At 39.7% G+C, this 57,671-nt stretch carries 48 protein-coding genes, 1 pseudogene and 2 riboswitches (2 of these 51 only partly in view); of the genes and pseudogenes, 9 read left to right on the top strand and 40 right to left on the bottom strand.

What is annotated here, in order from left to right:
• Positions 1 to 644, bottom strand: partial view of a DUF3048 domain-containing protein gene (locus AC1TO5_RS07450; RefSeq protein WP_482062167.1) — the 5' portion only. 418 nt of this gene lie to the left of the window's left edge; only the first 644 of its 1,062 coding nucleotides appear in the window; its start codon is at positions 642 to 644; its stop codon lies off the left edge, out of view.
• Between the two features lie 228 nt (positions 645 to 872).
• Between AC1TO5_RS07450 and AC1TO5_RS07445 the strand changes: the two genes are divergently transcribed.
• Genes AC1TO5_RS07445 through AC1TO5_RS07435 form a run of 3 tightly spaced genes read left to right on the top strand, consistent with a single transcriptional unit; the run spans position 873 to position 4,661 of the window.
• Positions 873 to 1,982 (top strand): GerAB/ArcD/ProY family transporter, encoded by a 1,110-nt coding sequence (locus tag AC1TO5_RS07445; RefSeq protein ID WP_482062166.1) that lies wholly within the window; start codon positions 873 to 875, stop codon positions 1,980 to 1,982.
• Entirely contained in the window at positions 1,963 to 3,492 is a 1,530-nt protein-coding gene (locus AC1TO5_RS07440; RefSeq protein WP_482062165.1) for a spore germination protein, read from the top strand. Before AC1TO5_RS07445 ends, AC1TO5_RS07440 begins: the two co-directional genes overlap by 20 nt.
• Before the next feature lie 2 nt (positions 3,493 to 3,494).
• Positions 3,495 to 4,661: a Ger(x)C family spore germination protein gene (locus AC1TO5_RS07435; RefSeq protein ID WP_482062164.1), complete on the top strand. Its 1,167-nt coding sequence runs from the start codon at positions 3,495 to 3,497 to the stop codon at positions 4,659 to 4,661.
• A gap of 9 nt (positions 4,662 to 4,670) precedes the next feature.
• On the opposite strand, the gene AC1TO5_RS07430 is transcribed toward AC1TO5_RS07435, so the two are convergent.
• From AC1TO5_RS07430 to purM, 6 genes are all read right to left on the bottom strand, one after another.
• Entirely contained in the window at positions 4,671 to 5,498 is an 828-nt protein-coding gene (locus AC1TO5_RS07430) for an alpha/beta hydrolase (RefSeq protein ID WP_482062163.1), read from the bottom strand.
• 235 nt (positions 5,499 to 5,733) lie between these two features.
• On the bottom strand, positions 5,734 to 6,564 hold the full coding sequence (locus AC1TO5_RS07425) for a polysaccharide deacetylase family protein (protein ID WP_482062162.1): 831 nt from the start codon (positions 6,562 to 6,564) through the stop codon (positions 5,734 to 5,736).
• A 276-nt stretch (positions 6,565 to 6,840) separates the two neighbouring features.
• Positions 6,841 to 8,106 carry a phosphoribosylamine--glycine ligase gene (gene purD, locus AC1TO5_RS07420; protein ID WP_482062161.1) on the bottom strand — a complete coding sequence of 422 codons (1,266 nt, stop codon included), beginning with the start codon at positions 8,104 to 8,106 and terminating at the stop codon, positions 6,841 to 6,843.
• Between the two features lie 27 nt (positions 8,107 to 8,133).
• Positions 8,134 to 9,681 (bottom strand): bifunctional phosphoribosylaminoimidazolecarboxamide formyltransferase/IMP cyclohydrolase, encoded by a 1,548-nt coding sequence (purH, locus tag AC1TO5_RS07415; protein WP_482062160.1) that lies wholly within the window; start codon positions 9,679 to 9,681, stop codon positions 8,134 to 8,136.
• 565 nt (positions 9,682 to 10,246) lie between these two features.
• Positions 10,247 to 10,858 carry a phosphoribosylglycinamide formyltransferase gene (purN, locus tag AC1TO5_RS07410; RefSeq protein ID WP_482062159.1) on the bottom strand — a complete coding sequence of 204 codons (612 nt, stop codon included), beginning with the start codon at positions 10,856 to 10,858 and terminating at the stop codon, positions 10,247 to 10,249.
• Positions 10,858 to 11,901 (bottom strand): phosphoribosylformylglycinamidine cyclo-ligase, encoded by a 1,044-nt coding sequence (gene purM / locus AC1TO5_RS07405; RefSeq protein ID WP_482062158.1) that lies wholly within the window; start codon positions 11,899 to 11,901, stop codon positions 10,858 to 10,860. The genes purN and purM overlap by 1 nt, the downstream gene beginning before the upstream one ends.
• Before the next feature lie 270 nt (positions 11,902 to 12,171).
• On the opposite strand from purM, the gene AC1TO5_RS07400 reads away from it, so the two are divergent.
• Positions 12,172 to 12,351 (top strand): hypothetical protein, encoded by a 180-nt coding sequence (locus AC1TO5_RS07400; protein WP_482062157.1) that lies wholly within the window; start codon positions 12,172 to 12,174, stop codon positions 12,349 to 12,351.
• On the opposite strand, the gene purF is transcribed toward AC1TO5_RS07400, so the two are convergent.
• The 8 genes from purF to purE form a co-directional block, all read right to left on the bottom strand.
• Positions 12,348 to 13,823: an amidophosphoribosyltransferase gene (gene purF, locus AC1TO5_RS07395; RefSeq protein ID WP_482062156.1), complete on the bottom strand. Its 1,476-nt coding sequence runs from the start codon at positions 13,821 to 13,823 to the stop codon at positions 12,348 to 12,350. The genes AC1TO5_RS07400 and purF overlap by 4 nt on opposite strands.
• Positions 13,808 to 16,051 (bottom strand): phosphoribosylformylglycinamidine synthase subunit PurL, encoded by a 2,244-nt coding sequence (gene purL, locus AC1TO5_RS07390; RefSeq protein ID WP_482062155.1) that lies wholly within the window; start codon positions 16,049 to 16,051, stop codon positions 13,808 to 13,810. Before purL ends, purF begins: the two co-directional genes overlap by 16 nt.
• Positions 16,029 to 16,724, bottom strand: coding sequence for a phosphoribosylformylglycinamidine synthase subunit PurQ (gene purQ, locus AC1TO5_RS07385; protein ID WP_482062154.1), 696 nt, complete (start codon positions 16,722 to 16,724; stop codon positions 16,029 to 16,031). Before purQ ends, purL begins: the two co-directional genes overlap by 23 nt.
• A 4-nt stretch (positions 16,725 to 16,728) precedes the next feature.
• Positions 16,729 to 16,974, bottom strand: coding sequence for a phosphoribosylformylglycinamidine synthase subunit PurS (purS, locus tag AC1TO5_RS07380; protein WP_482062487.1), 246 nt, complete (start codon positions 16,972 to 16,974; stop codon positions 16,729 to 16,731).
• Positions 16,975 to 17,080: 106 nt separating this feature from the next.
• Positions 17,081 to 17,980, bottom strand: a complete 900-nt coding sequence (locus AC1TO5_RS07375; protein ID WP_482062153.1) for a phosphoribosylaminoimidazolesuccinocarboxamide synthase — start codon at positions 17,978 to 17,980, stop codon at positions 17,081 to 17,083.
• A 348-nt stretch (positions 17,981 to 18,328) separates the two neighbouring features.
• A complete protein-coding gene (gene purB, locus AC1TO5_RS07370; RefSeq protein ID WP_482062152.1) occupies positions 18,329 to 19,624 on the bottom strand; it encodes an adenylosuccinate lyase in 1,296 nt (431 codons plus the stop codon).
• A 27-nt stretch (positions 19,625 to 19,651) separates the two neighbouring features.
• Complete coding sequence (gene purK, locus AC1TO5_RS07365) at positions 19,652 to 20,848, bottom strand: 5-(carboxyamino)imidazole ribonucleotide synthase (RefSeq protein WP_482062151.1); 1,197 nt, start codon at positions 20,846 to 20,848, stop codon at positions 19,652 to 19,654.
• Positions 20,845 to 21,330 (bottom strand): 5-(carboxyamino)imidazole ribonucleotide mutase, encoded by a 486-nt coding sequence (purE, locus tag AC1TO5_RS07360; RefSeq protein ID WP_482062150.1) that lies wholly within the window; start codon positions 21,328 to 21,330, stop codon positions 20,845 to 20,847. Before purE ends, purK begins: the two co-directional genes overlap by 4 nt.
• 333 nt (positions 21,331 to 21,663) lie before the next feature.
• Positions 21,664 to 21,764, bottom strand: a riboswitch (purine riboswitch).
• Between the two features lie 886 nt (positions 21,765 to 22,650).
• On the opposite strand from purE, the gene AC1TO5_RS07355 reads away from it, so the two are divergent.
• Positions 22,651 to 23,937, top strand: coding sequence for a glycoside hydrolase family 18 protein (locus tag AC1TO5_RS07355; protein ID WP_482062149.1), 1,287 nt, complete (start codon positions 22,651 to 22,653; stop codon positions 23,935 to 23,937).
• A 313-nt stretch (positions 23,938 to 24,250) separates the two neighbouring features.
• Here AC1TO5_RS07355 and AC1TO5_RS07350 read toward each other — a convergent pair whose 3' ends face one another.
• Positions 24,251 to 24,847: a nitroreductase family protein gene (locus AC1TO5_RS07350; protein ID WP_482062148.1), complete on the bottom strand. Its 597-nt coding sequence runs from the start codon at positions 24,845 to 24,847 to the stop codon at positions 24,251 to 24,253.
• Between the two features lie 45 nt (positions 24,848 to 24,892).
• On the bottom strand, positions 24,893 to 25,840 hold the full coding sequence (msrA, locus tag AC1TO5_RS07345; protein ID WP_482062147.1) for a peptide-methionine (S)-S-oxide reductase MsrA: 948 nt from the start codon (positions 25,838 to 25,840) through the stop codon (positions 24,893 to 24,895).
• Between the two features lie 133 nt (positions 25,841 to 25,973).
• On the opposite strand from msrA, the gene AC1TO5_RS07340 reads away from it, so the two are divergent.
• Together AC1TO5_RS07340 and AC1TO5_RS07335 are read left to right on the top strand one after the other, a co-directional pair.
• Positions 25,974 to 26,405, top strand: a complete 432-nt coding sequence (locus tag AC1TO5_RS07340; protein ID WP_482062146.1) for a hypothetical protein — start codon at positions 25,974 to 25,976, stop codon at positions 26,403 to 26,405.
• The gene (locus tag AC1TO5_RS07335) at positions 26,405 to 27,481 is read left to right on the top strand and encodes a phosphodiester glycosidase family protein (RefSeq protein WP_482062145.1); all 1,077 of its coding nucleotides are present in this window, start codon (positions 26,405 to 26,407) and stop codon (positions 27,479 to 27,481) included. Before AC1TO5_RS07340 ends, AC1TO5_RS07335 begins: the two co-directional genes overlap by 1 nt.
• A gap of 17 nt (positions 27,482 to 27,498) precedes the next feature.
• Here AC1TO5_RS07335 and AC1TO5_RS07330 read toward each other — a convergent pair whose 3' ends face one another.
• The 3 genes from AC1TO5_RS07330 to AC1TO5_RS07320 all read right to left on the bottom strand — a co-directional run bounded on the left by AC1TO5_RS07330 (position 27,499) and on the right by AC1TO5_RS07320 (position 30,566).
• A complete protein-coding gene (locus AC1TO5_RS07330; protein WP_482062144.1) occupies positions 27,499 to 28,491 on the bottom strand; it encodes a 5-oxoprolinase subunit C family protein in 993 nt (330 codons plus the stop codon).
• Positions 28,492 to 28,511: 20 nt separating this feature from the next.
• Positions 28,512 to 29,240, bottom strand: a complete 729-nt coding sequence (pxpB, locus tag AC1TO5_RS07325) for a 5-oxoprolinase subunit PxpB (RefSeq protein ID WP_482062143.1) — start codon at positions 29,238 to 29,240, stop codon at positions 28,512 to 28,514.
• 567 nt (positions 29,241 to 29,807) lie between these two features.
• Positions 29,808 to 30,566, bottom strand: coding sequence for a LamB/YcsF family protein (locus tag AC1TO5_RS07320; protein WP_482062142.1), 759 nt, complete (start codon positions 30,564 to 30,566; stop codon positions 29,808 to 29,810).
• Between the two features lie 729 nt (positions 30,567 to 31,295).
• Between AC1TO5_RS07320 and AC1TO5_RS07315 the strand changes: the two are divergent.
• Positions 31,296 to 31,625: pseudogene (locus AC1TO5_RS07315) on the top strand (VOC family protein); the annotation flags it as partial.
• A gap of 73 nt (positions 31,626 to 31,698) precedes the next feature.
• Here the strand turns inward: AC1TO5_RS07315 and AC1TO5_RS07310 are convergent.
• The 12 genes from AC1TO5_RS07310 to AC1TO5_RS07255 all read right to left on the bottom strand — a co-directional run bounded on the left by AC1TO5_RS07310 (position 31,699) and on the right by AC1TO5_RS07255 (position 46,001).
• The gene (locus AC1TO5_RS07310; protein WP_482062141.1) at positions 31,699 to 33,078 is read right to left on the bottom strand and encodes an NCS2 family permease; all 1,380 of its coding nucleotides are present in this window, start codon (positions 33,076 to 33,078) and stop codon (positions 31,699 to 31,701) included.
• Positions 33,079 to 33,192: 114 nt separating this feature from the next.
• A riboswitch (purine riboswitch) is annotated at positions 33,193 to 33,293 on the bottom strand.
• A 124-nt stretch (positions 33,294 to 33,417) separates the two neighbouring features.
• A complete protein-coding gene (locus tag AC1TO5_RS07305) occupies positions 33,418 to 35,067 on the bottom strand; it encodes an alpha/beta hydrolase family protein (RefSeq protein WP_482062140.1) in 1,650 nt (549 codons plus the stop codon).
• A gap of 339 nt (positions 35,068 to 35,406) precedes the next feature.
• Entirely contained in the window at positions 35,407 to 36,510 is a 1,104-nt protein-coding gene (locus AC1TO5_RS07300; protein ID WP_482062139.1) for a DUF1648 domain-containing protein, read from the bottom strand.
• Positions 36,511 to 36,642: 132 nt separating this feature from the next.
• Positions 36,643 to 37,032, bottom strand: coding sequence for a GntR family transcriptional regulator (locus AC1TO5_RS07295; RefSeq protein ID WP_482062138.1), 390 nt, complete (start codon positions 37,030 to 37,032; stop codon positions 36,643 to 36,645).
• Between the two features lie 603 nt (positions 37,033 to 37,635).
• Positions 37,636 to 38,988: a C2 domain-containing protein gene (locus AC1TO5_RS07290; RefSeq protein ID WP_482062137.1), complete on the bottom strand. Its 1,353-nt coding sequence runs from the start codon at positions 38,986 to 38,988 to the stop codon at positions 37,636 to 37,638.
• Between the two features lie 47 nt (positions 38,989 to 39,035).
• Positions 39,036 to 39,851 (bottom strand): Cof-type HAD-IIB family hydrolase, encoded by an 816-nt coding sequence (locus tag AC1TO5_RS07285; protein ID WP_482062136.1) that lies wholly within the window; start codon positions 39,849 to 39,851, stop codon positions 39,036 to 39,038.
• An 85-nt stretch (positions 39,852 to 39,936) separates the two neighbouring features.
• Positions 39,937 to 40,119, bottom strand: a complete 183-nt coding sequence (locus AC1TO5_RS07280) for a hypothetical protein (protein WP_482062135.1) — start codon at positions 40,117 to 40,119, stop codon at positions 39,937 to 39,939.
• 15 nt (positions 40,120 to 40,134) lie between these two features.
• Positions 40,135 to 41,220 (bottom strand): ABC transporter ATP-binding protein, encoded by a 1,086-nt coding sequence (locus AC1TO5_RS07275; protein ID WP_482062134.1) that lies wholly within the window; start codon positions 41,218 to 41,220, stop codon positions 40,135 to 40,137.
• A 12-nt stretch (positions 41,221 to 41,232) separates the two neighbouring features.
• The gene (locus AC1TO5_RS07270; protein WP_482062486.1) at positions 41,233 to 42,876 is read right to left on the bottom strand and encodes an ABC transporter permease; all 1,644 of its coding nucleotides are present in this window, start codon (positions 42,874 to 42,876) and stop codon (positions 41,233 to 41,235) included.
• Between the two features lie 130 nt (positions 42,877 to 43,006).
• Positions 43,007 to 44,053, bottom strand: coding sequence for an ABC transporter substrate-binding protein (locus AC1TO5_RS07265; protein WP_482062133.1), 1,047 nt, complete (start codon positions 44,051 to 44,053; stop codon positions 43,007 to 43,009).
• 11 nt (positions 44,054 to 44,064) lie between these two features.
• Positions 44,065 to 45,111 (bottom strand): LacI family DNA-binding transcriptional regulator, encoded by a 1,047-nt coding sequence (locus tag AC1TO5_RS07260; RefSeq protein ID WP_482062132.1) that lies wholly within the window; start codon positions 45,109 to 45,111, stop codon positions 44,065 to 44,067.
• A 551-nt stretch (positions 45,112 to 45,662) separates the two neighbouring features.
• On the bottom strand, positions 45,663 to 46,001 hold the full coding sequence (locus tag AC1TO5_RS07255; protein ID WP_482062131.1) for a DUF4363 family protein: 339 nt from the start codon (positions 45,999 to 46,001) through the stop codon (positions 45,663 to 45,665).
• Between the two features lie 91 nt (positions 46,002 to 46,092).
• On the opposite strand from AC1TO5_RS07255, the gene AC1TO5_RS07250 reads away from it, so the two are divergent.
• Entirely contained in the window at positions 46,093 to 46,785 is a 693-nt protein-coding gene (locus tag AC1TO5_RS07250; protein WP_482062130.1) for a DUF421 domain-containing protein, read from the top strand.
• A gap of 4 nt (positions 46,786 to 46,789) precedes the next feature.
• On the opposite strand, the gene AC1TO5_RS07245 is transcribed toward AC1TO5_RS07250, so the two are convergent.
• The 8 genes from AC1TO5_RS07245 to AC1TO5_RS07210 all read right to left on the bottom strand — a co-directional run.
• Entirely contained in the window at positions 46,790 to 47,260 is a 471-nt protein-coding gene (locus AC1TO5_RS07245; RefSeq protein WP_482062129.1) for a DUF4188 domain-containing protein, read from the bottom strand.
• 15 nt (positions 47,261 to 47,275) lie between these two features.
• Positions 47,276 to 47,902 carry a TetR/AcrR family transcriptional regulator gene (locus AC1TO5_RS07240; protein WP_482062128.1) on the bottom strand — a complete coding sequence of 209 codons (627 nt, stop codon included), beginning with the start codon at positions 47,900 to 47,902 and terminating at the stop codon, positions 47,276 to 47,278.
• 82 nt (positions 47,903 to 47,984) lie between these two features.
• The gene (locus AC1TO5_RS07235) at positions 47,985 to 48,926 is read right to left on the bottom strand and encodes a hypothetical protein (protein WP_482062127.1); all 942 of its coding nucleotides are present in this window, start codon (positions 48,924 to 48,926) and stop codon (positions 47,985 to 47,987) included.
• 52 nt (positions 48,927 to 48,978) lie between these two features.
• Entirely contained in the window at positions 48,979 to 49,344 is a 366-nt protein-coding gene (locus AC1TO5_RS07230; protein ID WP_482062126.1) for a hypothetical protein, read from the bottom strand.
• 331 nt (positions 49,345 to 49,675) lie between these two features.
• Entirely contained in the window at positions 49,676 to 51,358 is a 1,683-nt protein-coding gene (locus AC1TO5_RS07225; protein ID WP_482062125.1) for a methyl-accepting chemotaxis protein, read from the bottom strand.
• A gap of 352 nt (positions 51,359 to 51,710) precedes the next feature.
• A complete protein-coding gene (locus AC1TO5_RS07220; RefSeq protein WP_482062124.1) occupies positions 51,711 to 56,897 on the bottom strand; it encodes a putative Ig domain-containing protein in 5,187 nt (1,728 codons plus the stop codon).
• A gap of 85 nt (positions 56,898 to 56,982) precedes the next feature.
• On the bottom strand, positions 56,983 to 57,507 hold the full coding sequence (locus AC1TO5_RS07215) for a phage tail protein (protein WP_482062123.1): 525 nt from the start codon (positions 57,505 to 57,507) through the stop codon (positions 56,983 to 56,985).
• An 11-nt stretch (positions 57,508 to 57,518) separates the two neighbouring features.
• Positions 57,519 to 57,671, bottom strand: the final stretch of a protein-coding gene (locus AC1TO5_RS07210; protein WP_482062122.1) for a phage tail protein. The gene runs 351 nt beyond the window's last position; the window shows 153 of its 504 coding nt (coding positions 352-504); its start codon lies beyond the right edge, outside the window — the gene reads right to left on this strand; its stop codon occupies positions 57,519 to 57,521.

Here is a 57,671-nt window from a genome sequence, read left to right as displayed (position 1 = left end):
TGCTCGGTAAATGGATATCCCTTTACGCTTAATTCCGTCTGATACGACTTTTTTTCAGCGCCTTCTCTTAATTTTGTAAGATTCGTATATAAGTTATGAGGAGCCTTCCGTTCAGAACTTCTCCAATAATAAGGACCTGCATTCGATATTTCATCTAAATATGATTTCTTTTGTCGTTGTAAAATTGCATAAGCATCATTACTTGCTCCCGCGTGGGCAATGACTGCACCAAAACTATCTGCTAGATCGATAAAGTATGGTCGATTGCTGCGTACGGGACCAATATCAAAATCATTGTCTGGTGTACTTTGAAATATTGCTACCAACCTTGTAATGCCACCTTCAGCAAGAACTTCCCATATCATATCTGCCTGACTTAAACCACTTTGTGGTCTTGCTGGAGCAAGATTGTTAATAAGCACTGCAATCGGAGCATTGTTGACTTCCTGTTCTAACCCCATACCAGTAAAAGATGCCTGAAAAGCCGGTTTTGGTGGTTCTGGTGTTGCAGTAGCTTCTACTATTGGATTTGTTGCTGTCGGACTAACATTAATATCCGAGTTAGTAGTCCCATTACCGCATCCCACTAACCCAATAGCGAGCACAGCTAGTACACCTAACTTACATCGACGAAACCTCTTCATTACAAATACCTCCTAAAACTTTTTGTAGCTTCCTGAACTGCTTCTTGGTATCAAAAAGTAACTACGGAAGCATAAACTAAATGCAGAAAAATACACTTACATATTCCACTTGTTTTCTATTTAATCATAGTTTTTTCGGGATGTCTCCACAATTTTACTGTCTTTCCGACTAAAAATGAACCTTTTATGGCAAGATAATGGAATCATTGGTTATTGGAGGTATATAGATTGGATCAGCAAAGAGGAAATATTACAATATGGCTATCAATCTCCATCATCATATTAAGCGCTGGAATCGTCGCTCATGTGATGGCACTACCTGTTATTCTTAATGTAGCAGGGCGTGACTCTTGGATTTCAGTCCTTATTGCCGCTCCTTTTTTTATAGGTTGGCTTCTAATTTATAATTATTTTATTAAGCAATTAAATGGTCAATCCTTTCTAGATTGGAGCAAGCAGCATTGGGGCGGTTTCGTAAGCTGGATCGTGAAAATAATATTAGCTTGTATATTATTTTTTGCAGGCTTTTACAGCCTGCTGGATACGATGATGTGGACAGTATCTACATATATGATTCAGACACCTTACTTCATTATTAGTTTGGTTGCAACCGTTATTTGCGTTTTGGCAGCCTATTATGGTCTACAATCGATCGCCATTCTTGCTTCTTTGTTATTACCGGTCGTTATTTTTCTAGGATATTTTGTTGCCTTTTCAAATACAAAGTATAAAGATTGGGACTTGCTATTCCCCATCTTTGACAAAGGTATTACTCCAGCAATAAGCGGAAGTCTATACGTTATATCAGCTTTAATGGAAATATGGGTCATCATGCTCTATTCTCACCGTATTAAACAAAAGATTAAATGGTGGCAGACGATCTTACTCGCACTATTATTACTAGTTATGGTTATGGGACCATTAACAGGAGCTATTACTGAATTTGGTCCTGACGAAGCAACTAAGCAAAGACATACAGCATTCGATCAATGGAGGATTTTATCACTAGGTCAATTTCTACAACATGTTGATTTTCTTTCGATTTATCAATGGTTGTCTGGAGCAATTGTGCGTATATCAATTTCGATGTACTTATTAGTCGACTTATTTCAAATTCGAAAGAAGAACTTTCGCCTATTATTACTCTGCTTAATAGGAGCTACAATGATTGCACTAATGTATTTGCCGTGGCGGGAGGAAGTCATGCTGAATTTGCTACAGCATATTTACTTTCCAGCATTATTCATTTTTGTAGTACTCTTTACCCTTCTTATTGGTATTTCTATATATATCATTCGTGCAAAGGAGCGACGTAATAATGAAGGAGCAACTAGTTGAACTTACAGAAGATGCGTTAAAGAGTTATTTCAAGCTTTGTAAAGATGTCATCATATTGAATAAAACATATAGTGATGAATCCACAACTAAAGAGGGACCCTATTCTCAATCCAGATACGATCAATCAACTGAAAAAGCTAAAAATAGTAAGCAAGTATTTATCGTGTTTTCTGATGTTGTTATTAACAATTCAATGCTTAGTGAGACCATCTTTCCAGAGCTAAATCTTATCTATGAAAAGTCAAAATTCGAAAGTATATCTTCTTTGCAACATGTTACATTATTGAATTGGTCAACTATTAGTTTCCCTGATAAACCAATTACTCTAAATCAATTTTCGGCTTTATTGTTTGCAGGAAATTTAATGTTTATCGTCCCCGATCTACAAGCTATTTGGACCATCAATATATCTAATTTTCCCACTCGATCAACGGAGGACTCTGCTTCAGAACCATCAATTCGAGGACCCCGTGATGGCCTAATTGAAGATATTAGTTCAAACGTTGCTCTTATTCGCCGTAGAATTCGTAGTCAACATCTCGCCTGTGAAACGTTTACTTTAGGGACAAGAACATCGACCAAACTCGCATTAATGTATATCGACGATATTGCCAATCCTGAAACTATCGAGAATATAAGAACCAAATTAGAAGCTATTCACGTCGATCAAGTTGTTACAACTGGTGATTTGGAGGAGCTTATTTCTGAACAATCGTTTGCAGTTTTTCCGACAGTGGACTACTCAGCTAGGCCGGATTTTGTAGCTGATAGTTTGCTCAATGGAAGATTTGCCCTTATATTAGATAACAATCCAACAGCAATTATAGCCCCTGCAAATTTTCTGCTGTTATTGAAGTCTCCTGAGGATAGCTATTTTCCACTTCTCTCTTCAAATATTGGCCGCTTATTACGGTTACTAGCATTATTTTCGACTATTTTTCTCCCATCGTTCTATGTTGCAATTACAACATTTCATCCTGACCAAATACCATTTTCGTTGCTTGCTACTATTTCTACTTCAAGGTATGGACTGCCTTTGGATACAGGCCTAGAAATGATCATTATTATGTCTTTGATGGAGTTACTACGCGAGGCGGGAATTCGTCTCCCTAGTTCAATTGGCCAAACATTAACTGTAGTTGGAGGACTAATTATTGGGGATGCTGCTATACGAGCCGGGCTTGTTTCACCTATTATCATCGTCATCACTGCTATTACCGTTGTAGCTAGTGCAACGCTTGTTAATCAATCGATAAGCAGTACGGTCGTAATGTTGAGATTTTTCTCGTTTCTATTCGGAACATATCTTGGGATATACGGGTTTATTTTATCAATTATTTTGTTCTGCTTATATTTGTCGACGATCCGATCTTTTGGTGTACCCTACTTGGCACCTTTATCACCGTTAGATGTACGCGGATTGATACCGGCGATTTTTGAAATTCCTATGCGCTGGATGAAGCAAAGACCCCGCTTCCTCCATACTCAAAAACCAAAAAAGGATGAATAACAATGTATTTTTTGAAAAGTACATTACCATTAAAAATAATAATGATATGTACCTTAATTTTACCATTAACTGGTTGCTGGAGCTCCGTCAATATTGAAGACCAGCTATATGTTTCAGCATTAGGAGTCGATTATAAGGATGAAGAATTTACCGTATACGCACAAGTGCTTGATTTCAACAATCTTTCTCGCTCTGAAGGAGGATCAAGAATTTCTCCAGAAAAATCAACCTTTGTTGGGAAAGGTAGAGGAAAAACGATCAATCAAGCTGTATTTGATCTCTATCGTACAGCACAAGCTCATGTGGAATGGGGACATATGGGAGCTGTCGTTATCGATGTGAAGGCAATGGAAGTGTTAGGTCCAGCCATTGTCGAGCGGTTATATCGTTCTCCAAGTACACGATACAATACGTGGCTCTATGTTACTGAAACTCCAATTGATCAAATATTAGCTACAACTTCTTTTTTCGACATGACATCGCTGTTCTCAATTCTTCATCATCCACAAAACAACTATCGACAAAACTCAACCTTTCCACCAGTGATAATGTTCAAATTTATTGTCGATAGCAATGAACATGATCGTACTATTTATATCCCTTGTATCGGTATTGATAATTCTCAGTGGAGTAATTCTGAAAATCCGTTGGAATTGCTGAAGATTACTGGTGCATATTTCGAATCTCCTGCCGGAAAAAAAAGTCTATTTAGTCATGATCAATTAACCGGGATTCAATGGCTAGACGAATCTTTCAAACGTATTTCGATGGCGGTCGAAGATGAAGAGGTCATTTATGCTAACCTTACCATTTTTCAATCTCATATTAAAATTAAGCCATCCATTCAAAATGGACAAGTTAAATTTAATATAACAGCTAGCTATCAAGCGAGCATGCCCGAATATATTGAAGAAATTACTTATGAAGAGCTAGTAAAGCTCGCAGAGGATAAAATTAAAAAAGAAATATTAAACATTTACAAACTTGGTCTTGAAAATGAATTAGATTTATATAGTCTTATGCACCATTTCAGATTGAAATATCCTAAACAATGGATCTCTATGACTGACAGAGGACAAGAGTTTATTTTGAACGAAAATTCTATAGAAAGTCTAAAAGTTAATATTAACATTTCAAGTAATGGAAAATATAAACGAGAGATTCAATAACATCTACTTCTAAATAGACCAGTTCAGCCATTGGAGCTTCTGGTCTTCTAATTTGTTTAGCCACTTGCTCGTTACTTCAATAACTTCTTGCTGATGTCGGTGACTTGAATAAGTGTGGTTAGCTTGGAAAATAATTTCCTTATCGCAACTTCCATCTCCGCGCGTCCAAAATACCTTCTGATACAAGGAGCAATAATCTGCTGGTATGGTATCGTCACTTGTTCCGTGAACAACTAATACATCGCCAGCAAAGCGAGTTGCTGCCTGAAACGGCTGATGCTCCATTAATGAATCAAAGAATACAGGTGACAATGAGTAACCAAGATGGTCGGTAGTGCCCATTGTATGTGCTTCGTCAAAACTCTGTCTCCCAACGATGCGTATAATATCATTGAATGGATAGCCTACTGCTGACCATAATATAAGACGTTTAACACGCTTATCCTTGACTGATGTCATAAGTGCAACGGCGCCACCTAAGCTATGCCCGATTAAAGTGATTCTAGTGGGATCAATACAATCTAAGCTAGTAACATAATCAAGAACTGTTCTAGTCTGCTCAATCATCGAGTCAAATCCTAGCTGACCATAGTCTCCCTCACTTTCACCACATCCTGCATAATCAAAGCGCATCACATAATTACCTTGCTTTGCTAACGCTCTAGCTGTCTTCACAAATAGCCTGTCTACACCAATCCGATTCCCCACAAAGCCATGGCATATTACAATGACTTGCTTCTTTCCTTGATCTGCAGCCTCATCTGAATTACGGATAGGATAATGTAAAGTCGCAGCAAGACTAAGTTCTCCATGATGAATCGTTAATTGTTTTTCCACCGCCATTACCTCCCCTCAATTTTTGTATGCCTTCTTCATATACATATTATTCCGACCTGTTTACTATGAATTATGTATATAGAATATCATTATGCGTTTCTCCTGTCAATAAGGCAAGGGCATACATGTTCTTAAGTAAGAGCATGTATGCCGCATCTAGCTTTACTATTCAACTATGAATCACTTCACTATTACATACTCTAGCAATATCATTTGTATATTACATACTCTATCATTACAATTCATCAATAGTTACAAATATGTATCCTAACTCCGCTAAACTATCGATAGCTGTTGGCAATAGTTTTACTGTGTTCTCAACATGCTTACTTCCAAAGGAATGAAGTAATATATTACCGCCATCGCGAGCATTAGTCAAAATATTATCTAGCATATCCTCAACGGAATTACCATCCCAATCGCGCGGATCAATATTCCAGATAATAACCTGTTTGCCGTAAGACTCCAAATTTGCTCTAACCTCATCGTTAATAGCCCCATAAGGCGGTCTTACAATTTCAGGTGTATAACCAATCACTTCTTGGATTTTTTCATCGGTCTGATCAATCTCTTGCTTCAATTGCTCTGTCGTTATCTTGGTAAAACTAGGATGTGAATAAGAATGATTCCCGATCATATGGCCTTCATCTTCCATTCGTTGCAAAACTTCAGGATATTTATTAACTTGAATGCCAACAACAAAAAAAGTAGCCTTTATATTTTTCTCTTTCAATATATCTAATATTCGCGGAGTGTATTTCAAATCTGGTCCGTCATCAAATGTAAGTGCTATTCGCATCGATTTTTGATCTCCTTCATTAATCTCTTCTTTCACAGGAGGAGTAGCGTGCTCCGTAACAATTTTTTCTTCCTCAAAATCTATGTTAAGGTCTGGAAAAAAGGTCGCTACTGGATAGCCTTCTACATGAACAGGAGGACGTTCCTCACTATCATTCTGATCAATTGGAGCTATATCTGGAAAGTATGAACAAGCAGACATCATAATTAGCAATACAGATAAGATAACGAGTTGAAATGACTTGAAATAGAAGTTATTTCGTCTCATATTGCTCATCCTCTATTTAATAGTATTTCATTCAATTTCATGTAGTATCTAATCTCTATCACATAGTATAGCATATAATTATGAGAAAATATTAATCTTTATATTAAAACTGACTACTAAATTATTGTTCTATTATTGTTAACAACTTGAATAGGTATTTCCACTTTATTAATAGATTTGAGTGGAATTCTATCAATTGGGAAACAAAAAGTCCGCTGTTACTTTCATGATGAAAGTAACAGCGGGCTTTCGAAAGCCGATAAGATGAACTACCTATTAAACTAAAGCTTTCATCGCGATATCAGTGCGGCTTTGCATCCCATCAAACTGAATGCTAGCTATAGCATCATATGCATGCGCCCGCGCAGCTGCTATATTCTCTCCTAAGCCTACAACACCAAGAACACGGCCGCCATTCGTTACGAATTGACCATCCTGCATCGCTGTTCCAGCATGGAATACTAGAGCGCCCTTCGCTTCTGCTGCTTCAAGACCAGTAATTACTTTTCCTTTCGGATAAGCTGCTGGATAGCCTTCAGAAGCAATAACTACGCATACCGCTGCATCATCATTCCACTCGATTTCAAGCTCAGCTAACGTTCCGTTCATAGCAGCTAGCACGATTTCTAGTAGATCAGTCTTCAGACGAGGCAATACAACTTGAGTTTCCGGATCACCCATACGAGCGTTAAACTCGATCGTTTTCGGACCATCTTTCGTAATCATCAATCCGGCAAATAGTACACCACGGAATGGACGACCTTCGCTTACCATTGCTTTTGCAGTTGGAATAATAATATTCTCAATCGCTTCATCAATAATATGTTGATCGATATGTGGAAGTGGCGTATACGTACCCATACCACCAGTATTCGGACCTTTATCTCCGTCAAAAATCTGCTTATGATCCTGCGCAGGAACCATTGACTTAACTGTCTCGCCATCAACAAATGCTAAAATAGACATTTCTTGACCAGCTAGAAATTCTTCGATAACAACATGATTGCCAGCATCGCCAAATACTTTCTCAACCATAATGGAGCGAAGTGCTTCTTCAGCCTCTTCAAGAGTAGTTGCTACTGTAACACCTTTACCAGCGGCAAGACCATCCGCTTTAATAACGATTGGAACTTCTTGTGCTTTCAAATAAGTTAGAGCAGACTCAAAGTCTGTAAATGTCTCGTACTTAGCTGTTGGGATATTGTATTTTTTCAGTAGATCCTTCATAAAGATTTTGCTACCTTCGATTTCAGCTGCTGCTTTATTAGGACCAAAAGCAGGAATACCCGCAGCTTCAAAAGCGTCGACAATACCTTGTGCTAACGGATCATCTGGACCGACAAATACAAGATCAATGCTTGCATCCTTAGCAAAGGCAACCAGCTCGTCAAATTGGAATACACCGATCGGTACGCACTCAGCAATTTGAGCAATACCAGCATTACCTGGAGCACAATATAGCTTGCTAACTTTATCACTTTTGTTCAATGACCATACGATCGTATGTTCACGACCACCGCTACCAATAACTAAAATGTTCAATGCAAAGAGTCTCCCTTCATATTCAAATTAATGTTTGAAATGACGAACGCTTGTAAATACCATCGCAATGTTATTCGCATTTGCCACTGCAATAGACTCTTCGTCTTTAATTGATCCACCTGGTTGAATAATTGCTGTAATACCAGCTTTTGCTGCAAGCTCGACAGTATCACCCATCGGGAAGAATGCATCTGATGCAAGAATTGCTCCTTGAACATTTTCAGCAGCTTGCTCAATCGCAATACGAGCAGCACCAACACGATTCATCTGACCTGCACCAACGCCGATCGTCATATCATCTTTGGCAAGTAGAATAGCATTAGATTTCACATGTTTAACAACTTTCCATCCGAATAGCAGTTGTTTCATTTCTTCTTCAGTAGGCTGACGATCAGTTACTACTTGAAGATCTTCAATTTTAATATTATGAACATCACTCTCTTGAACTAACATACCGCCATCTACTGATGTTACTACCCAATCAGCTTGACGCTCGCCAGCTGCTTGGAATTCACCTAGCTTCATAAGACGAATATTTTTCTTCTTAGTCAATATTTCAAGTGCTTCCGCAGTAAAGTCCGGAGCAATAACGATTTCAAGGAAGATGCTTCCTAGAAGTTCAGCAGTTTCCGCACCAATCGTACGGTTAGCAGCAACAATACCACCAAAAATAGATGTTGAATCAGCTGCATAAGCTTTTTGGTAAGCTTGATGAATATCTGCTCCGATACCTACTCCACATGGATTCATATGCTTAACGGCAACAACTGCAGGCTCTTCAAATTCTTTCAAAATTGCAAGTGCTGCGTTCGCATCATTAATATTATTGTAAGAAAGCTCTTTACCATGTAGCTGCTCAGCAGTTGTAATGTTTCCACTAGCCGCCAGCGGCTTTTTATAGAACGCTGCTTTTTGATGAGGGTTCTCACCATAGCGCAAATCTTGAACCTTCTCATATGTTACTGTATAGGTTTCAGGAAGTGGATCACCTTGAAGTTTAGACAAGTAATCAGAGATTAGAGAATCGTATGCTGCAGTGTGACGGAATACTTTAGCAGCAAGACGTTTACGAGTTGCTAACGTAGTATCGCCTTCGGCTTTAAGCTCTTCAACGATTCCTGCATAGTCAGCAGCATCAACAACAACGGTAACGAAAGCATGGTTTTTCGCAGCAGAACGAAGCATCGTCGGTCCACCGATATCGATGTTTTCAATCGCATCTTCATAAGATACATCTGGTTTTGCAATCGTTTCTTTGAAAGGATACAAGTTAACTACTACTAGATCGATATAATCAAGTCCTAGATCTTTCATAGCTTGTTGATGCTCTTCACTATCACGAACAGCTAACAAACCACTATGAACTGCTGGGTGCAAAGTTTTTACACGTCCATCCAAAATTTCAGGGAAACCAGTGACATCAGAAATACCAATTACAGGTACCCCTTCTTTTTGTAGCAAATTGAAAGTACCACCTGTAGAAATAATTTCAACACCTTGCTCAGTCAAAGCTCTTGAGAACTCAACGATTCCTGTTTTGTCAGATACACTAATTAACGCTCTACGAATTGCCACTATTTATTCCTCCTACAAACTTTTTATAGCTTCCCGATGTAGCTTCCTGTTAATAAAAAGTTACTTCGAAAGCATAATCCATTTTTCATTATGTTCACGATATACTTCCCTGCAAATGAAAAATCACATCGAAAGCATAATCTTAACTTTTTATAGCTTCCTTAATTGGCTTCCTGTTAATAAAAAGTTACTTCGGAAGCATTACTTTTTTCATATACTTCCAGATAATACTTCCCTGCAAATGAAAAATCACATCGAAAGCATAATCTTAACTTTTTATAGCTTCCTTAATTGCCGTCTAGTCACTAATTAGAGAACATAATTGTTATTACTTAGATCCCACTAAGATCCCAAGATAAGAGAGACCCAGTAGCTCGAATGGAGCGGCTGTAGTGACAATTTTGGCGTTACAGCACCACAATAGCTCAATTGGAGCCGCTGTAGTGACAATTTTGGTGTTACAGCGACACAATCAGCACGCCGGACAAACACCAATTAGAGGGATTCCTCAATTTATTTCATAATCACATTCCACCAGATAGATACATATTTCGCCAGCTAGACACTAATTAGAGTTTAAAGTTACGTGTCTACCATCCAATCTGACTTTCCCTTGGGAGATCCACTGAATAACTTGCGGATACAACTCTTGCTCAATCATATGAATACGAGCAGCAAGACTTTCTTCTGTATCGCCGTCTTCAATGGCTACTGCGCGCTGAGCAACGATTGGACCACTATCTAAGCCGCCATCTACATAGTGAACCGTAACTCCTGTTACTTTCACTCCGTAGTCTAGCGCTTGCCCTAATGCATTAACACCGGGGAAGCTTGGTAGCATCGACGGATGCACATTAAGCATACGTCCATAATAGGGTTCAACTAGCACAGACGTAATAATTCTCATATAACCAGCAAGTACAACAAGATCAACCTGCTTTTGTTGCATAATTGCTAATATTTCCTGTTCATAAGCCTCACGAGAAGCATAATCCTTGGGCTTGAATACAAATGCTTCTACTCCCGCTTGCTCTGCACGTGCAACAACAGGAGCAAGTGGCTTATCACAAACAAGAAGCTCGATGGATGCATCGAGCTTCTTCTCCCGCACTGCATCCACAATAGCTTGAAAGTTCGAGCCTTGACCTGATGCAAATACAGCGATACGTAATGTCATTATACTTCTGCTCCAGTAAACGTTACGAGGCGGTTACCTTCCGTTACCGTTCCGATAGCGTAGGCTTGCTCACCTAACTCATTAGCAATACGAATTGCTTCTTCGGCTTGCTCAGCTGGAACAACCACAACAAGTCCAATGCCCATATTAAATGTTGTGAACATGTCACGATTCGTAACATTTCCTTTTTGTTGCATTAATTCGAAGATTGGTAAAATTGGCCATGAACCATAGTTCACATCAACATTAACACCTTCTGGTAGTACACGAGGTATATTTTCAATAAATCCGCCGCCAGTAATGTGAGCCATACCTTTCACATTTACTTGCTCGATTAATTTCAAAGCTGATTTCACATAAATTTTCGTTGGCTCTAGTAGAACGTCTCCAAGCTTTGCTCCACCTAATTCAGCAAGCTCATCTTGCAGAGAATAACCTACTTCTTCAAGCAGAAGACGACGCACAAGCGAGAAGCCATTACTATGAATACCGCTTGAAGCGAAGCCTAGCACAACATCACCAGGAGCTATAGTTGAACCATCAATCATCTTCGCACGATCAACGATACCAACCGTAAATCCAGCAATATCATATTCATCCTCTGAATACATACCAGGCATCTCAGCAGTTTCACCACCGATTAGCGCACAACCAGATTGTACACATCCTTCAGAAATACCAGCAACGATTGCTTCGATCTTCTCAGGCACTACTTTGCCGCAAGCAAGATAGTCAAGGAAGAATAAAGGCTCAGCACCTTGCACAATAATATCGTTTACGCACATTGCTACAGCATCAATACCGATCGTATCATGTTTGTCCATTGCGAATGCAAGCATCAGCTTTGTACCAACGCCATCAGTACCAGAAACCAATACTGGCTCTTCATACTTTTCCTTGTTCAAACTGAACAAGCCACCGAATCCACCAAGATCAGCCATAACCTCCGGACGGAAAGTACGTTTTACATGCTTCTTCATACGTTCTACTGCTTCATTACCCGCCGCAATATCGACGCCAGCTTTTTTGTACGCTTCTGACATTAATGTCAACTCCTAAAATTTTTCGTTAACTTCTCGAAATAACTTCTCGTAAACGAAAAATTACTTCGAAAGCATAAACCATTTTTCATTAACTTCTCGATATACTTCCTGCAAATGAAAAAATTACATCGAAAGCTTATACTACTTTTCATTATCTTCTCGAAGCAACTTCTCGCAAACGAAAAATCACCTCGGAAGCATAAACCATTCTTCATAACTTCTCGATATACTTCCTGCAAATGAAAAAATCACTTCGGAAGCTTATAGTTCATGTTCAAAAAGTGGACTTTCAGAATCGAGCAGGTGAAGCGCTACTTGAGAATGGCGGAAGCGCAAGTGTACATGATTACGTACACGCGAACCGTACTTTCCAAGTTCGCTTCAGATGCGATGTCGAGTAACCTACCTGCGTTACTTCGTTATCAAAGTCCACTTTTTGAACTTCCTTAACAGCTTTTATCGGATGTTTCATCTACTTCAGTTGGATAATCATTATCAAAGCATCCCATACACATACCATGCTTATACTTTCCATCATGACCGCCAACAGCTTCCATCAAACCTTCATCAGATAAGAAGGTTAGTGAATCTGCATTAATCTGTTGACGAATTTCCTCAACGGTACGATATGATGCGATCAATTCATCGCGATTAGGCGTATCAATACCATAGTAGCAAGGATTTTTGAATGGTGGTGAAGTAATTCTGACATGCACTTCAGTAGCACCAGCTTCACGTAACAAGTTGACGATACGTAACGAAGTTGTTCCACGAACGATCGAATCATCAATCATAACCACTCGTTTACCTTCTACTACTTTACGAACAGCCGAAAGCTTCATCTTAACCCCTTTTTCACGAAGTTCCTGTGAAGGTTGGATGAAAGTACGACCTGTATATTTATTTTTAATCAAACCTAGCTCATATGGAATACCTGTTTGCTCTGCATAACCAATCGCAGCTGAAATACTGGAGTCAGGCACACCTGTCACAATATCCGCATCTACAAAAGATTCTGTTGCAAGGCGTTTCCCCATACGTTTACGAGCGGCATGAATGTTAATTTCATTAATATCACTATCCGGTCTTGCGAAGTAAATATACTCCATCGCACAAATCGCACGACGAGCCTCACCAGCATCATAACGTTCATAGCTAACGCCATTTTCATCAATAATGATCATTTCGCCAGGCTGTACATCTCGCATATACACGGCACCAACAGCTTCAAAGCCGCAAGTTTCAGATGAGAACGCATAGCCCTCACCAAGCGTTGCCATAGCTAATGGACGCAAACCATGTGGATCTGTTGCTGCAATCATCTTGTTGTTCGTCATAATTAAGAAAGCAAAACCGCCAACTAGACGTGCTAGTGCATCACGAGCTGCTTCCACAAAATCCTTCGATGAACGAGCAATTAAATGAGCGATAACTTCTGTATCACTTGAAGTTTGAAAAATTGAACCACTCATTTCTAACTCTTTACGTATTTCAGGAGCATTAACAATATTACCGTTCGTAGCAACCGCAAGATCGCCGTCACGGTACTTGAAAATTAGCGGCTGTGCGTTTGCCAATCTGCTTTCCCCTGCTGTCGAGTAACGTACATGTCCAATCGCACGCTCCCCCTTCAGCTTTGAAAGAATATCTTGCGTAAATACTTCCTTTACAAGACCCATCTCACGGTGGTAATTAAATTGATTATTGTCGCTAACGTCGACTGTACAAATGCCTGCACTTTCTTCTCCACGATGCTGAAGAGCATGCAAACCATAATACGATACGCCAGCAGCATCGGGGTGCCCGAAAACTCCGAACACACCGCACTCTTCTCTTAGCTTATCGAAGATATCATCACGACCGATACCTTCGTTATAATGATCACCCGTCCAAAGTTGTAAGTCTTTTACTTCATTAGACATGGGATCGCTTCCTTCCACACTCTCGCGAATTTAGCGACTGGACCATTAATTGCAGCTTTGTCATTAACAGAAATATTTAGATCGTTGCCGCCAACCGTACCGATTACAGCATGAGCAACACCTTTTGCTACTAAATGAGCAAGTAACTCATCAGCTTTTGCTGGTGTAGCAGACAATAGAATACGAGATTGAGACTCACTGAATAGATAATGATCAGTACGTAGACTAGTCGTCGTAGCAACGTTTGCTCCGATGTTACCACTAATGCAGCTTTCTACGATTGCCGTTGCAATACCACCTTCAGACAAGTCATGAGCAGAAGCAACAAAACCAGCTTGGATGGCAGTTAATACGGCTTGTTGAACATTTTTCTCAACAGCTAGGTCAAGTTCTGGAGGGCGTCCAGATGGAGCACCATTCTTCACATATTGAAGCTCAGAACCACCGAACTCAGCCTTTGTTTCGCCAAGAAGAACAATGATATCGCCTTCTGATTTGAAACCTTGAGTCGTAATATGATCTATGTCGTGTACAAGTCCTACCATACCGATAACTGGTGTAGGGTAGATTGCACCTTTATTATTTTCATTGTACAAGCTTACGTTACCACCGATAACTGGAGTTTCTAGTGCTACACAAGCTTCACTAATACCATCAGCAGATTTCTCAAGTTGCCAGAATACTTCTGGTTTATCTGGAGAACCAAAGTTCAAGTTATCTGTAATCGCCAGTGGCTCAGCACCAGAACATACGATGTTACGCGCCGCTTCAGATACGGCAATACGTCCGCCCATTTCTGGATCAAGATATACATAACGGCTATTACAGTCTGTCGTCATTGCAAGTGCTTTGCGAGTACCGTCAACTAATACGACAGCTGCATCAGAACCTGGTTGAACGGCAGTCGCTGTACGAACCATATAATCATATTGGTTATAAACCCACTCTTTGCTTGCTACAGTTGGAGATGCAAGAATCTCTTCTAGTGTTCCGTTCAAATCTGTAAGCTCAGCAAAGTCTGCTGCATCTACATTAGCAAATTCTCGATAATATGCTGGCTCAGAAGATGGCTTATTGTATACAGGACACTCATCAACTAGTGCTTGTACAGGCATATCGGCTACTTCTTTACCTTTATGAATAAGACGAAGACGTCCATCATCCGTTACTTTACCAACCTTCGCACAAATAATACCCCAACGCTCGAAAATTTCTTTCGCTTGTGCTTCATGTTTTGGTTCAATAACGAATAGCATACGCTCTTGAGATTCAGATAGCATCATTTCATATGGTGTCATATCTGTTTCACGTTGTGGAACTTCATCAAGATATAACTCAAGACCGTTACCTGCTTTAGATGCCATCTCAGCACTTGAGCATGTAAGTCCAGCAGCACCCATATCTTGAATACCTAGTACGATACCTGAGTTGATTAGCTCAAGCGTAGCTTCCATAACTAGCTTTTCCATAAATGGATCGCCAACTTGAACAGCAGTACGGTTTTGCTCTGATTCTTCAGATAGTTCAACAGAGGAGAATGTTGCACCGTGAATACCATCACGACCCGTTGCAGGACCAACATAGAATACCGGGTTACCTACACCTTTTGCAACACCAGTTTGAATTTTATCATGATCGATTAACCCAACGCACATCGCGTTAACAAGCGGGTTACCTTCGTAGCTTTCATCAAAGTTAACTTCGCCGCCAACGGTCGGAACACCGATACAGTTACCGTAGCCAGCAATACCGCTAACAACGTTCTCGAACAAGTACTTCACGCGTTCATTTTCTAGGCTACCAAAGCGAAGACTGTTAAGCAGTGCAATTGGACGAGCACCCATCGAGAAAATATCACGAAGGATACCACCAACACCCGTTGCAGCACCTTGGAAAGGCTCGACTGCAGATGGATGGTTATGTGATTCAATTTTGAATACGACTGCTTGGTTGTCACCGATATCGACGATACCAGCACCTTCACCAGGACCCATAAGAACTTTTGGTCCAGTAATCGGGAATTTTTTCAGAATTGGCTTAGAGCTTTTGTAAGCACAGTGCTCAGACCACATAACACTGAATACACCAATTTCTGTATAGTTGGGCTTGCGTCCAAGGAAGCCACAGATTAGATCAAATTCAGAATCTGATACGCCGAATTGTTGATAGATTTTTTGCTCCGCGATTTGTTCTACGGTTGGTTCCTTAGCCGTTAATTGCTGTGCCATGTTGTTCCCTCCATGCATTCAAAATCGATGTAAACATACGTTTGCCGTCCGCAGAACCTAAGATTTCGCTAACTGCGCGCTCAGGGTGAGGCATCATTCCTACTACATTACCTGCTTTATTACTAATTCCTGCAATATTATCCACAGAACCATTCGGGTTAGTGTCATCTGCATAGCGGAATACGATTTGATTATTCTCGTTCAATTCTGCTAGTGTCTCATCGTCGCAGAAGTAGTTACCTTCACCATGTGCAATTGGAATATTAATAATTTCGCCTTGTGCATAATCTGTTGTAAATGGTGTTTTGTTATTCACAACTTCAAGCGGCGTTTGGTGACAACGGAATTTCAAACCATTGTTACGAATCAATGCGCCTGGTAGCAAATTAGCTTCCGTAAGAATTTGGAAACCATTGCAAATCCCTAAAATATATTTACCTGCATCAGCAGCTTTTTGAACTTCATTCATAACATTAGCAAAGCGTGCAATTGCACCGCAACGAAGATAATCTCCATAGGAGAATCCACCCGGTACTAGAATACAGTCATAAGCAGACAAGTCCGTCGCTGTATGCCATACATAATCTACTTCTTGACCAATGGCTTGCTCAACAGCCTTATAGCAGTCGATATCACAGTTAGAGCCTGGAAATACAAGAACAGCAAACTTCATAACATTAGTCCTCCAGTTCAAATCGGTAGTCTTCAACAACAGTGTTAGCTAATAGCTTTTCACACATAACTTTAAGGCGAGCTTCTGCCTCTGCACGATCAGTAGTATCAAGATTAACTTCCAAATACTTTCCAATTCGCACTTTCCCAACTTCATTGAATCCCATTGAGTGAAGTGCGCCTTGCACAGCAGTCCCTTGTGGATCTAGTACATTCTCTTTAATCGTTACGTAAACAGTTGCCTTCATAATATCCTCCTAGGGACTTTGAGTTTACTACTCGCGGGGGGTTACATATAAGAAATCGTATGTGCGGCAGTATAGTCCATATTGTTTATATTTAGATTATTTAGATTAATTAGCTTAATTGCTGGCCCGTAATAGAAGTGTAAATATTACGATAACGAGCCGCCGTCTCTTCAACAATATGTGCTGGGAGGGGCGCTGGTTTACTATCTCGATCCCAGTCAGAGCTTAATAGATAAGCGCGAACGGGTTCTTTGTCCATACTCTCAATTTCAATATCATAAGCGAATTTATCTTGTGCCCAGAAACGAGCAGAGTCTGGCGTGAAGATTTCATCAATTAAAATAATCTCGCCATCGATAATGCCAAATTCGAATTTACAATCTACAAGGATGATCCCCTTATCCAAGCAATACGCTTGGGCGAAGTTATAGAGTGCAATACTATGCTCGCGCAATGCCTCAGCAAGTTCCTTGCCAATACGCTTACTCATCTCAGCAAATGAAATATCTTCATCATGACCGATATCATTTTTTGCTGAAGGTGTGAAGATCGGCTCAGCAAGCTTCTCATTTTTACGTAAGCCAGCTGGTAACGATTCTCCGTTTATACTACCTGATTCCTGGTATTGTCTCCAGCCGCCGCCCGTAATATAGCCGCGAACGATACATTCCATATCGATACGTTCAGCTTTACGAGACACCATAATACGATTTTTCAGCAATTCAGGATCAGTAACAATGTCGCCTAGCTTATATACATCCGTATGAACAACATGATTAGCAATGACATTTTCAGTTATTGCAAACCAATAGGCAGAAAGTGAGTTCAACACATTCCCTTTGTCAGGAACCGCAGGATCAAGTACATAGTCAAATGCAGAGATTCGGTCTGTAACAACAATCAGGAAATGCTCGCCTAGATCATACAATTCGCGAACCTTCCCTTTATAAATAAGAGGTGCACGAACATAGTCAACCGCTGAAGAAATAGCTTGCACTTGCGTAGTCATTAACATAGATCCCTCCTAAGTAAAGTTTTCGATTTATAAATGAGACTTTTTGAAATTTTATAAAATAAAATTTCAAAAGATCACTTCAATGAAATAGCCCAACATGTTTGCTTCGAAGCTAGTTCACGCGTCAGCACGGAGAAGCATGCGAATGTCGAAAACTTCAAATCGAAGTTGAAAAAGCGGGCTTTCAGAATCGAGAAGATGGAGCGCTACTTGAGAAAGGTGGAAGCGCAAGTGTACGTTATTGGTACACGCGAACCGCACTTTCCAAGTTCGCTTCATCTTCGATGTCGAATACGCTACGTCAGCATACTCATCGTTATCAAAGTCCGCTTTTTCAACAACCTATACTAAGCCTAGGCGGGTGAAGATAGTGTCTACATGCTTAAGATGCCACTGCGGATTAAACGCATCATCCAACTCTTCTGGCGATAATACAGCTGTAATCTCAGCTGTTTCTTCTATAATAGTACGGAATTGTACTTTTGTTTCCCAGGCCTGCATTGCACGAGGTTGAACGGTATCATAAGCTGCCTCACGGCTGAAACCTTTGTCGATCAACTTCGTTAATACACGACCAGAGAATGGAACACCATACGTAGCACTCATGTTACGTTTCATGTTTTCAGGGAACACTGTCAAGTTTTTGATAATGTTTCCTAGACGATTAAGCATATAATTAAGAAGCATTGTTGCATCTGGAAGAATTACACGCTCAGCTGATGAATGAGAAATATCTCTTTCATGCCATAGCGTTACGTTTTCGTATGCAGTAAGCATATGTCCACGAATAACACGAGATAGACCAGAGATGTTTTCACAACCAATTGGGTTACGTTTGTGAGGCATTGCAGAAGATCCTTTTTGACCTTTAGCGAAAGCTTCCTCAACTTCACGGATCTCACTCTTTTGCAGCGCACGAATTTCCGTTGCGAATTTATCAAGAGAAGTTGCAATTAACGCTAATGTTGCCATATATTCAGCATGACGATCACGCTGAAGCGTTTGTGTAGAAATAGGAGCTGGCTTAGTACCTAGCTTCTTACAAACAAATTCTTCAACGAATGGATCGATGTTAGCATACGTTCCAACCGCACCAGAAATTTTACCGTATTGAACGTTATCAGCCGCATGCTCGAAGCGCTCAAGATTACGTTTCATTTCCTCATACCATAGAGCAAGCTTCAAACCGAATGTCGTAGGTTCCGCGTGTACACCATGTGTACGACCCATCATTGGTGTATCTTTATATTGAATCGCTTTATCGCGAACATTCGCAATAAAGTTCTTGATATCTTTTCTAAGTATTTCATTTGCTTGAAGTAGCAAATAGCCTGTAGCAGTGTCAACAACGTCTGTTGAAGTTAGACCGTAGTGCACCCATTTGCGTTCTGGACCAACCGTCTCAGATACTGCACGTGTGAAAGCAATAACATCGTGACGAGTTTCTTGCTCGATCTCATAAATGCGCTCTACATCAAAAGTAGCTTTAGCACGAAGTGCCTCAACATCTTCAGCTGGGATAACGCCTAGCTCTACCCATGCTTCACAAGCACAAAGTTCTACTTCTAACCAAGCTTGGAATTTATTTTGTTCTGTCCAAATCGCTCTCATCTCTGGTCTGCTATAACGCTCCAACATTCTAGTAACACCCTTCCAGTATCTAAGTTAATTATTCCAACTTGCCCATTCTTCTGTCCAAATGCCAGTAGCTTCAATCCACTGCATTGCATCATCAACGCTACGAGCTAATACGTTCACATGACCCATTTTACGGTTATGGACAGCATCAGCTTTCCCATACAAATGAAGCTTTGTTGTTACAGCCAATTGATCGGCAAGCTCATCATGTGCTGCAAATCTCTCAAGCATTGGTGCAACATGCTGACCTAGTACATTGACCATCACAACTGGAGTTGTTAGGCTCGTATCTCCTAGCGGTAAGTTACATACAGAGCGAATATGCTGCTCAAATTGTGATGTACGACATGCTTCCATTGTATAATGACCGCTATTATGTGGACGAGGTGCAAGCTCATTAACGAAAAGCTCACCTTGCTCGGTTACAAACATTTCTACTGCAATTAGTCCTACTGCATCAAGTCCTTGCGCAATTTGCATAGCAAGTAGCTCAGCTTGTTGTTGTAATGCTGGTTCGATGCGTGCCGGAACGATAGACAGATGAAGAATATTACTAGTATGAATGTTTTCAGATGCAGGGAAAACTTTCACTTCACCTTGCGGACTGCGTGCTGCAATAACTGAAATTTCTTTTTGAAATTTGATAAATTTCTCCAATACTAGCTCAGTTTTCGCCTTTACTAATGTCTTATATGCTTCAGCAATCTCTTGCTCGTTTCGAATTACCCATTGACCTTTGCCATCGTAACCACCTGTAGCTATCTTCAAGACACAAGGTACACCGAACTCGGCAACAGCAGCTTCCAGATCAGCTTGTGATGTAATTTCACGATAAGGAGCAACCTGTACACCAGCAGCCTCGATCGCACGCTTCTCACGCAAACGATGCTGAGTCGTATACAGCAAGTGGCTTCCTTGCGGGACATAAGCTTCTTCCATTAACATAGCCGCTACACCAGCATCTACATTTTCAAATTCATACGTAATGACATCCGCACGCTTCGCAAGCTCACGAGCAGCATTGGCATCGTCGTATTTCGCAACAATTTGCTCACTCACTTGCCCCATTGGTCCACCAACTGTTGGATCAAGCGTTACAAAGCGATATCCGAGCTCACTACCAGCGTTCGCAATCATACGTCCCAGTTGACCGCCACCAAGCACTCCAATTGTAGAGCCAGGTAGAATAGTCTTAATAGTTACGTCCACTTGACGCTCACTCATATCTCTTCACTACTTTCTAACACTTCTTGCTTCACGCGTTCTCTACGAGCTGCGACGCGCACTTGTAATTCGCTATCTGACGTTGCTAGCATCTGTGCTGCTAGTAGGCCTGCATTCGTTGCTCCTGCATTACCAATCGCTACCGTTGCCACAGGAATACCACCTGGCATTTGTACGATAGAAAGCAAGGAATCTAGTCCACTCAAATTCGAGGATTTCACTGGAACACCAATAACGGGCAATATCGTTTTTGCTGCAACCATACCAGGTAAATGTGCAGCACCACCTGCACCGGCAATAATGACCTTAATTCCTCGTTGCTGAGCAGTTTCTGCATATTCAAACATTAGATCAGGAGTACGATGCGCAGAAACCACTTTTTTCTCATAGGGAATTTCAAGCTCTTCCAGAATATCACAAGCTAGCTTCATTGTTGCCCAATCTGACTTGCTTCCCATGATTACGCCAACCTTTGCAGACATTACGAATGACCTACTTTCTATATATAAAGTTAATGATCTTTACTTCAATCTAATGATAATCTCTACATGAATTTAATCACAATTTATACATGCAATTAAAACAAAAAACACAAAAAGTCCACTAGCAAACTATTTCAGAATTGCTACTGGACTTCGATGAAACATAACTATATTAGCAACATAATAATTAATAAGCTAATACGTATGTTTCCGCTTATGAATTGATCGAAGTTAAAAGCAAACTCCATTGACGTATAAAAAGTTACACTAGTCACCATTAGAAATATTAACATATCCAATTTTCGCTAGGTAAGTGCTATTTACCGTTTCATTCAATCGCTTCAATAAGTTCGTAGTCCAGAAAGTATTGGTTCCGGGTAGAAACGTTTGAGCCATTCCCTCAAACATATACGAGTTATATACATAATTTTTCAATCATAATATTAGTTATTCAACAAGCTATCTTATTAACCTAATTCACTTTACAATCTGTACGTTTAGCTCACCTTCGTGATGTCAAAACATTCGACTTTCGCACTTGCACTTATAGTTTATCTAACTCTATGTATACTGTCAACAAAATACGAACATTAATCATCATTCAATTATTATAGTTCGCTTTTCTAACACAAATTGAAATGTTAACAGCTAAATATTGACGTTTTTCCCGTAAGTTCACTGATATCTAACATGAAATGTAATCTCCGAAACGAATAAACCTACATGAACTACAATTATTTCTATTTCTTATAATATAGGCAATTTCAGATGAATATATATGAGTATATTAAGCTGCGAGAACTAATCAGGGATCGGAGTCCGCTCCGAAAACTAATTGCTGTTCCGATCGCCGTTGTCCTCGGATTTATTGTATTAGGAATAGTGGTATAAATCCGAGGACAAAAACGAACGCTATCGCTTCTCCACTAGCAATTAGTTCTCTCCGCTAGAGCAGAGGAGAACGATTAGTTCGCTTCGCTAAGGCATAGGTGTAGGGATGAAAAACAAGGTTACTTTTTTGTGACCAATTAGGTTTCAAGTTAAGAGGGACATAATTGCTCGATAGTCGCATCCGTAGCGTCAATTTTGGTGTTACGGCGCCACAATTGCTCGAATGTAGCGTCCGTAGGGTCATTTTTAGCGTTACAGCTCCACAATTGCTCAAAAGTCGCGTCCGTAGTTTCATTTTTGCTTTATTAAGTTGGTGAATGAACTAAGTAGTAACAGTAGCACCACTTGCGAACGATTATCGGATGAAAAATGATCATATTTCAATCATATGTTCAATTAATTCCTATCAAAAACTTTGGGAGGTAAAGCATGCAAATACATACCGTTTCGCGGAATGATTCATTGTGGAATTTGGCACGAATCTATGGCGTACCGCTTGAGCATCTTGTTGAAGTGAATAATATACAACCAAGTGATGCCCTTGTCGTTGGTCAAGCATTAATTATCCCTACTCCATCTAGTAGTAAAACTCATAAAGTTGCACGCGGAGAATCATTATGGGCTATTGCTCGCCAATATGGATTAAGTCTACAAGAAATTGCGGACGCTAATAATATCAGTAATCCCGCTCTTATAAAGCCAGGGCAGATTATTAAAATCCCTACTCCGCAATTAACAACGATAGAAGTGAACGGTTATATTGAACGTTACGATGAGAACGCACAAAAAGAAGTAACAGATCATGCCAATGAGCTAACCTATCTCACCATATTCAGCTACCATATTCAAGAAGATGGTACACTGCTACCGCTTAACGATGAAGCACTGCGCGAAGTTGCAATTGCTAATGGCGTTACACCTATGATGGCTATTTCAAATATTTCAGATCAAGGCTTTAGTGGCGAACTTATTTCCCATGTGCTCAATACACAACAATCCTACACTCATCTTATTACGACTGTTTCTAACACAATGACGGATCGTGGCTTCAAAGCGCTAAATATTGATTTTGAATATATTCCAGCTGCAGATCGTGAGCTATATAATCAATTTCTGCGAGACATCACAAAGCATCTACATCAATTTAACTATTTGGTGTCATCAGCAGTTGCTCCCAAAATCAATGCTGACCAAGTAGGGGTACTTTATGAAGCTCATGATTATAAAGTACATGGCGAAGTGCTTGATTTTGTTATCATTATGACTTACGAATGGGGCTGGACTGGAGGACCTCCGCGAGCAGTCGCCCCACTCAACGAAGTATCGAAAGTTATTAATTACGCTTTGACCGAAATTCCAGCTAACAAGATAATGCTTGGCATTCCGCTGTATGGATACGAGTGGACATTGCCTTACGAAGAAGGCGTCTCGCGTGCTAGAGCATTAAGTACAGAAGCTGCAACTACACTTGCACGCGAGAAAAAAGCAGCCATCGAGTATGATGTCACTGCCCAATCTCCTCATTTTTCATTTTATGATGAAAATGCAAAGCAACACATCGTCTGGTTCGAGGATGCTCGCAGTCTTCAAGCCAAATTCAATCTCGTGAAACAACATGGTCTCAGAGGTGTTAGTTATTGGAAGCTGGGAATTACTGCGGATACAAATTGGTATCTGCTAAGTGAGAATTTCAATGTTGCAAAGCTTGAACTTTAGATTTTGCAATTTGGTTCGCTCTACATAAAAAGGCTGTTCATGAACGACGTTAATCATTAACGTCAACCACGAACAGCCTTATTTCTAATTAATAATGTAAGTGCAAGTTCAAAACATTCGCTTGTCTCCCGCCAAGTAGATGACCCACAGCGGAAACCAGTAGCACAGCGTACGTTTTGGGTACGTGAGCGCCTACAATGTTTCTGCAAGAAACTTACATCGGAAGCTTATGCTATACTTTCCAAGTTCGCCTCAGATGCGATGTCGACTATGCTACTTTAACACTTTCTTCGTTATCAATTTTGAACTTCTTCTAGCCTAGCCACTGTGTAACTTCTGCCGCAGATCGGCGAGTAGCAACCGGCGGAATCATATCGGCATAGCCAATATAGATAAATCCAACAATAGATTCGTCTTCGCGCAGATCGAATTGTTTGTGCATAGCCTCATGATACATCGGTGACCCAGAACGCCAAATCGCACCTAAGCCATAGGCATGTGCAGCAAGCAATAAGTTTTGCACTGCTGCTTGTGCTGCTGCTAACTCTTCCTCGATTACTGCTCGCGGATCATCTGATGGAGAACAAATTGCCGCAATAACAACCGGCGAACGGAAAGCCTTCTTAGCTTCTTTAGCTCTTTTATCTTCATCCGTCTCACCTGTTACTGCAGTAAATACTTCTGCATAGCCTTGGCCAAGCTTTGCTCGACCTTCACCAGTCATAACGACGAATCTCCATGGCTGCGTATTATGATGACTTGGCGCCCATGTTGCAGCCTCAATCAATTTTTCGATAATAGCTTTTGGAACGCTATCCTGCTTCACTCTACCAATCGTTCTACGACTTTGAATCGCTTCGATAATTTGCTCACAATGTTCAACTGAACTATATACATTCGATTCTGTCATATTATTATCTCCCATTCTGGAATATGTCATTTACCGAATTATACTTTACTGAAATAAACTCAAGTAATGACCGAAGCCACTTTCCACTAATTGATCTTTCGGAATAAACCGAAGTGATGCCGAATTGATACAATAGCGCATTCCAGTAGGGTCAGGTCCATCCTCAAATACATGACCTAAGTGAGAATCGCCTTCCTTCGAACGAACCTCCGTCCGAATCATTCCATGCGTTACGTCAACCTCTTCTAGTACATTCTGATTTTCCAGTGGTTTTGTAAAGCTAGGCCAGCCACAATGCGCGTCGAATTTATCTTTAGAGCTAAATAAAGCCTCCCCAGAAACAATATCAACATAGACGCCTTCTCCTTGATGATCCCAGAACTCATTACGGAACGGAGCTTCAGTCGCATTGTTTTGCGTTACTTCATACTGAATTGGCGTAAGACGTGCTCTTAGTTCACTTTCATTCTTTTTAATAGACCAGTGATGTTTAATAAAACTCTCTCTGCCTGATCCTTTAGCATACATTTTGTAGCGGAACGGATTTTTCTTGTAATAATCCTGATGATGTTCTTCGGCTAAATAAAAATCTTGTGCCGCAACAATCTCTGTCACAATCGGTTTTGTGAAGCGACCGCTAGCTGCCAGCTCCGCTTTCGAAGCCTCCGCTAGTTCTTGTTGCTCATCAGAATGATAGAAAATAAATGTACGATATGAATGTCCCTTATCGTTAAACTGCCCTTCAATATCTGTTGGATCAATTTGTTGCCAGTACAACTCTAACAATTTCTCATAGCTAAGTAATGTTGGATCGTATTCTATTTGAACTGCTTCAATGTGACCCGTTGTATCTGAGCATACTTCTTCATACGTTGGATTTTCCGTATGACCACCTGTATAACCTGATGTTACTTTGATTACACCAGGAATTTGATCGAACGGTGTAACCATGCACCAGAAACAGCCTCCTGCAAATGTAGCTAATTGATTCATTTATTTAACCTCCATTATATGCCTCTTACTATTTTCATTATACACCACCATCAACCAATTCAAAATGTTACAATATATAATGTTGCAACAATTACTCATGTTGTTAACGTCTAATTATTGAGGTGAAAGTGATATGACACAATTACAAGCAGAAGAAGTATCAGCAGTACGTCGTAAGGAAAGCAGCAAAAAAAGAAGATCTCGGTTCGCATTTATTAACTTTCTCATGCTATGGCTACTATTAATTGTTGGTGGCTTTTACGCCACTCATTCCTATATGGAGCATTTCAAAAAAGGAGTCACCCAGCAAATTGAAGAGCAAACATCGGCGCAAATTAAAACACTACAAACAAGCTACGATGAGCAAATTGCACAACTCGAAACGAGCTATATTGCCCAACTATCAGATCTTCAGATTAAAATCGAACAACTTAATGAGCTATTAACCTTTACAAAAGACAATGCGGATTCAAGTACAGATAACAGTAATATGCTTTATACCCAGCTCAATGCGATGAAAACTCAACTTAATGAACTTAAAAAGAGCTTGGAGTTACTGAAATAATGAATGCCGTAAAATGGATGAATCGCACTTTTGTATTTGTAACCGCACCAGTCATAGGTTTGTTTGTATGGATGATTGCCACTTCGTTTCAATTCGATTTACAGGATGATCTTAATCCGAAGCATACAATAACCGAATCTTCTCAACAACGTGAAGAACTCTCTGTTAAAGCTAATGAGCAGTTAGCTGCAAATGTAGATCTTGCGAATGAAACGATGCAATATATCGACGATTACTACGAGCTTTACGAGAAAATGAATAATGAAATAGCTGCCGTCGCGAAATTAATCGCTACAAGCAAACAAATACCATTATCAATTTATGATAAAAAAATAACAACTCGTCTCGGCAAGCCTTCTGCTACTATCGATTCGAAGAAATTACGTGCTCAACTCTTCTATATTAATCATGATAATTTCCAATCTTATGTTGTTAAGATAAAGCTGAAAAGCAAGGAATCGATGAAGATGGTAATGGGTGGGGACAAGCTAGGCGAAACAATGACAACTCTTACCGCAGCAAAAACTTACAGCGCGGCAGTGGCCATTAATGCAGGCGGCTTTGCTGATGCTAGAGGCAATCGTTATCCACTTGGAACAACGGTTATGGACGGAGAATATATTCAAGGATTTCAACCGAGTCGATCTGATCTATTTTTCGTTGGTATGAATGCCAACAATAAGCTAATCGGGGGCAAATTTAGCAAAAAAGCTCAATTAGACAAATTAAAGCCTAAATTTGGGGCAACCTTTGTACCTGTCTTATTGAAAAATGGAGCTTCTCAAACGATTCCAGATAAATGGAAAACGAATCCTGCACGGGCACCGCGGACGATTATTGCAAACTATAAAGATGATCAGCTATTATTGATGGTGACCGATGGCTACAACACAAATGGTAGTAAAGGCGCGACGCTTGCTGAACTGCAAACGATCCTTAAAGGATATGGAGCCGTTGATGCCTATAATTTAGACGGTGGCGGTTCTTCTTCACTCGTCTTTAATGGAAACATCATCAATAAGCCTTCAGATGGCTCATTAAGACGACTACCAACCCATTTCTTATTTTTCAAATGATTAAGCTTGCTATTCAATTACTGCTTGCTCTTTAATTGAATAGCAATTTTCAATCGCTTAATATCTTGCTCCGATTCAACAAGCAGTTGTTCTGCTTCCTCAATCGTTATTGCTGTAAAGGTAATCGCACTACCTGGTTTCAACTGACCAAATATCGGAATATCAACTGCCGCTACAACCGCAATACGCGGATATCCACCTGTCGTTTGGCGATCTGAAAGTAATACAATCGGTTGCCCATTAGCCGGTAATTGTACTGTTCCATGAACGACACCTTCTGTAATTAACTCTTGCTTACTGATCATTGCTAACGATGGGCCTTGCAATCGATATCCCATTCTATCTGATTGAGCGTCAATGAACCATTTGGACTGGGTAAATTTCTGTTTGTTAGCTTCATCTAATAGCTCATATTCAGGACCCGCGATAAATCGAATCGTTACACTATCCTCATGTGCCATACCAAAATGCTGGGCGTTAAATGCTCTTGTATCACCGTCCTGTAGCTTCTGCCACAATCCCATTGAACAGCTTTGGTTGCGCATTTCAGACACTTCAATCATATCTCCATTGCGTAAAGCTCTACCTTCATATCCACCGATAGTAGCACGCATATTCGTACTATAACTTCCAAGTACAGCTGGTATAGCTATCCCGCCTGCAATAGCGATGTATACTCTACAGCCATTTTTATAATGAGTAAAATTAATTACAGCATCTTTGGATGCAATGAAAGGTTGCCACATCGGTATCGATTGCCCATTCATTGTCGCTGACATATCTCCACCACATATTGCGATAAGATGATCAGCAGTCATCTTTAATGAAGCACCTGTCAATGTAAGCTCTAGAACGGCATTCTTCTCGTCATTGCCAAGTAAAATATTGGCTACCCTTGCCGCACCTTCATCCATCGCCCCATTAATATTGAGCCCAAACTTTTGATAACCGTATCTACCCAAATCTTGAATCGTAGTAAGTATCCCCGCTCTAATGACTTCAATCCCCATACACGACGCATCCTTTCCTCTCAAGTCCATTGTGATGTACTGATGTCTTCGAACTGTTCCACCGTTATCGGAATAAATTTAATCCAATCACCAGCCTGTACTAATGTGGGCACCTCATCTAGCGGATTGAACATTCGTAATGGCGTGCGACCTATAATACGCCACCCACCAGGTGTAGCAAGTGGATAAATACCTGTCTGCTCTCCGGCAATCCCGATACTTCCTGCTACAATATGAGTTCTTGGAATTGCTTTACGAGGTGTAGCAATACGTTTGTCCATTCCACCTAGATAGGGGAATCCTGGTACGAAACCTAGCATATGTACAAGATATGATTTTTCACAATGTATTTGCACTACAGCATCGGTAGTCAGCTCATTATATCTGGCTACTTCAGATAGATCAGGACCATAGAAACCACCATAGCAAACAGGGATTTCAATAACGCGATGCTCCACATGAGCAGCTTCAACAGCTTGCTGCTCATATTGTTCGATTCGTTGTTGTAATTGCATTTGTAACATCTGAGAGGCAGATTGCTTGAGCAAGCTAGCTGCTTTCATTAGCAAAGGATTATAATGAACTGTAATCGAACAGTAAGCAGCTACATATTCAATGACACCATGCATTGGTTCAAGCTCCAAAGCTTGCAATAAACTCATTACCTTATGATGCGTTTGTTCATTAATTTCATGCCCAAGTCGAATAATGACAGCCTTCTCACCTAACGGCAATAATGAATATTCCATACATAAGCCCCTTTCATCCTAACGATGTTTTAGAAATTTTTGGCGCAACATCGTTATCGAAGTCCGCTGTTTAATCTAACCTATTACAATGAAACAACATCCAGCAACGTGTACGGTACGAGTACACAAGCGGTCAATGACCGAAGCTTCAAATGAAGGTTCAAAAAGCGGGCTTTCAGAATCGAGAAGATGGAGTGCTACTTGAGAAAGGCGGAAGCGCAAGTGTACGTGTTTGGTACATGTGGACCTACAATGTTTCTGCAAGAAACATACATCGGAAGCTTATGCTATACTTTCCAAGTTCACTTCATATTCGATGCCGACTATGCTACGTTAGCGTAACATCGTTATCAAAGTCCGCTTTTTGAACTACCGCTATTTCAATAAAGGCTCTAAACGTTCGGCTGTCAGAACCGAGAAGATGGAGCTAATTTTCGAAAGACGGAAGCGCAAGTGTACATGATTACGTACACGCGAACCGTACTTTCCAAATTCGCTTCATATTCGACGTCGAATATGCTACGTTAGCATCACTTCGTTATCACAGTCGGACGTTTAGAGCTTCCTCTAAACAGGATGGATGACTTCAATGCCTGCTTCTGACAATGCCTGCGACAACTGAATCACATGCTCTAAAGCATCGGGTGAATCCCCATGTACACAGATTGTATCTGCACGCATATTCATTTCTTCACCTGTTCTACTATCAACCTTATGCTCTCGCACCATACGAATGACACGCTCTGTTGAGTATTTGGATTGAACAATTAGCGCTTGTTCATGCGATCTTGGCGTCAACGAACCGTCTTTCTCATAATTACGATCAGCAAATACTTCATGCATCGTACGAAGACCTGCTCTTGCCCCCGCTTTAACAAGTTTACTGTTGGACTGACCAACCAAATATACATCATCACCTATACGGTATACTGCCTCAGCAATAGCTTCCGCGATATCTGTACTTCGATTCGCCATTTGATATAATGCCCCATGAGGCTTCACATGCGTAATCGATGTTCCTTCGGCCTTTGCAAATGCCTGCAAAGCCCCGATCTGATACAGTACTAATCCATATATTTCTTCTGCACTAATATCCATTACACGTCTTCCGAACCCTGCCATATCTGGTAATCCTGGATGAGCACCGATAGCCACACCATATTGAAGCGCTAGCTTTACCGTCTTGCGCATTGTCATTGGATCTCCAGCATGATAGCCACATGCAATATTTGTTGACGTAATATACTTCATTAATTCTTCATCTTGTCCTAAATTATATATACCAAAGTTTTCACCCATATCACAATTTAAATCTACCTTGTACATTATTTCACCTAACCTTACTATGTAATTTTCCACTTCGTATGTTTTTCATCCCAATAAACTTATTTGTCATAGCTATGTAGATTGTTCTATCTCAACTAATTCTAGCAGATTTCCACCCATTAGTTCACTATAATGTTACCAACTGCGCAAGTAATGCTTTAATTGATGAAATTCCCCGCAAAATAATGGCTCAACCTCATAATAAGTGCTTAACTATTAAAATTTGTACGCTTAAGCGTACATCAGGTACGTTATAGGCATAATTAATCATTTTCCAGTAAGCTTTTGGCCCCTTGGCACTCGTGCATATAACAAAGCCAAATGTAGCCTTAATGTGCGTCAGATGGAGCAACTGCGGCATTCGTTGCTGAGCTCAGCAACTTGCGCTTAATTCCATTCAGCACATTGCCGAGCTCAGCACAACCCAAACCCATTGGCAATACTAGCGGACTCACAGGATCTTATTTCTGCGTTTTCCGCTCATTTCGAGTTTTCGCGGACTCACAGGATCTTATTCACTCGTTTGCTAGTGAATATTCAGTGAAATACTATCAATAGGGTCCTGTGAGTCCTCTTACATCCTAAAGTGGTGGTTTTTAGCTAATTAGCGTCCTGTGTGTCCGCTCGTTTGTTCTTCAATCCTGCTTGATCACCATTAGCACGCTATGAAGATCATTCTTGCACTTCATTCCGCACTTGCGGCGTAACAAAGCCAATTGTAGCGTTAATATGACTTTTGGCGATATTCCAGATGCGCCTGGAGAAGCACAACACGAGGATACAAAAAATCTAATTATGCATGCTAGATTGCAAATTAGCGGAAGTAATGTGATGTTCTCCGATGTCTTCCCAAGTATGCCCTTTACCGCTGGAAACAATGTTATGCTTGCCCTTGTAAGTACTGATCGCAACGAAATAGAATCGGCTTACGAGCAATTAAAAGTAGGTGGTACTATAGCGATGGAGCTACAAGAAACGTTTTGGAGTAAATGCTATGGTATGATTACCGATCAATTCGGCATCAATTGGCAGTTCAGTCAGGTCGAAGAATCCAATTAAATATATATTTAACAACAAAAAGAAGCAGCGCCGGCCAAGCACTGCTTCTTTTTGTTTTTTTCTAATTTATTAGCTACCCCATAAACACATAACGATAGATAATTAGTACCGCTAGTACCCACATTAACCAGTGGACTTTATACTGACCTTTTTTCGCTAGGTTAGCAACTGTAGCAAGTACAACATAGAACACGATACCGAAAGAGATACCGTTAGCGATGCTGTAAGAGAAAGGCATAAACGCGATAATGAAGAATGCAGGAATTGCATACACCATATCAGAGAAGTCAATTTCTTTCACCGATTGCATCATAAGTACACCAACAATAATTAGTGCTGCAGAAGTTGCAGAGCCTGGCACTAACATAACTAGCGGTGCGATAAAGATTGAAAGCAAGAAACAGATACCTGTCGTAACAGCTGTTAGACCAGTACGGCCACCTTGTGCAATACCAGATGAGCTCTCAACAAAAGCTGTTACTGTACTTGTACCAAGCACAGCACCACCACTTACGCCAATTGCGTCAACAAACATTGCTTTACCTACTATTTTTTTACCTTTTACTTTATCTTTCATAAAACCAGCACGAGTAGCTGTACCAACTAAAGTGCCGAATGTATCGAACATTTCTACGAATGTGAATGTAAGAATTACTGTAATTAGCCCGACTTCTATAACACCCGCGAAGTCGAAGTCCGCAAAGTGCATTGTGCTGAAGTCTGGCATCCATTGAGCACCTGATAATGAAGCACCAGCATCAACATTTCCAGTTACGATCGCCAGAAGAGTTGTTGCTAACATTCCCCACAGAATCGCACCTGGAACTTTAAGTACCATCATAATTCCTGTAAGTAGTAATGCAATGATCGTAAAGACCATTGTTTCATTGGAGAAGCTACCTAGACCGATAACTGTCTCATTACTCGTAACTGGTGTAAATACACCTTTTGTAATATTATCAAAGCTTTCCACATTGATGGTCATCAAGCCGCTACCCTTCATACCGATAACCGTAATGAATAGACCAATACCAACTGTAATCGCATGCTTCAGGCTATCCGGTACTGCATCAATTAACATCTGACGAATTTGCGTAATTGTTAAGATGATGAAGATAACTCCTGAGATAAATACTGCCGTTAAGCCCATTGCTGGAGTAATCGGCGTATCTGTGGCCGCTGAAGCAAGAATTACTGATGCGAAATAAGCGTTCAATCCCATACCTGGAGCAAGTGCTACTGGGAAGTTTACGAAGATCCCCATTGCAATTGTGAAAATACCTGCTGACAAAGCAGTAGCTAGAAATACTCCGTTCACGTCCATACCAGCGCTACCAAGAATCATTGGGTTAACCGCTAGAATGTATGCCATTGTCATGAATGTTGTTAGACCTGCCATAATTTCAGTTCTTACATTTGTTCCTAGTTCCTTTAATCGAAAGAAACGCTCCATTTTGAATATAACCTCCCAAAATTGTGATGGAACAAGCAAAAAAGCCCAAAGAAAATGCGTAACTCGCATCTCTCTAGGCTCTGCAAAAAGGAAAGAAATATACCACTGGCCTAGTGGCTTTCTTTCATCCTTCGTAGCCTGATCATTTACGGTGATCTAGTAGAGACTCTCAAGCCGATTCTTGAGATTATACGAAAGTATATGCTTTTGTTGTATTCCGTCTTTAATTTTATCGAGGTAGACACATTGTTGTCAATCATTTTACGAATGTTTTTCGATAAAAAGTTACAAACATTCGTTTTTCTCTACAATTAAGAGCTGTTGTTCGTGTTTTCCGCATTATTGCTTAATCCATTTCACCATGTCAGTAATTAATTTCCCACTAACATTGGAAGGCAGATAATACTCTGAACCAATCGATAGTTCTTCATATTCAGTTAGAACATGATTAATATTCGGATAGGAAATATATGATATATTGGTTCGGCTTTCCAATTCTTTCTTCCAACCATTGAATTGATTCATACTTACTTGCCAATCATTCTCTCCTTGGATGATAAGCATTCGTTCATTTTGTAGCTTTGCCATCTGAGCTGGTAAGTAATCTCTTTGCTCATACCACCAATAAGCAGGAGGGATTGGGAATGACTCCGGTAATTTTTCTGTCGAATACGTCGGATCATTGATTAAATCTACTGTCTGACTAATGAATGCAGCCGTCTGTTCTTGGCTAGCAATAATCTCAGAAGAATATCCTAATTTTTTCAACCGATCTAGAGCATCCACCTGCTGTTCTTTCAGTACATCTGCCAAATTACCACTTGGCGCTGAAAGCAGTATAGCCCCTGCGATATCGTTATCCTTATCATTCTCGAAAATCTTTGGAACGACGTAACCACCTTGACTATGACCAACAATATAAATATGAGTAGGATCAATCTCACTTCTGCCCTTTAACAATTTGACTGCCAAAATAGAATCATCGACAGATTCATTGTTCAAAGTAAATTTTGGTAAAGAAGCTACTTTCACATTATGCTCCTTCGTTACTTTTTCATAGCGCAATGTAGCTATATTTTGAGCAGCTAGGCCGACTGAAATATCTTTAAATATTTTAACTGCGCCAATTGTAGAATCGCGATCATGTGGACCAGAACCATGAACAAGAACAACCGCAGAAAATGGTCCTTCTCCTTCAGGAATAGTTAATGTTCCCGGTACTGCAAACATACCTTCCCCGATTACTACATCTATTTCAGAATAATTTCCAATATCATAAGCTGGTTTCTGATAAGTATCGGCAACAGCCACTTGTTCCATGTACAGATCATCAATTAATTGATTAGCATCAAATCTTAATGTAATCTTCAAAGGCAATGCATTGGTTTCATAAACTATAATAACATTTGTATGTACGCCGTTGTTCTCGATCGTTAGAGACTGCTGCATCAGCGGCTTACCATAAACAGCAGAATACTGTTGTCCAATGATTGCAAGAGCTTGTTCAGGAAGATTCGGTCTTAATGCTTCATTCATCATGGCAGGCAGACCCGCTACATTTCCTGAAAATAGTTGATATACAAACAAGCTTGAAAGTCCTGCCAAATCGGTTGCAGCAAAGCTGACTGTTTGTTGTACTTTATCCCAGTTCGCATCGATGCCGAATATAGCATTGAAATCGTTTAAGGAAATATAAGTGCTATGATCTTTCATCATAGCTGAAAATTCCATGTTCAGTTCTTTATCGTTGATCAACGCTTGTTCTTTCCCGACCGGAATAATTGCCGTGAGATTACCTCGTTTGATCGTAACCAATTGTTCAGCTTGATTCCAATCCACTCTAGCTCCAATCGACTCAGCTGCTACTCGTACAGGTACCCAATCTGGATTCGCTGCTGACACGCTCAGTTGACTGATAGGAGATAAGAAAACAAAGAAAATAAGGGCAAGGAAAAAGACAGATTTCATTAAATAATTAAATGGTTTCATTCGTATATCCTCCTAAAAACTTTTTTGTTGCTTCCTCGATTTCACTTCTCTTTAACAAAATAAGTTCACCTCGAAAGCATACGCTTGATATTAAATAGTTGTTACTACTTAGATTCCAATATAAGAGAGACCTAGTAGCCCAAATGGATCAGCTGTAGTGACACTTTTGGCGTTACAGCGCCACAGTTGCTCGGTTGGATCGGTTGTAGTGATACTTTTTGCTTTATTAAGTTGGTGAATGACCTTAGTAGTAAGAAATAGTTAAGCTTCGCACTACCGCTTACCACATAATATTAATTCTACATTTTCCAACATATCCCTTTACCTACTCATTGAATACTACGATAAGAAAATGGTCGGAATTAATACAATAGCGAAAATCCCAATAATAATTAACCAGCTTAACGGTCTAGCAAAATTCATTGTCCAGCCAACACCAAATCGTTTTTCCACAAAGATCGCAGGATCATTACGATTCCAATAGAACACTCCTGCTTTCCAGAATTGATCTTGATCCGCAACCGCTACCTTACTTTGAGCATTCGAGCCATTAAGCTTAATGCGCGAGCCACCTTGACCTGTTTTTATACTTAATACAATTGATCCAACAATAATTACTCCAATTACCGGAAATACGACTAGCATGTACATGTCGTTCGAAATTTCGAGTAAAGATGATAGTTGACCTAAGCACATAATGAATACGATTAGAAATCCAGTTATCGCCATAAAGATCGACCAAGAATAGCGGAAGATACGATTCCGCTCAACTGATCCTTCTGGATCTTTACTTTCTACAATTTGCTTTGCTTTGGAAATTGAAATGTGTGAGAAAATAAATACAACTATCATCGTTAGAGCGACCCCAGATAGTCCAAGTACCGATGATAAACTCTTCTCGACACTTCTAGTCACTTCCCCAGCGAAATTATATTGCATAGGAATGATTGCGGGAAACTTTTCATAATTGATCAGACTGTAAATTACAGTACCTATCACTAGTAGTAAATGCGGTATATACCATGCTAACGAAATCGTCGTGCTCTTATTATAAAAACCTGTTTGTACAACAATCCTTTGCGTAGCAAGCTGCTCATCAAACCAACTTTGCGCTTGTTTCCACTTTTTGATCTGCAAATGGCTAACATAATAGATAATAAAGCTGCCGATGATATAAGCAAATATTAAGCAAGAATAAACTATAGCGTAAAAAGATTCTTCTTGATTACTTTGTAATAGCATTAATAATATGACCATTAGAACTAAGCCAAGAGCGGTACATAATATAATGTATCTTTTAATGTGCTTTTTGACGAATGGCTCCTGCTTGACGCCTTCTGGTACAGTTACACCAAATGCCTCAACCTTCCTTGTAATTAGCGGGGTAATTGCCATGATTGCAATGATCGGTATGAATAACGCGATTAATATCCAAAATTCCATTCCATTCATCTCCTTCAACTTTTCGTACGAAAAGTACAGCGAAAGCATACGCTTCAACTTTTCAATAGCTACCTGATATGCTTCCTGTGAATGAAAAGCACATCGGAAGCATCTACTTCAACTTTTCAATAGTTAGCTACGATTAGGCAGTAACTCATTGAATGATGTACCTACAAGCTCTTCAAACTGATTCATTTCCATTCCTCTAGCTATTGCCTCCGCAATAAGAGGTCTCAATCGCTCTAGTAAGTTTTTCTTAAACTGTTCATCAGCGATTGGCAATGCGTCAGGCTCAATGATGACACCTTGCTTGCGATTAATTTGTACATAACCATCTTGTTTCAATAGATGATAAGCTTTGTTAACGGTATGCAAATTCACACCCAAATCTACAGCTAAAGCGCGTACCGACGGTAAGCCTTCCCCTGGAATAAGTTCACCTTTCGCTATCCCTTCAATAATTTGCTGTGCAATCTGCGTGTAGATAGGTGTCTCAGATTGCAAATCAATGGCTAACAGCATATTCATCACCTCCTAAAACTTTTTGTTGCTCCCTGATTGACTTCTAAGTCAACAAAAAGTCACTTCGGAAGCATATACCTAACTTTGCGTTACTTCTTGATTGACTCCTAAGTTAACAAAAAGTCACTTCGGAAGCATATACCGAACTTTTTGTTGCTCCCATAGATATTTTCCAACCATAGAACAGCAGCCTCGAAAGCAACGTATGTTTAACTTCAATACGTGAATTAATGGATCTATACAATATAAATGACTAAGCAAGATCTGTTCTATCTGTTATACTTAATATATAACAGATAGAACATCTAGTCAACACTCTTTAATCATCTATACGATTGGCACCCTATCGCTCTCTTCTCCCACAAGCGCACAAAAAACCATCCAATGATCGATCATCTTTGAATGGCTCTTCAGTATTACAACTATTGATTAGCGGATACAGATTTCCATAGTAAAACCTTCAGTGATCGACTTTGCATTTATCAAAATTCAAAAATAGAAGGTGATGCGAAATTACATCTTCGCGTCACCTTCTGTTTTCTTCTCAAGTAAACAGTTTTTGTTCGATAAAGAAAGCTTTTAAAAATAATAGACTAGTTTTCTTTATAACTCTTTGGCAGTTACAGTGGCAGTAACAGCAGCTTCTCCAGTAGATGTCAAAGCATTCGTCCAGGTAATCGTTTGTCCGGGAGACGGTGTCGCTAGTAATACTCCCATCGTATCATCGCCTGAGGTTCCGTCTTTATCTAGCACTTCTATACGAACAACGGTATTTGGTGGTTCAGCGATATAAATCGTATTGAATGGCTCTGAATATTGATTACCAAATTCAGCTTGCTCATAGCCCCAATACACATTTTTCGTCACATCTTTGGGCATCTGATTGTCTTTCCAATGTTTGCTATTAATATGCTCCTGACCATTGACACTAATTTTCAAAAATACGTCGCTCTCATCGTTAAATGGGTCCTTATTTGCCTTGCTAGACACGTTAGTGATCGTAATTTTATGAGAATAATAAGGGTTGTATACATAGGTATGTGAAAATTCACCAAGCCCATTCAGATGAGTATCGATGAAAAAGGCAGGATCAGACCAATATATTCCTTTGTACAATGGACCATCATCCGGATCATCCTTTGCCCAAGGTAAGGTGCATGAGCTATTCGAATAGGTATCTCCGTGAAAATATCCAAATGCATTATACGTATAACCCGCTCCTCCTGTATCCATTCTTCGATCCCAAAGCTCATCCATTGAAATAAGAGCATAATCATAAATCTGTGTGTAGCTGCCGGACGTATTCGTTGGCATTACAGCATTTCCTGTTTGATATTTAAATACAATGCCATCCCCACCATTAGCAGACCTGCCATCATAAGCATGAACACCATGACCAGCATCACTACCAATACCGTTAGCAGAAATGTATAGCTTAGGACGATGTCCATCTAATAAAATTCCACCATCAATATTATCACTACCAGATGTAATACTGGAATTATTCGTATACTGATACCAATGATTATGTGCTTGAGTTTCTATTAGATGTAGTGAGCCATACGTAGTGCTATCTTTGCGAATAACAAAAATACTTCCTTCCAAATCATGCTCGTGTTTTTCCAAATTAATCGGTCCATCATCACGAGGATAGTAAAAATCATATTCAATGAAGTAATGTGTCAATGTTTCACGTACAGAATAATAGACAGATGGAAGGATATTATAATTGAATAGATTCTCCCAATTATTATCGCCTCTCCAATCTCCGTCATAATTAAACTTCGTCATATAATCTGCACGTACACCATATGTTTCATTGACATCCTGATACACCGTTGGTGCCCAGTGAGCTGCTAATTCCTCGTAAAACGACAATGAAGTAGCTTGAGATTGAGCTGGCAATAAACCAATGCTAACAGCAATGACTAATACAACAGACAATAATCTTTTCAAGGGAACACTCTCCTCATTTCTTTTTCAAGACATCGAGCATAGATAGGTCAGGACTCTTTCAAGCAAAATTTTTCAATCACATCAGCTATTGCGTGCTCCAAATTAGAGGGTGCAATATATCCAGCAACTCGCTTAAGGTCTGGATGTGCATTTTGTACAGCTACACCTAAGCCTGCTTCCATTAACATTTCCTTATCATTGAGATGATCGCCAATAGCAATCACTTCTTCAATAGGAATACCAAGCTGTGAGGCAAGTAACTTTAATGCAGCTCCCTTTGAAGCAAATGGAGGTAAAATTTCTAAATACGTTTCCTCTGAAGATACGAGCTCACATTCCGGATCACTTAAAAATCTTTGATTGACAACAGAGAAGTTCTTATCCTCTTGAATAATCAAAATTTTAGTTACCGGTACTTCTAATAAAAAGTTCGAGCTATCCCACGTCTGACAAACAACACCATCCTTTCGCATATAGGTTTCAATCGTAGCATTTATCGACGAAACCCAAAGCTCTCCATCTACATAAAAAATCATATTCAACCCGTGCATAGTCATAATCTTCAGTGCTGACTGAATAACTGCAACAGGTAGGAATAACTCAAGTGAGCTTGTATTGCTTTCAAAGTCCACAATTTTGGCTCCATTATATAAAATAACAGGATGCTTAATGCCTAGCTCCTCAATAAAGCGGTAGGCTGCCTTCTCCATTCTCCCTGTCGCTATAGTAACAATGCCACCCTGCTCTTGGAAGGCACGAATTTTCTCTGCGTTTAGCTCACTAATTCTTTGTTCGTGATCGACAAGTGTACCGTCAATATCTGTGACTAGCATGCGGTATGTGCGAGCTAAAGAATTCTTCATTAATCTTCAATCCTCTCTGGTTGCTGAGGTAAACGGGATGTCAATACACCGGTATCCTCACCTGTCACAAACAGCCCGCAATTCGTTATACTCGTAAGTTGCTCCACTCCGTTTTATATTGGTTATACTCTTGATTGTTATTCGTAACTAGAACCCACGCAGGTTTCAACATCTGTAGTAGCTCTTCACGCTTATCGATTGGAGCCGCTTGTAATTGCTGTAACGTTTCATAAGCCTCCAACAGCTGCTTCGTTTGTATCGCTTCCATACTTTTCAACCTTCACTATTCACTTTCTAACTTTAGTAAGTGCATTTTCGATGTATCTAATGTTAATGAAACAACGCCAGCAAGCTGCTTTTCAGGGTTAGCGATATCTACAATCCACTCCCTGGATCCACTAGTTACCCAATAGCGAATCAACCGTCCTAAAAAGCTGCTTTTCTTAATATAACCTTGAATAGAAGAGGAGGATTGATTCTTGGTTTGCATACCTGAGCTAATGTACAAGCTTTCAGGACGAATCATAAGCTGTACCTGTTCACCTACAGAAAAGCTATGTCCTTCTTGCTCTATCACATAGTTATGACCATCACATTGCACCGTAATATGATCGTTTTCTACATGGAGAACTTCCCCTACGATCAAATTGGCTACACCCACAAATTCCGCAACAAAACGGTTACTAGGTTTGTTATAAATATCCCATGGCGTCCCGATCTGACTAATTGTGCCTTTATTAAATACCGCAATGTAATCGGACATTGAAAGTGCTTCATCCTGATCATGCGTGACGAAAATTGCGGTAACCCCTGTGCGCTGCTGTAAATCTCTTAGTTCATTACGGACCTCAACTCTCATCTTGGCATCCAAATTACTTAGAGGCTCATCCATTAAAATAATATTTTGTCCCATAATTAGTGCTCTTGCAAAAGCAACACGTTGCTGCTGTCCACCACTCATCTCTTTGGGAAAGCGATGCTCCATCCCTTTTAGCCCAAACATATCTAGCATTTCTTCAACCTTTTGCTTTATTTCCGCCTTGGGATACTTATTCACCTTTAGACCATACGAAATATTTTCGAATACCGACATATGTGGAAACAATGCATATTCTTGAAACACTAGCGGAGTTTTTCGTTTGTTCGCAGCCGTATTATTGACACGTGCTCCTTCAATGAAAATATCTCCAGCGTCAGGCTCGTGAAAGCCTGCAATCATGCGCATGAGCGTTGTTTTACCACAGCCACTCGGACCTAGTAAGGTCATAAAGCAGCCTTTAGGTACTTCAAGTGAAATTTGATTGATCGCGGTGAACGCTCCAAATGTTTTCGTAACGTTATCAATTCTAATGATAGATTCAGTCTTCATATCTTCCTCCCGCTACAATTCCAAAGATTTTCCTTGACGTTTTAGCAATAAATTAGCCAATCCGAGTGCACTGAAAGCAATTGTAATTAATACGATCGTAAATGCAGATGCACTGCCCCATTCACCGTTACTCACTAAACCTAATATTGAAACCGTTCCAACAGATGTATTCACCGAATAAATAAAGATAATAACACTTAAGCATGTGATCGATCGTAAAAAGGCAAGCGCCATAGATGATAAAAATGGTCCTTTGAGCAATGGCAACAGTACACGCCGAAAAGTTGTAAAGCTGCCCGAACCTAGATTAGTAGATGCTTCCTCTAAGGAATTACCAATTTGTTGTAATGCCGCAGAATTCGCACTATAACAAGTTGGCAAATTCCAAAATAGCAAAGCCAATACCATAATAACCGAAGTTCCAGTTAACGTTAGTGGCGATTGATTAAAGCTCATCGCAAAACCTAAGCTTAGGAAAATCCCAGGTACTGCACCAGGCAATATCGCTAAAAAGTCTATGATTCGATTAACACCAATCGGTTTGCGTTGTACAATATAAGCTAATACCACGGATAATGTAGCAGCACCAACAGCAGCAAAAAAGGCATATTTCACACTATTGATAACCTCTTGTTTTTTATATAATACGTACTTCAAATTATCTAAAGTTAACGTCCAATCATATCCCCATGTTTTCGTAAATGCACCATAAAACAGCACACCATAAACGGATAAAATAACGATTGTAACGAACATGCAAAAGCTGAACATTCCCCATTTAACCCAACTTGGAACTGGATATGGAGTAAGCGAGCTTTCTTTACCCGTTACGATGACGTAGGAGCGCTTTCCTACCCATTTCCGATTAAGCCAAAATAGTGCAAACGCAGGAATAAGTAGAGCCGTCGCTAACATGGCCGCTGCCGGCAAATTAAACCACCCTGACATTTGTAAATACGCCTCAGTTGGTAATAATGAGAAGCTTCCCCCAATAATCATCGGATTTCCGAAATCCGCTAATATATTCATCGCTGCGATTAATGCACCGCCAGCTATACCTGGGCGACAAAGTGGTAAAAATACATCCTTAAATACTTGCCAGCGTGTTGCTCCCAAATTATAAGCTGCATATTCTAAGTTTGTTGAATTAGAGCGCAATACACCATAAATAATGACAAAAGCAAACGGGAAAAAGTTAATGGTTTGAACTAGCCATAAACCATGCCAACCATAAACATCCATACTTATTCCAAGTACATGCTTAGAAATAATACCTTGTCTACCAAACAGTAAAATATAAGATAACGCCACTATAAACGGCGGCGAAACAATCGGAAGTAATGTAATAAAGCGAAACAATCCTTTGAATGGAATATTTAAGCGAGAAATTGAATAAGCAAAAATAAATGCAACAAATGTACAAGAAATTGTAGATAAAAAAGTCATCATTAAACTATTTAATGCCGCTCTACTCCAGCGGGCATTTGTAAATAGCTCGGTATATTGAGCAAGTGACGGCTCGCTAATGACCTTTAAAATCGGCCAAAGTACAAAGAAACCTGTTAAGATCGTCACTAGACCAATAATGATCGCAATCACTGGCTCATTTTTTAATTTCAACATATTAGAGCGCGCTTCTTTCATAGCTGCTTGCATCAATTTGCTCACATCCTTTCAGCTGTCCGCCCAATATGAAAGTGCTTCACAATTAAGCTGGTAGAATATATTTTGCTTAACATGAAGCACCCTATGCTTGAACATTAGTCTATAATAGTTAGTTCAACGTTTACTTGCCACCACTTGACTCAACAAATTTCTTAAGTGCATCTTCCTTCATAGACGTCGCTAGATCGCGATCATATTCAATGAGTGTTAATGAATCTATTGCTACCATTCCTACTGGAGGGGCAACTTCTGGAAGAACAGAATAACGACTAGACATTTCTGTATGCATTTCTTGGAACTCTTTCGTTAGTAACCAATCCATAAAAATTTTCGCATTATCTAAGTTTTTACCGCCTTTAACGATCGCTGCTCCACCTACTTCATAAGCCGTTTGCTTAGGAATGACCGCCTTTAATGGGTAGCCTTTACTAGCAGATTTCACAATATCATGAGCCCAGTGCAACCCAACTATAAATTCGCCTGTTGCTGCAAGATTCACAACGTCACCACCTGATGCAACGTAATGATGTACATTTTCAGATACATTGCTCACATATTCCCATGCCTTCTCTTCACCTAAACGAAAAATTTGTGTTGCTGTGAAAATATAACCGCTACCTGCTGTTGCTGGATTAGGTAGCACCAGCACATCCTTATAATTTGGATCTAGCAGATCATCCCAAGTTTTTGGTTCACTTATACCCTTTGGTGCAAGCTCCTCTGCAAAACGCTCCTCATTTACAGCTAGTGCAAGTACCCCCATATACCAGCCCTGGAAGAATCCTTTCTCATCATTGAACATTGGATCTAAATCCTTTGCATTAGGAGACTGATAGGATTCTAGCAAGCCCTGATCAGCTAGTGGCGTATAAAACTCTACCGATCCTCCAACAACTACGTCAGCCTGAGGGGACTCCTTTTCCGCTTGTACACGAGTACTCGCTTCACCAGCACTATTTAAGCGTAAAAATTCAAGTTCAATACCCGTATCTTCTTTAAATTTCGTTTGAATTTTCACCGTATCGTCTTCGTTTAGAGCTGAATATAACACAAGCTTCCCTGAACCTTTAATCGCTGATCCACCATTACTTCCTTGTTCACTACATGCCGTAAGAAATACCATCACCGATAATAAAGCTGCGAATACGAACTTACTTTTTTTCAACATGAGTTAGCCTCCTATTTTTCCTCGGTTAATTTCACTTCTATACATCTTCTACAAGATTTACGAACAATAAGTCTAGCTTCTATGAGCTGAGATTGAGGAACTTCTGTCACTTCATTCTTTTTGTTATTGATCATTTCTAGAAGTAAAGTCGCTGCTCGTCTCCCCATTTCCACTCGAGGCTGTTCCATCGTTGTCAATTGAATCCAATGTAAGTCTGCATACTCCAAATTATCGAATCCAATGACTGAGATTGGACTCGTAAGCCCCTCTTCTCTTAACGCTATCCACTCTAACGCTCCTATGCCTAGCAAATCATTCGCAGCAAAAATCGCTGTTAGCTCTGGATTATTTGCATATAATCGCTCCATTGTTTTCCGACCATCTTCAATCGCTCTACCAGCTTCTGCGATGAACCGTTCAGAAGAAAATCCATGATGCTTCATCGTATCCCGATAACCTCTAAGACGTTCAGAACCGGAGAATGAAGTACTCGGCATTGCAATAAAGCCAATTTTTCTATGTCCCAAATCAATTAAGTAATTTACTGCTGTACAAGCTGCACGATAATGATCTACATCGACAAATGGTACAGATAAACCTTCTGGTGTCCGTCTACGTAAAAAGACAACAGGCATATTTAATCTTTTCAAACTATCGATTAGCTCTTCATCGAAATGGTCTGGGGTTAAGATCAAACCATCAAACTGTCTGGAAATCGCATTTGTAATAAATTGCTTCTCCTTACTCGAGTTACGATTCGTATTCCCATAGACGACCTGATAACCATAATCAAACAACATTTCCTCAATCGCATTGGCTAAGGCAGAAAAAAAAGGATCTGAAATTTCTGGGATCATTAAGCCTATCGTGTAAGTTTTTTTGGAGATAAGTCCTTTCGCAATTGCATTGGGATGATAATTAAGCGCGCGTGCGGTCTCCATGACAAGCTGCTTCGTTGCTTTGCTTACATCTGGATGATTATTCATCGCTCTTGATACTGTAGATGCAGCAATGCCCAACTGATTAGCGATGTCTTTAATACTTGTTATCGCTCTCACTTCCCTTCAAATTATTCGATTTTTTTACTGCGAATGCTCGCCTGCGTCACATCATGACTTCATCGACATAAATAAGCCACAAACGTTACCGCAAACGTTTGTTATAACTATAAAATGGAAATGTTAACTAGATATCAACATATAATATCGTTTTTGTAAATCAAGTTTTTATCCGACGAGTAGGCCAATGCCCACAAAAAAAACCATCCAATGATCGATCTCATTGAATGGCTATTCAACATCACATAATAATACGTCAGCTACTAGCCAACGCTCCTTCGCTTAACGTTTTTTATATTCAGCTTCCTTCTTTTACTTTTCCATAGTTTAACCCAAACCTGATTCTCTTCATCCTTAAAAAAATTAATTCCAATTAGTTTAAGTGGTGTCCATATTTCTTTGAAATAATAGTAAGGCATTTGATCACTCCACCTCTTATAGGAGACTATAGTTTCACGTCAAACATCATCATAGGTATATCATACTACTCATCCTCATAAAGTACTAGTTAATAATGATAATCTACACAAATATAACTTATACTGGTAATTTTACAATGAATATATATCTGCTAATATCGTCTTCGTTGTACTTAATTCAATCCTAGCTTCAGTAAAATCTTCTTCCTCGATTGCAACAATAATTCGTTGGATGCTTTCGTGAAGTCTTTCATACTCCCCTTCATCACCTAGCAATTGTAATTTCCATTCATTATGTTTATACACCTTTAATAAGGCTTCTACTTGTAGCTTTACAGATTCAGTATCGTTATCGCTAATTGATTGTTCAAGTCGACTAATATTCTCCTTGAATTCATTTTTACCGTTTTGAGCAGAACATCCTGAAATTACGAGCAGAAGCATCATACAGAGCAAAGCTCTTTGAACCATCTCGGCTTATCCCCTTTTCGTTGCATATTATTATTTAGATTACCCAATAATAAGGAAAACTTATTCAGACTTTTATATTGGGGGAATACCTGTGCCAGAGTATGTATTAATATTAATTCGTTCTATTGTTGCTTTTCTCGTCTTACTCTTTTTGGCACGAATTATGGGAAAGAAACAGCTTTCACAGCTTACGTTCTTCGATTATGTTGTAGGGATAACCATTGGTTCCATTGCCTCAACAATGTCCGTCGATCAAAACATTAAAATCTCGAACGGTCTTGTTTCACTCGCGATATGGGGATTATTCCCGATAATTTTAAGTCTAATCGGACTAAAATCAAGAGGTTTTCTACAGTTAACCGATGGTAAACCCTCGATCATTATTAAAGATGGGGAAGTATTGGAAGATACGATGAAGAAAAATCAAATGGCGATTGATGAGTTAATGATGCTATTACGTGAGAAGGATGTTTTCAAGCTAGATGATGTTCAAATGGCTGTATTTGAAGCAAACGGGGAACTAAGCGTGATGAAAAAAGCTGATAAGGAGCCAATTACGCCTAACTTTCTCGGAATAAAACTAAAACATGAAAATGCTCCGACTTTATTAATTATGGACGGTCATATATTACATGAAAATTTGGCAAGACTAGGCTATTCCAAAAAGTGGCTAATACATGAAATCACACAAATAGGTGCTTCAACCGAAAAGGATGTATTCATCGCTCAAGTAGATGGCAATAAAAAGGTGTATGTGGATTTGTATGAGGATAAGAGTGAATAGCAAACTAATGATCAAGTCTTTGTTTCGCGGTTTCATGCTTGCCTTGAATAGGAATAAGTTGTCCGGCTTTGCCTAATCCATAAGCCGGCATGTTGTTGTAGACACATTCGTATTTACGCTCATCTATAATGTAAGTTTCATGATAAATACCTACTACACCACTTGTTCCAATATGTTTTTTGTATTTTGACCAAATATCTAAATGACTTTGGGATGTTCTTGAAAACTTCTCTAATTGCTCAAATGATCTCCAATATTGAATTAAAGTTATACCTCTCCATGAAAAATGATAACTAGCATCTAAGAAACCAAGTTCTTTATTACGATATACTTCTTGTAGCATCGAACTCATCGATTTAATGACTGGGAGCCACTTTTGTATAGAAAGTAATTTATTAATTCGCATTCCAATAACGAATACGACAAACGGGCCATCCATTTCAGCAGTATATCTTCCTGGTATATATTGAGCCATAATTACATTTCTCCTTTAATGTTTCTCAAGTAATATAAGATTCGTCTCATAAAAATCCAATATATTTGAAGATCCATATAACTGTGAAGTTAAATATGCCCCATAAAAAATGGTAAACAAAACTTTAACTGCAGAGTCCACAGATATATCTTCCTTTAACTTTCCTTCTTCACTCGCTTCAGTCATCGATTTATGAAACAAATCATACATACTGGGCTCCAGCCTGCCTATTTCAATCTGATCAGGAAAGAGTAGCTTAATCTCAGCATCACTTAATTCAAGCAACGTTGGATGCATTTTCATTTCAGCTAAAAATGATATTAGACTCGCCATTATTCCTGCTCTTTCTTTGTATTGGTCAACAACAGTAGTTAGTAAGTGACGAATAGCAGAAAAACCCCGTTTATGATCTGTCTCGATCTCGATAATTCGTTCCGTTAACCATATACGCATAAAATAAATTAGAATGTCATCTTTTCTACTAAAATATTTAAAAAATGTAACCCTAGATACTTCAGCTTTAAGACATATATCATCCAACATCACTTCACTAAGCATTCTGTCGCCTATAAGTGACATCGTTGCATGATATATGGCGATTTTATTGCGTGCTTTTTTGATCTCTCTTAATGAAATATCCATATGCAAAATGTATCCCCTTCTCACAAGTTAACTCATGCAAATAAATTAACACGAGTTAACTTTTAAATCAATATTTTTTTTATTATTGAGTTTCCTCAATCCAAGTAATGCGCTCTGCTTTTGAATTAGATAACTCCTGCTCAGCAGCGCGATGGTCCATATCAAGTGTGTTCACTACCATTCTTACGTTATGAATTGCTTCTAATACTTGATCTTGAGCAGCTTTAATTCGACCTTGTACGAGCCAGTCAGTAATTAAGCCATCGAACCAATAGTCGGCCATTTTGAGTGTTCCACTTATATCGATCGGGATGTCCGTCGACCTATGCAAATCTGCAAGTTCTTTATGAAAATGTTGTAGCTGGCGATTGGCATTATGGATAGAGGTTCGCGCATCATCGATATGTCCGTGCTTAATATGAGTACTAATCAAACCTCCGTTTGCCCACATATCCCAATTCCCCCAATTTTCCGCTTTTCCCAGTTGCTCTGAGGCATAAGTTAACGAGGAAATGACACCTCTCCCTGCCGATAGTGCTTCTCCAATCTCCTTAACTAACCAGCTTTTATCTGAAATTTCGGCTTCCATCTCTTCCAGTTCATGAGCTATATCCGGTGAATTACGGAGCTCCACTTCCTTCTTCAACATGAGCTGATTATAATCAAAGTGAGCTGTGGAAAGCTCTACAAGTTGATGACCAACCTCAAGTAAATCCTCCTTAAGTTCTTTGAGACTTTGCTTTGCTTCCTGAAGCTTAAGTGTTGCTATCAGTTCCTGCTGACGTTCCAGTTCAAGCTGCTCTTCCTTGCTTCGCAAAATCGTATGGAACAAATTGATTAGCGACATACTCGTCAGCTTCTCAACATCCTCCTGCTCCATTTCCAGCTCAACTTCTAGATTTACAACGAGTGCTTCCTGCTCTCTCATAAGCTTTAGTAAATCTTCCCTATTCCGTTCAACTTTGGACAACTCATGCATACGCTCTTTTAATACCGTAAACTGTTCAAAATCTAACTCAGACATTTTAACGCCTCCTTCTAAGATCAAATTCGGATTGGATCACCGTTCATTTAATCTACCATTCAATTTCAATCGTATTCAATGAAGAATTTTGTGAAACATTGATATATTCAAGTTGCTTCATATTATTAAGAAAATTAGGTCTCTGATTGATCATACACATTTCTAAGTTCAAGATTCGCAAATGCCTTAGCTTTTCTAGTTCGAGCGGTAGTTCATCGATCGCGGTGTATTGAATCGTAAGCTGCTCCAGTTGCTCCAGATCTCCAATCTCTGGTGGAATACGATTTAGGCTGATCTCTTCCTTTGGCTTGACCCGAAATCCGGGAGTCGGGCGATCTGAACTCGCACATTGAATAGTTACTTCGATACCATACAAATGTTCATGCACAATCGAGTAAAGATAGTCTCCGCCATTCATCCATATCATCGCCTTCGACTACGATTGTCTTCACCAGATAAGGTTTCAATGCCTCCAAAACGCTTCTGTAATCTCTACTAATCACATTAACTGGAATTTTCACCTTAAGCACAAAACATTCCGAATTCTGTATCGCCAAATCTATTACAAAAAAAGGATATAATAGAATATTAACACTTATGAAGTAAGAAGCAGAGGAAATCTATAGAATAAAGGCGCATTTTCATTCAGTGTTGAATGGAAATGCGCCTTTATTCATTTAAATCCAATTATTAAAATTAAAAACGTATGTTTTTCAGTGGCTTCGAATTAGCCCAAGCACCTTTTTATCTTAAATTTTAAAATGGTTTACTTTACTTTGTAGTGTTTCGGCTAGATCTGCCAATGATTGAGAATTAGATGAAATTTCTTCTGTTGCTGCTAATTGCTCCTCTGTGGCAGCGCTAGTTTCATTTGCACTTTCAGCAGCTTTTTCAGTTAACTGTTGAACTCGAGTATTATTTATTGATACATTTTCGGTCATTGCTTGAATTTCTTCGATTGCATATGATACCGATTCAACTTTTTCGATTACATCGATGACGCTAGATTCAATTTCATTAAAGACTTGAAGGGATTCAGATGTTCTAGATAATCCTTCTCCTACCTTATCTCCACCAGAAGTAATTGCCTTTACTGCATTATCTGAAGCCGTTTGAATCAGTCTTACCATACCCTCAATTTCTGCAGCAGAAAGCTTTGATTGCTCTGCTAATTTACGTACTTCATCAGCTACAACAGCAAAACCTTTTCCATATTCACCAGCACGAGCTGCTTCGATAGCTGCATTTAGTGCTAATAAGTTAGTCTGCTCTGAAATATCTGTAATCATTGATGTCACTTTTTGAATTTCATCGGAATGCTTCGCCATATTCATCATGATTTCTGTTGTTTCGTTAAATGTTGTGTGAATCATATTCATTTTATTGGCTACATCTGAAACAACCAATGATCCTTTTGTAACTAAGGCTTGTACACCTGAAGTAGCAGTCCGCATTTTCTCGTTATCACTTGAGATATTCATAACACTATCGTTTAACTGATTCAGTGAACTTACTGATAACTCAATCTCTTCCATCTGTTCCTTACCTATAGCTAATTGTTTTTCAGTCGCGGCTGTTACCATTTGTGAAGATGCCAAACTTTCTTCAGCACTTGCAGAAAGTTGCTCTGCATTTGCAGCAAGTTGAATGGATGAATCTCGTACACTTGCAACAATACCATTTAAGTCACTTAACATTCTATTGTATGTTGTGGCCATTACGCCTATTTCATCCTTGTTTTTAATATGTATAGGTTCAATTAGAAGGTTACCTGCTGCAATTTCCTCTAAACCTGCAGTAATTTTCTTAACTGGATTTGCAATTCCTTTACTGATAAAATAAGAAACTACTATACCGACTAGAATACTAATCACTGAAATAATAATTACTAACAACAACATATTATGTTGAAAATCATCTAAATCTTTTCTTGTTTTTTCAGAATTTTGTTCCTGAATTTGAATTAACTGATCTAATATTTCTAAAGTTTTCGTATTTAATACTGTTGAATTAGATATATAACTTGAAAAATCTTTGCCACTTCTTTTTAAGGATATAATTGTATCATTTGAATCAAATAATAAGAGAGTCTCTGTTTGAAGGTCTTTTAATAATTTTAATGATTCTTCGTCTGTTGTCATTTCAATTAATGCTCTAGCATAACCTGACCCTTCTACTGCACCTGCATCAAGTTTTTCGATTGCATCATCTTTCCCATACATAACAAACTCTAATACAGCAGTTGCTATCTCCTTTTGTACTCCTTGAATATTCTCTGCTAGATCAACTTTCTTCATATCAACATCGATAATTTTTTTATAATTATCAGTTAAAGTAAATAATAAAATAATACTGATTGTACTTACTGCCAGCAGTAATACTAATACTGCTGAAAATCCTAGCCACATTTTCTTAGATGTCGTTAATCTCACGCTGATACTCCTTTACGTAATCATTCATTATATTAAGAACCATAAAAACTAGTATACTTACGTGAAGGTGTTTTGTCGCACCATAATTTAACAATTAGAATAAATTACTTATTAATAATTGACTAAATATCAATAAAGCAGAATCGATAGGCCTGTAAAATTAAATTATGGTTTACTATTTTTGTGAGTTCACTTTATATCCCATTCCCATTTGATAAATTTCACATAAAAAAACTCCCTTTTACCGTGTTAATAACACAAATAAAGGAGAGCTTATTTTCAAGTCCAATAGTTGCAGGGGAATGACAACTATGACCTCAATTGACGCACGAAATCTCTTGCTATACAAACCTTACTTGTTAATTAGATTAGAAGTTTGCAGTAGTCTTTGTATAATCATTGCTACTTCTGCTCTAGTAATGTTAGCTTTAGGTGCTAGCAAGTTATTATTTCTGCCTGAAATAATACCTGAGATTACGCTGTCTGCAACGCCATCAAGCGCCCAATCAGATACAGTGCTAGCATCAGAAAATGTACGAATTACATCAATTTGGGATTGATTTGTTGCACTTTCCTTTAGCCCTGTAATTATCATCGCTTTAGATATAATCAACATAGCTTGCTCACGTGTAATTGTATCATTCGGACGGAAAGTTCCATCTTCAAATCCATTAATTAGACGATATTCATATGCAGTCTGAACTGCACTGCGGTACCAAGCTGTTGTACCTATGTCTGTGAATAAACTATTTTCTTGCGACAAACTCATTCCTAGCCCACGAACAATAATCGCTGCGAACTCAGCTCGAGTAACATTCTGATCAGGATAATACATCCCATTTCCTATTCCGTTGACAACCATCCTAGATCCCATATTATTGACTGCCGCTTTTGCCCAGTGATTCTCTACATCAATAAATTGTAGCGGATTCCAGACAACAGAGTAAGTACTATTGGTCAAGCTGTAAATGACAGCATAATATCTATCACCGACTTTAGTAATTTGAGTCGGTACATGTCTAACTGAGCCATCTGGTTCTACAACTACACCCGTTGTTATTTGGTTCGGATCAATCCCTTCTGGAATAGCTATCGTACGCTTAATATAGGAGTTGAATCGCAATATCTCTACTGTACGACCGTCATACTCCACGCTTACCTTGAAGTTAAGCGCTGGAGCAACTTGTGTTAACCCTTCACGATTAACTGCAGCTTCGACAATTTGCAACATGTTCTTGAGCGGCTCAGCAATTTCGATTTTTAATTTCACATCCTCTAATGCCACATTAGTACCAAGCTGAGAAGAAATTGCTGTTATATCGATTTGTTCTGCTGGTATCGTGTATGAAGAGTTGTTCGTTTGTAGAACTATAATCGCTTGCTGCTCTTCCAATTTTTTAATGATATTCCCATTAATTTCAACAATAACGACATTACTATCTGCAGTAACAGGAATCGTAATGACTGCTTGCTTACCTTCGTCTTCGAACCGTTGCATCAGCTTTTGTTCATCTACTGCAACTGTAACCACTTTTTGTCCGTTTATTTCAGAAATCGTTGCAGTACCTGCGTCCACAAGCTTTCCGTTAACTAATACATGAACTGCATTTCCTGAAGGCTCAGGTATGTCGACATTATTAAACACTGCTTTTACCGTAACTGTAATCGTTTCCTCGTCCGTCAAAAGACCATCACTCACTTTTACCGTGAACGTATAATTTTTTGAACCTTGATTTGCTGATGGTTTCCAAGTAAATTCACCTGTTTGACTATCTATTACAGCACCTTCTGGTGCATCAACTAAGCTGTAGATTAAAGTGTTGGCTGGGTCATCCTCATCCGTTGCAATCGTGGTAAATCTTAATTGACTTCCTTTATTCACACTCTTGTTCCCTATCTCTTGCAGTACAGGTGCCACATTCACTTCATTAATCGTAACCGTAATTTCCTCGCTGTCACTAAGCACTCCATCGCTAACAACGACTTCAAAGGTATAGCTTCCTGGACCTTGCGCTTCCGTTGGTGTCCATGTGAACACACCTGTTGTAGCGTTGATGCTTGCTCCTGTTGGTGCATCAACTAAACTGTACGTCAGTATATTTGCTGGCAGATCTGTATCAGTTCCTACTGCCGTAAACGTGAGTAGCGTTTCTTCATCTACCGTTTTGTCTCCAATCGTTGCAAGTACGGGTGCCACGTTCACCTCGTTGACCGTAACTGTAATTTCCTCTTCATCAGTTAATGCCCCATCACTTACAATAACTATAAATGTAAAGCTTCCGGGACCTTGCGCTTCCGTTGGTGTCCATGTAAACACACCTGTTGTAGCGTTAATACTTGCTCCTATTGGCGCATCAACTAGGCGATACGTCAGCGTATTCGCTGGCAGATCTGCATCTGTTGCAGACGCTGTAAACGTTAATTCGCTTCCTTCGTCTACCGCTTTGTCGCTGATTGTTGCAAGCACTGGCGCTACATTCACTTCGTTAACCGTAACTGTAATTTCTTCTTCATCTGTTAATGCTCCATCACTTACACGAACGGTAAACGTATAGCTAGACGGGCCTTGGGCTTCCGTTGGCGTCCATGTGAATGCCCCTGTCGTAACGTTGATACTTGCTCCCATCGGTGCGTCTATTATGCTATAAGTCAAGATAGCCGAGTCCGGGTCTGTAGCTGTTGCCGTAATGGTTAGTTGACTTCCTTCATCTATCGTCTTGTCGCCAATTGTTGCAAGCACTGGCGCTAAGTTCACTTCATTGACCGTAACCGTAATTTCCTCTTCATCTGTTAATGCTCCATCAGTTACGGAAATCGTAAACGTATAGTTTCCGGGACCTTGCGCTTCCGTTGGTGTCCATGTGAACACACCTGTTATAGCGTTAATGCTTGCTCCTGTTGGTGCATCAACTAGGCGATACGTCAGCGTATTCGCTGGCATGTCAACATCCGTTGCCGTTGCTGTAAACGTAAGTAGCGTTTCTTCATCTACCGTTTTGTCTCCAATCGCAGCTAGCACTGGTGCAGTGTTGACCTCGTTGACCGTAACCGTGATTTCCTCTTCATCACTTAGCGCGCCATCACTTACGACAACTTTAAGTGTAAAACTACCGGGACCTTGTGCTTCCGTTGGCGTCCATGTAAATACACCTGTTGTAGCGTTAATGCCTGCTCCTGTAGGCGCATCAACTAGGCTATACGTCAGCGTATCCGCTGGCAAGTCTGTATCTGTTGCCGTTGCTGTAAACGTTAACGGACTTCCTTCATTAACCGACTTATTGCCTATTGGAACTAATACTGGTGCTATATTCACTTCATTCACCGTAACCGTGATTTCTTCTTCATCAGTTAATACTCCATCACTTACACGAACTGTAAACGTATAGCTAGACGGGCCTTGAACTTCCGTTGGTATCCATGTGAATACACCCGTCGTGGCATTGATGCTGGCTCCCATCGGTGCGTCTATTAATCTGTACGACAAAATATTCGAATCTGAATCAGTCGCTGTTGCCGTAAAGGTTAGCTGACTTCCTTCATCTATCTTTTTGTCTCCGATTGCAGAAAGCACTGGAGCCGCATTTACTTCTTTAACCGTAACCGTAATTTCCTCTTCATCTGTTAATGCTCCATCAGTTACGGAAATCGTAAACGTATAGTTGCCGGGACCTTGGGCTTCCGTTGGTGTCCATGTGAACACACCTGTTGTAGCGTTGATGCTTGCTCCTGTCGGTGCATCAACTAAGCTATACGCCAGCGTATTCGCTGGCAGGTCTGTATCTGTTGCCGTTGCTGTAAACGTAAGTAGCGTTTCTTCATCTACCGTTTTGTCTCCAATTGCAGCTAGTACTGGTGCAGTGTTTACTTCGTGAACCGTAACTGTGATTTCCTCTTCGTCCGTTAATACTCCATCACTTACGACAACTTTAAATGTAAAGCTTCCTGGACCCTGCGCTTCCGTTGGTGTCCATGTGAATACACCCGTCGTATCGCTAATACTTGCTCCTGTTGGCGCATCAACTAGGCTATACGTCAGCCAATTCGCTGGCCTATCTGCATCTGTTGCAGACGCTGTAAACGTTAATTCGCTTCCTTCATTAACCGCTTTGTCGCTGATTGTTGCAAGTACTGGCGCTACATTCACTTCATATACTGTAACCGTAATAGTTTCATCATCCGTCAACGTTCCGTCGCTTACTCGCACTATAAAGGTATAAGAACCCTCTTCCAATTCACTTGGTACCCATGAGAATTTACCCGTAGTGGGATCGATGATTGCTTCTGCTGGAGCTCTCACCAGGCTGTACGTCAAGATATCCGAATCTGAATCAGTCGCTGTTGCCGTAAAGGTTAGTTGACTTCCTTCATCTATCGTCTTGTCGCCAATTGCTGCAAGCACTGGAGCCGCATTTACTTCTTTAACCGTAACCGTAATTTCCTCTTCATCTGTTAATGCTCCATCAGTTACGGAAATCGTAAACGTATAGTTGCCGGGACCTTGCGCTTCCGTTGGTGTCCATGTGAACACACCTGTTATAGCGTTGATGCTTGCTCCTGTCGGTGCATCAACTAAGCTATACGCCAGCGTATTCGCTGGCAGGTCTGTATCTGTTGCCGTTGCTGTAAACGTAAGTAGCGTTTCTTCATCTACCGTTTTGTCTCCAATTGCAGCTAGTACTGGTGCAGTATTCACTTTGTGAACCGTAACCGTGATTTCCTCTTCATCACTTAGTGCACCATCACTTACGACAACTTTAAATGTAAAACTACCGGGACCCTGCGCTTCCGTTGGCGTCCATGTGAATACACCCGTCGTAACGTTAATACTTGCTCCTATCGGAGCGTTACCCAAACTGTACGTTAATGTATCTCCGTCCACATCTGATGCTGTTGCAGTAAAAGTTAGCAAGTTTTTTTCGTTTACCGACTTATTGCCAATTACACTCAAAACAGGCGCTGTATTCACTGGCGCAGCATAATTAATTTCAAGTCTAGGATCAAAAATTTCTGCATCGTATACTGAAGTTGTAGACATTAATAACGAAATAATGCCATCAGCACCAATATTGCTGGATGTCATCAAGCTGCTCACGTCTATCCGATATGTATTAATTTGTGTAGCCGGATTATACGGAATAATACTGGAGAAAATACCAGGAACACTAGAATTGATCGATTTTTCTGGCGTAACTAGCGTTGGCATAACCGTTGCCGTTCCTGGCCAACTATCATCTGTAATGGCAATTTTTAAATTTGAAATTGCAGTCCAATACCCCTCGAAGCTTTCAAAGGCAATGTATGATAAATCTATTGAACGAGCGCTATCAATACCATTAAACTTAAAAGTTGATTCTGAATAATTATTAATAGTATCTCCTGCAATATAGCCAAAGTCCAAAATTGTCCCATCAAAAGTATTTCTTCCATCAATCGGACTTATCACTACAGGAGCAGCAGCTGTACGCGGTGGAAATACTGGAAATAAAGAAAAAATGAGAACAAACGTCAAAAAAATATTAATACTAACTTTCTTCTTCATAACTTAACGACACCCCCAACTACTATAATTAAAATACAGCACGAAAACTGCCTTAAAGATCAAACTTTAAGGCAGTTCTTATAAACTACTGCTTCGGCGGATATACACCTACCAACGCAATAATGAAGCTCAATGTCAGATATGGTTGCATATTGTTATGAGCAGCATTTCCTCCAATAGCATTGAGAGAAAGTGCATTCATCGAAACATCAGGATTTGCTGCATAGGGCTTATTTGCAGCAGCATCACTCTCACTTCCCCAGACTTTATTACTCGGATCGCTTTGAGATGCTGCAGTTGCGCTAGACCCATTCGGAACATGCGTATGATTTGGAATTTGGTCAATTGTTAGTGTCTGGGTGCTGGAGCCTACCGAAGCTGCTATATTCCTAGGTGTAAGTCCTGGTCCAACTCCCTGCCCCATAGGCGCCATCCCTTGTAAATCGGGTAAAGCGAATGTCGTCCTTCCATCTCCTCCATAACTATTCCCGATAATGCTGTATAAAGCTGTATTTTGTTGAATATTCATCATCTGTCCATTACATAACGCCCAGCCAGCTGGTGCAAAATCTCCAGAAAACAATCTAATTTCACCTACATATGGATCCATGACTACACCTCCTAATTTCTTGGCGGATAAATGCCTTGCAGCGCAATACAAAATGAAACAGTTGTGTAAGACTGCATATTATTGTGAGCTTGACTCGCCCCTGTTGTCCCAATTGCTGCCGCGTTCAACGTAGTATTAGAGTTAGCTGCATATATTGGACGTGT

It is taken from the genome of Paenibacillus sp. Y930, from assembly GCF_056786375.1.
Note: the sequence above shows the minus strand (reverse complement) of the source record. Positions and strands in the feature narration are given on the sequence as shown.

What these genes read in the sequence shown, in the direction of transcription:
- AC1TO5_RS07440 (WP_482062165.1), top strand. Translation starts at nt 1,963, where the DNA reads ATGAAGGAGCAACTAGTTGAACTTACAGAAGATGCGTTAAAGAGTTAT.
- AC1TO5_RS07435 (WP_482062164.1), top strand. Translation starts at nt 3,495, where the DNA reads ATGTATTTTTTGAAAAGTACATTACCATTAAAAATAATAATGATATGT.
- AC1TO5_RS07425 (WP_482062162.1), bottom strand. Translation starts at nt 6,564, where the DNA reads ATGAGACGAAATAACTTCTATTTCAAGTCATTTCAACTCGTTATCTTA.
- purN (WP_482062159.1), bottom strand. Translation starts at nt 10,858, where the DNA reads ATGACATTACGTATCGCTGTATTTGCATCAGGTCAAGGCTCGAACTTT.
- purM (WP_482062158.1), bottom strand. Translation starts at nt 11,901, where the DNA reads ATGTCAGAAGCGTACAAAAAAGCTGGCGTCGATATTGCGGCGGGTAAT.
- AC1TO5_RS07400 (WP_482062157.1), top strand. Translation starts at nt 12,172, where the DNA reads ATGTTCAAAAAGTGGACTTTCAGAATCGAGCAGGTGAAGCGCTACTTG.
- purF (WP_482062156.1), bottom strand. Translation starts at nt 13,823, where the DNA reads ATGTCTAATGAAGTAAAAGACTTACAACTTTGGACGGGTGATCATTAT.
- purL (WP_482062155.1), bottom strand. Translation starts at nt 16,051, where the DNA reads ATGGCACAGCAATTAACGGCTAAGGAACCAACCGTAGAACAAATCGCG.
- purQ (WP_482062154.1), bottom strand. Translation starts at nt 16,724, where the DNA reads ATGAAGTTTGCTGTTCTTGTATTTCCAGGCTCTAACTGTGATATCGAC.
- AC1TO5_RS07375 (WP_482062153.1), bottom strand. Translation starts at nt 17,980, where the DNA reads ATGACTACGCAAGTGCAAGCTATTTCTTCAGCGGTTGACTATGTTCGT.
- purB (WP_482062152.1), bottom strand. Translation starts at nt 19,624, where the DNA reads ATGTTGGAGCGTTATAGCAGACCAGAGATGAGAGCGATTTGGACAGAA.
- purK (WP_482062151.1), bottom strand. Translation starts at nt 20,848, where the DNA reads ATGAGTGAGCGTCAAGTGGACGTAACTATTAAGACTATTCTACCTGGC.
- purE (WP_482062150.1), bottom strand. Translation starts at nt 21,330, where the DNA reads ATGTCTGCAAAGGTTGGCGTAATCATGGGAAGCAAGTCAGATTGGGCA.
- AC1TO5_RS07355 (WP_482062149.1), top strand. Translation starts at nt 22,651, where the DNA reads ATGCAAATACATACCGTTTCGCGGAATGATTCATTGTGGAATTTGGCA.
- AC1TO5_RS07350 (WP_482062148.1), bottom strand. Translation starts at nt 24,847, where the DNA reads ATGACAGAATCGAATGTATATAGTTCAGTTGAACATTGTGAGCAAATT.
- msrA (WP_482062147.1), bottom strand. Translation starts at nt 25,840, where the DNA reads ATGAATCAATTAGCTACATTTGCAGGAGGCTGTTTCTGGTGCATGGTT.
- AC1TO5_RS07340 (WP_482062146.1), top strand. Translation starts at nt 25,974, where the DNA reads ATGACACAATTACAAGCAGAAGAAGTATCAGCAGTACGTCGTAAGGAA.
- AC1TO5_RS07335 (WP_482062145.1), top strand. Translation starts at nt 26,405, where the DNA reads ATGAATGCCGTAAAATGGATGAATCGCACTTTTGTATTTGTAACCGCA.
- AC1TO5_RS07330 (WP_482062144.1), bottom strand. Translation starts at nt 28,491, where the DNA reads ATGGGGATTGAAGTCATTAGAGCGGGGATACTTACTACGATTCAAGAT.
- pxpB (WP_482062143.1), bottom strand. Translation starts at nt 29,240, where the DNA reads ATGGAATATTCATTATTGCCGTTAGGTGAGAAGGCTGTCATTATTCGA.
- AC1TO5_RS07320 (WP_482062142.1), bottom strand. Translation starts at nt 30,566, where the DNA reads ATGTACAAGGTAGATTTAAATTGTGATATGGGTGAAAACTTTGGTATA.
- AC1TO5_RS07310 (WP_482062141.1), bottom strand. Translation starts at nt 33,078, where the DNA reads ATGGAGCGTTTCTTTCGATTAAAGGAACTAGGAACAAATGTAAGAACT.
- AC1TO5_RS07305 (WP_482062140.1), bottom strand. Translation starts at nt 35,067, where the DNA reads ATGAAACCATTTAATTATTTAATGAAATCTGTCTTTTTCCTTGCCCTT.
- AC1TO5_RS07300 (WP_482062139.1), bottom strand. Translation starts at nt 36,510, where the DNA reads ATGGAATTTTGGATATTAATCGCGTTATTCATACCGATCATTGCAATC.
- AC1TO5_RS07295 (WP_482062138.1), bottom strand. Translation starts at nt 37,032, where the DNA reads ATGCTGTTAGCCATTGATTTGCAATCTGAGACACCTATCTACACGCAG.
- AC1TO5_RS07285 (WP_482062136.1), bottom strand. Translation starts at nt 39,851, where the DNA reads ATGAAGAATTCTTTAGCTCGCACATACCGCATGCTAGTCACAGATATT.
- AC1TO5_RS07280 (WP_482062135.1), bottom strand. Translation starts at nt 40,119, where the DNA reads ATGGAAGCGATACAAACGAAGCAGCTGTTGGAGGCTTATGAAACGTTA.
- AC1TO5_RS07275 (WP_482062134.1), bottom strand. Translation starts at nt 41,220, where the DNA reads ATGAAGACTGAATCTATCATTAGAATTGATAACGTTACGAAAACATTT.
- AC1TO5_RS07270 (WP_482062486.1), bottom strand. Translation starts at nt 42,876, where the DNA reads ATGCAAGCAGCTATGAAAGAAGCGCGCTCTAATATGTTGAAATTAAAA.
- AC1TO5_RS07265 (WP_482062133.1), bottom strand. Translation starts at nt 44,053, where the DNA reads ATGTTGAAAAAAAGTAAGTTCGTATTCGCAGCTTTATTATCGGTGATG.
- AC1TO5_RS07255 (WP_482062131.1), bottom strand. Translation starts at nt 46,001, where the DNA reads ATGGTTCAAAGAGCTTTGCTCTGTATGATGCTTCTGCTCGTAATTTCA.
- AC1TO5_RS07245 (WP_482062129.1), bottom strand. Translation starts at nt 47,260, where the DNA reads ATGGCTCAATATATACCAGGAAGATATACTGCTGAAATGGATGGCCCG.
- AC1TO5_RS07240 (WP_482062128.1), bottom strand. Translation starts at nt 47,902, where the DNA reads ATGGATATTTCATTAAGAGAGATCAAAAAAGCACGCAATAAAATCGCC.
- AC1TO5_RS07235 (WP_482062127.1), bottom strand. Translation starts at nt 48,926, where the DNA reads ATGTCTGAGTTAGATTTTGAACAGTTTACGGTATTAAAAGAGCGTATG.
- AC1TO5_RS07230 (WP_482062126.1), bottom strand. Translation starts at nt 49,344, where the DNA reads ATGAATGGCGGAGACTATCTTTACTCGATTGTGCATGAACATTTGTAT.
- AC1TO5_RS07220 (WP_482062124.1), bottom strand. Translation starts at nt 56,897, where the DNA reads ATGAAGAAGAAAGTTAGTATTAATATTTTTTTGACGTTTGTTCTCATT.
- AC1TO5_RS07215 (WP_482062123.1), bottom strand. Translation starts at nt 57,507, where the DNA reads ATGGATCCATATGTAGGTGAAATTAGATTGTTTTCTGGAGATTTTGCA.